The organism is Streptomyces sp. 63XJN7_1_ISO-PGPR-S23-121 (genome assembly GCF_056173025.1).
The window spans coordinates 4,259,079-4,313,052 of record NZ_CM149653.1; the positions used below are offsets into that span (position 1 = coordinate 4,259,079).

The following is a 53,974-nucleotide window of genomic DNA, read 5'->3' on the forward strand; positions in this document are numbered from 1 at the left end:
GCTGGAAGGAGAGGGAGAACTCCACCGGGGTGTGGTCGTCGGACAGGAAGGTGCGGTTGGGCGGGGGAAGTGCCAACGAGCGGTCACTCTCGTCACCCAGACTGTCCGTCAGTAGCCGGGCATAGGTGTCGAGGTCGGTCTCGGACAGACCCGCCACCGCGCCGAGTCTTCGCAACTGACTGCTCGTGAAGGCGCCGAGAGTCGTGGAGCCCGGCGGTCCGCCGCCCAGGGACGCCCCCGTCACCGGTCCGTCCCGGGCCGCAGGCGGACAAGAGGATACCCGCCCCTTCGGGCGGGTATCGGGGAGAACGGCGGCGGGGAAGCGGCGTTCGTGGATATGTGGTCCACGACACCTCCTTTTACTCGTGAGCAAATTGAGCCGCGTGCTCACTACCCGTGCCGTTGCACGTTTATGCGATTGTGGCAGTTCGGGCGTGTGTTACGGATATCACCGCGTGAGCCAGTTGAGGAACTGGCTCCACATACCTCCGCGTTCGGGCGTACGCGCCGCCTGGCCGGCCGCCGCCTCCTGCGTGGCGACCGCCGGGCCGCCGGGGCCGGGACGCCGGCCCGGCTGCACCGGGGTGAAGCGGGCCGGGAGGGTGGCGAGGGCCCGGTTGAAGGGTCCCGGCCGCCAGGTCAGGCTGTCCTCGGGGACGGCGAGTTCCACGTCGGGCAGCTCGTTGAACAGGTTCTCGATGGCGGTGACGGTGATGTGCCGGGCCGGCTCCTTGGAGGGGCAGGCGTGCGGGCCCGCGCTCCACGCCAGGTGGGCGCGGTTGCTGCCGGCCTGACGGGCGGCCTGCAGGGCGGGACCGGTGTTGGCCGCGGCGAAGCTGACCAGCACCAGATCGCCCGACTGGAGGCGCTGTCCGGCGAGTTCGACGTCGCCGGCCGGGTAGTGCGGCGCGTAGTTCGACATGGGAGGGTTCTCCCACAGCGTGTCGTCGAGGGCCTCGTCGATCAGGCCGCCCTCCCGGGCGTACCGCTCGTGGGTGAGGAGCCGGTGCAGGGTGTTCCCGATGAGGTTGCGCAGCGGTTCCGCGCCGGCTCCCAGCAGCAGTGCCAGCTGGTGGACCATCTCCTCGTCGGTGAGGCCCGCCTGGTGCTGCATCAGCCAGGAGGTGACGTCGTCGCCCGGCCTGGCCCGCTTGAGCGCGACGAGCTCGCCCACGGCCTGGAACAGCACCGCGGTGGCCTTGTCCGCGTTGACCCCGTCGAACATGCCGGAGATGCCGAACAGCACCCGGTCGCCGATGTCGGCGGGGCAGCCGAAGAGCTCGTTGAACACGAACAGCGGCAGCTGCTTGGCGTAGTCGCCGAGCAGGTCGGCCGATCCGCGGGCGGCGAACTGGGAGACGAGGTAGCCGGAGATCTGCTCGGTGCTCCGGCTCAGCCGGCGGGTGTCCACGCGCGCCATGCTGTCGGTGACGGCCTGCCGAAGCCGAAGGTGGTCGGCTCCGTCGGCGAACATGCAGTTGGGCCGGTAGGCGAGCAGCGGGGCGACCGGGCTGTCCGGGCCGACCTTGCCCTCGTTGAAGGCACGCCAGCGGCGCGCGTCCTTGCGGAAGGTCCCTGAGTCCTGCAGCAGTTGCAGGGCGGCCGCGTAGTCCGTGACCAGCGTCGCCTCCACCCCGGGGGCGAGCTCGACGGGAGCGGCGGGCCCGTAGTGGCGCAGGTAGTCGTAGTACGCCTGGGGAGCGGCGGCGAACTCCGGCCCGTACAGCGGCACCCGGCCGCCGGAGCCGTGGGCAGGGCACCCGGGCGGGGGCACCGGGGCCGTGTCGTGAGCGTCCATGTTGTTCTCGGTTCCTAGCGGGTGTGGTCCAGCAAGTAGCGGACCAGAGTGGTCAGTGCGGCGGCCGAGGACCTCTCGTCGCGGGCGTCGCAGGTGACGACGGGGGTGTCGTCGAGCAGGTCCAGGGCTTCGCGCAACGCCGGCTCGTCGCGCAGCGGGGCACCGTCGAAGTGGTTGACCGCGATGGCGTACTCGAGTCCGTACTGCTCGATGAGGTCGATCACGGGGAAGGAGTCCGCCAGCCGTTCGGGGTCGACGAGCACCAGGGCGCCGAGCGCGCCGCGCGCCATGTCCTCCCACATCTGGACGAAGCGCTGCTGGCCGGGCGTGCCGAAGAGGTAGAGCACGACGCGGTCGCTGATGGTCAGACGGCCGAAGTCCATGGCGACCGTGGTCGTGGTCTTGCCCTTGACCCCCTTGAGGTCGTCGACCGACTCGGCGGCCTGCGTCATCGTCTCCTCGGTCGACAGGGGCTCGATCTCGGAGATGGACCCGATGAGGGTGGTCTTGCCCACGGCGAAGTGACCGACGACGAGGATCTTGACGGCGGTCTGGGTCGCTCCGCCACGAACGTAGGCCTGCTCATCCAAACTTGGCGCGGAGACCATTGAGCACCTCCTCCAGGATCTCCTTGTCCGCGAGGCGGGCGCGAGCCACCGGCGGGCGGGTCATGACGTAGCCGCCTTCCATGAGGGAGGCCAGCAGGATGCGCACCACGCCCAGCGGGAGGTGGCTGTGTCCGGCGATCTCGGCGACCGAGAGGTAGCCGGCGGAACAGAGGTCGAGCAGGCTCTGCTCCTCGGGCGACAGCCGGGTCGGCCGCCGCGCGTGGTCGGCGGACGCGGTGACCAGTGTGATGAGCGAGAGCTGTTCGTCGTCGGGCAGCCCCCGGCCCCTGGTGATGACGTACGGCCGTACTAATTCCGCGGCTTCCGGCTCCCAGCCGTCGTGCCCGGTCATGAGTGGGTGCCGAGGTTCTCGCGGGGCGGCGTCGTCAGCCGCTTGCCGAGCTGCGCGACGAGCTGCTGCATGCGGAAGGTGATGTCCGCCATGTCGACCTCGGGCGAGGCGGAGACACCGAGGTAGGCGCCCTCGCCGGCGGAGATCAGGAACACCCAGCCGCCGTCGAACTCGACGAGGGTCTGCCGCCACGCCTGGTGCGGGTCCTCACAGAAGAAGGCGAGCGTCCGGCTGAGGGACTGCACGCCGCTCATCGCGGCGGCGACCCGGTCCGCGTCGTCCTTGTCGAAGTCCTGCGTCCGGGCCATCAGCAGACCGTCGGCGGATATCAGGACCGCGTGCAGGGCCCCGGGAATCTCCAGGGCGCTGTCGAGCATCCATGACAGATCGTCGTTCACGAGACTCCATGTCCTTCGCTGCTTGCACCAGGTGTTCTGCTCGTCCGGTCCTCGTCCTCGGGCCGGCCGGCGCGGCCGGACTGCGTGCCCCGCTGGAACGCGCCCATGATCTGCGCCTGTTCGGACTCGGAGCGGCCCGCGGCGCGCGGGGCCGAGGTGTTGCCGGGGACGATGGCCATCGGCCGCTTGCGGCGTCGCCGGGGAAGGCCGTCGCTGGTCTGCGACGAGGGGAGCGCGGCTTCGGGCCCGCCGTCCAGGACCGGCCGGGCCGCGCCCGCGGCCGGCGCCGGCGCCTTCTTCTCCGGCATGGCGGTGAGCAGTTCGTGCGGCAGCAGGACGACCGCGCGTACGCCTCCGTAGGGAGAGGAGGAGTCCACCGACACCTCGAAGCCGAAGCGCTCGCACAGCAGGCCGATGACCGCGAAGCCGAACTGCGGGGGGTTGCCGAGCCCCGCCACGCCCGAGGCGCGCTCACTGGAGAGCAGCTTCTCGGCGCGAGTGCGCTCCTCGTCGCTCATGCCGACACCGGCGTCGTCGACGACGACGCAGATGCCCTTGGGCACGGTGCGGATGTTGATCTCGACGACGGTGTCCGGGCTGGAGTAGCTGGTGGCGTTGTCGAGGAGTTCGGCGAGCACCAGGGCGACGGGTTCGACGGCGCGGCTGGTGATGCCGAAGTCGACCTGAGAGAGGATCTCCACCCGCCGGAAGTGCCGGATCCGGCCCTGGGCGCTGCGGACGACGTCGTACACGGAGGCGGTGTCGCGCCGTCCGCCGAGCCAGCCGTCGCACAGCACGGCGATGGACTGCGCGCGCCGGCCGAACTGCGAGTTGGTGTGGTCGATCTCCAGCAGGTCCTGCAGCAGGGCCGAGTCGCCGTACTTGGTCTGGAGCCGGGTGAGCACCAGCTGCTGCTCGGCGGCCAGGCCCTGGAGGGTGCGCATGGCGGACTTCAGAACGGTCTTGGTCTCGTCCTCGGCCCGCTCCTGGGCGGCTTGCACGGACTTTCCGTAATTGTTCTCCAGCTCCGTGTAATGGTCCTTCAGGCCCCGTACTTCCTGCCGCAGCGCTCGGGCCGCCCTGCGCTGACGGCTGACGAGCACGGCGGCGGCGACGAGGGCGACGAGGAGGACCCACACCAGTGGGTTCCCTGTGTATTCCGTCATAAGACTCTCTTCAGGCGACTGACGGCTTGCTGAAATCCCGTCCACGCGGGCGACCCGGCGGACCGCCCGCGCCGGTTGCTGCCCGGGCCGTCCCTGAAGTCGGGGATGCCGTCTTTCACCCATCCGCCCGCTCCGCAAACGCGGTGATCGTATCACCGTCGGATCTTGTGAATTTACGTCAAGAAGTGTGCGTGCACGACTGGTTGGAGGTCGGCAGCGACGGCGTCGTACGCGCTGGGTACAGTCGGCCGCGTGGCAGATGCAGAGGACACCTTCCGGCGGAACATCCGGCCGTCCCGGGGCGGTACGGCGTGACGCCCGAGGCCATGGCGGCGGTGTTCGCCGCGGGCGTCGGGGCCGGGGCGGTCAACAGCGTCGTCGGCTCGGGGACGCTGATCACCTTTCCCGTGCTGCTGGCCGCCGGACTGCCGCCCGTCACGGCCACGGTGTCCAACGCCCTCGGTCTCATCCCCGGTTCCGTGAGCGGCGCCATCGGCTACCGCGCGGAACTGCGCGGCCAGCGCCGGCGCGTCCTGAAACTGGGCACCGGGGCCCTGCTCGGCGGGCTCGCGGGGGCCACCCTGCTGCTGTCCCTGCCGGCCGACGCCTTCGAGACGATCGTGCCGGTCCTGGTCGGGCTCGCCCTCGTGCTGGTCGCCCTCCAGCCCCGGCTCGGCGCCATGGTGCGCCGGCGCCGCGAACGGACCGGCGACACCCGCCGCGACGGCGGTCCACTGCTGTACGGCGGTCTGACTCTGGCCAGCGTCTACGGGGGCTACTTCGCCGCCGCTCAGGGGATCATCTACCTGTCCCTGATGGGCATGCTCCTCGATGAACCCCTGCAACGCCTGAACGCCGTGAAGAACGTCCTGGCCGCCGTCGTGAACAGCGTCGCCGCGCTCTTCTTCCTCTTCGCGGCGGACTTCGACTGGACGGCCGTCGTACTCGTCGCGACCGGCTCCGGGCTCGGCGGTTACCTCGGGGCCAAGGTGGGCCGCCGCTTCACCCCCACGCTCCTGCGGGCCGTCGTCCTGACGATCGGTACCGTCGCGCTCGTCCAGCTGCTGCTGCGCTGACCCGCGTCCCCGCCCGGTCTCACGCCCGCAGAAACGCGAGGACCGCCAGGACCCTGCGGTGGGTCTCGTCGGCCGGAGGCAGGTCCAGCTTGGTCAGGATGTTCCCGATGTGCTTGCCCACGGCCGCCTCGGACACGACCAGGTCGCGGGCGATCGCCCCGTTGGACTTCCCCTCCGCGATCAGCGCCAGCACCTCCCGCTCGCGCGGGGTGAGCCGCTCCAGCGGGTCCCGGCGGCGGCGCAGCAACTGCCGTACGACCTCGGGGTCGACGACCGTGCCGCCGGACGCGACCTCGGAGAGCGCCTCGACGAACTCCTCGACCTGGCCGACGCGGTCCTTCAGCAGGTAGCCGACGCCGGTTCCGTCGCCGGAGTCCAGCAGTTCGGCGGCGTAGGCGCGTTGTACGTACTGGCTGAGGACCAGCACGGGCAGCGTGGGCCGCTTCTCCCGCAGCCGCACCGCGGCGTGCAGGCCCTCGTCCTGGAAGCCGGGGGGCATGCGGACGTCCGTGACGACGGCGTCGGGCGCGTGCTCCTCGACGGCGGCGACGAGTGCCTCCGCGTCGCCGACGGCCGCGACGACCTGGTGCCCGCAGCGGTCGAGCAGGGCGATGAGCCCGTCCCGCAACAGCACACTGTCCTCGGCCAGCACTACGCGCAGCGCTCGGTCCACTCGCACGGCATCTCCACACGCAACAGGGTCGGTCCGCCCGGCGGGCTGGACAGGGAGAGTCTGCCATCGAGCACCGAGACCCGGTCGGCGAGCCCGGTCAGCCCGCTGCCCTCCCCCGCCCGGGCGCCGCCCCGCCCGTCGTCCCCTATCTCGAGGAGCAGCCGCACGCCGCGGTACCGGCCGCGCACCTCGGCCCGGCTCGCCCCGCTGTGCCGGGCGACGTTGGCGAGGGCCTCGCACACCACGAAGTAGGCCGCCGCCTCCACGGCCTGCGGCAGCCGTCCGGGCAGCTCCAGGTCAAGGTCGACCGGGACGGCGGACCGGTCTGCGGCGTCGGCGACGGCGGCCTCGAGGCCGTAGTCGGCGAGGACCTTGGGGTGGATGCCGTGGATGAGTTCGCGCAGCTCCTCCAGGGCAAGGTCCGCCTCCCGGTGGGCCTTGGCGAGCTGGTCGGCGAGGGGGCCGGGCGGGACGTCCAGGCGGGCCAGGCCCAAAGTCATGGTCAGCGCGACCAGGCGTTGCTGGGCCCCGTCGTGCAGGTCGCGTTCGATGCGGCGGCGTTCCGCCTCGAAGGCGTCCACCAACCGCACGCGGGAACGCGTCAGTTCGACCACCTTCGCCTGCGGTCCGCCGCCGCGCGGGGCGATCAGCAGGCGGGTCAGCTCGGCGCGTGCGCCGGCCGCCGCGCCCAGGACGTAGGCGCCCAGCGCCAGCAGGACCAGCCCGAGCAGGGCGACCGCGCAGGCGGCCGGCCAGGTGGTGACCGTCCACTGCTTGAGCACCTTCGCCTCCTCGCCGTCGCCGGCCGTGGCCATGAGCAGCGGTGTCGCGGCCATGGAGAGGGGGAAGAGCAGCGCCACGGTGACGACGAGGGCGTCGAGGGGCCACAGCAGTACCGCGAGCAGCAGGGCGTGGCCGAGCTCCTGCCAGGTCGCCTGCTCCCGCAGCCGCGTCGTCAGCCAGGCCCGCGCTCCTCCGCCGGCGGACGGGCGGTGCGGGCCGGGCGCGGGTTCGGTGTCGACCAGGCGCAGCCGGCGGCGCTCGACACGGGCCACGGGGAGGCCGGCGAGGGCGGTGAGCAGCAACAGTGGCAGGCCCACCAGGACGAGGGTGAGGGCGGCGCCGAGCACGGCCGCGGTCACGATGCCCACGAGGGCGGCGACGCCCGCCGGTACACCGGTGAGCAGGTATCCGGCCGAGCGCCACGGCCACGGGGACAGCAGGAAACCGGGGCGCGACATGGCCTGCCGCACATTGCGAGGATGCATGCGGCTCACCGTAGGAGGTCCGCCCCGGCGGCGGCCATCGGCCCAGGGGGTGGGACGGGGGTAGTGCCTGCCCCACCCCGCGGCCGCGTCCCCCCGCCAACTCCCCTGGCATAACGGCGTGTTATGGAAATCCGGGAGTGGCGGTGCCGGCACCCCGGCCGAAATGCTGGACCGCACCCACACCCATCACTCGCCGCGACGCGTGCCGTCGGAATCGAGGAGCCTTGCGCATCACCAGAGTCGTCCCCGCCGTCCTGCTGTCCGTCCTCGCCCTCGCGCCGAGCGCCTCCGCCGCGGAGCAGCGGCCCGGCACCGGCGGCCCCCAGCCGATCATCGGCGGCGGGTACGCACAGAACGCCCCCTGGGCGGCCCGCCTGTTCTCCAACGGCGCCGAGACCTGTACCTCGACCATCATCTCCGCCAACTGGATACTGACGGCCAAGCACTGCGTCGGGGGCGGCGGGCTGGCCTTCCGCATCGGCAGCCTCGACCAGCGGACCGGCGGAACGGTCGCCAACGACGTCCAGACCATTACCCATCCCTCGGCCGACCTGGCGCTGGTCCGGCTCGACCGCTCCGTGGCGGCCACCTACGCGCGCCTCGGCCAGCCGGGCACGGTGCGGGTGGGCCAGACCGTGCAGGTCTACGGCTGGGGCGCCACCTCCCGGTGCGGCTCGGAGATCAACTGCCAGTCCCCGTCCCTCAAGGTGGCCAACGTCAGTGTGACCAGCGGCTGCAGTGACGCCTACTACGGTTCGGCCATCTGCGCGCGGCCCGTCGACGGCATCACCGCGGGCGGCGACTCCGGTGGACCGATGATGGCCGGCGGCGTACAGGTCGGCGTCGCCTCTACCAGCGACCGGCAGACCACGACGGCGTACACGAACGTGACCGCCTACCGCTCGTGGATCCAGTCCGTGGCGGGCGTCTGACCGCTCCCCCGGCTGTCCCTCCTTCCGCGCCCGCCGGTCGCCGCGCGTCCAGGAAACGGACGCCCCGACAAGAGCGTGCTGGGATGCATCTACCGTGCGCGGTGGACGTGGTGCCGCGAGCGGAGGAGCTCCTGATGGCCGGGCAGACAACGCAGACCCAGGTGGACGGTCGCGGGGCGGCCGTACTCCTCCTCGAGGACGTGAGCGTACGCCGCCACACGACTGACCAGCTGATTCTGGACGGCATCGACTGGACCGTCCGGCCCGGGGAGCACTGGGCCCTGCTGGGGGCCAACGGGGCCGGGAAGACCACCCTGCTGCGGCTCCTCGGAGCCCTGATGCACCCCACGTGCGGAAGCGTGGAGGTCCTGGGCAGCCGGCTCGGCCGGGTGGACGTGCGGGAGCTGAGGACCCGCATCGGCCACGTCACCTCGGCCCAGCGGGTGCCGCAGGACCTGCACGCCCACACGGTCGTGCTCACCGGCCACGGCGGCACGGTGCAGCCGCTGTGGCGGACGTACGACGACGAGGTACGGCTCCGCGCCCACGACCTGCTGGCCGAGCTGGGCGTCAAGGAGCTGGCGGACCGGCCGTACGGCGTCTGCTCCGGCGGACAGCGGGCACGCGTCCTGATCGCCAGGGCACTGATGGCCGACCCGGCGCTGCTGCTCCTGGACGAGCCGTTCAACGCCCTGGACCTGCCGTCCCGCGAGGACCTGGTGGAGGCGATGCACCAGCTGGCCGAGAGCCGCCCGCACCTGGCCACCGTGACGGTCACCCACCACCTGGAGGAACTGTTCCCTGCGGTCAGCCACGCCCTGCTGCTGCGCGAGGGCCGGATCCTGTCCCGGGGGCCGGTGGACGCGGTGCTGACGGATCCCCTGCTGACCGCCTGCTTCGGCCGCGACATCACGGTCACCCGGCGCGGCGGCCGCTGGTCGGCCTACTCGGGCCGCCGTACCCACGCCTAGGAGGCGCTGCCGAGCCTGTCCAGCCGGCCGTCGGCTTGGTAGGCCCTGGCGGCGGCGACGTGCTGGTCCGATGGCACCGCACCCCGTCAAAGGGCTACTTCTGCCGGTGGTTCTGCATGGTCCACCCCCACGCGCTCGTGGTCCACTCGCCAGAGGCCGGGGGCGACACCGGCTTCCTCTCCTCGCCTCTGCAGGACCACGCCGCTCGTGAACAGGAGTCCGTTCTCGTGACGTCCCATCGTCGACCCAAGCAGCCGAGCCGCACACGCGTGAGCGTGCTGACCACGGCAGCCGCCGCTGCCGTCGCCCTGAGCGCGAACACCGCCGACGCCGCACCCGGTCAGAAGCTCGGCAAGGACGAGGTCAAGGCGAAGGTCGACAAGCTCTACGTGCAGGCGGAGCAGGCCACGGAGAAGTACAACGGGGCCAACGAGAAGCAGCGGAAGCTGCAGAAGGAGGTCTCCGCCCTCCAGGACGGCGTCGCCCGCGGCCAGCAGGAACTGAACACGCTGCGCGACGGACTGGGCTCACTGGCCGCCGCCCAGTACCGCTCCGGAGGCATCGACCCCTCGGTGCAGCTCCTCCTCTCGTCGGACCCGGACGACTTCCTCACCAAGGCGTCCACGCTCGACCAGTTGAGCAGCCAGCAGGTCGACGCCCTGAAGAAGATCCAGGGCAAGCAGCGGGCACTCGCCCAGGAGCGCGCCGAGGCCACCGAGAAGCTCGAGGATCTCGCCACCACCCGCACCGAGCTGGGCAACAGGAAGAAGGAAGTCCAGAGCAAGCTCGCCGAGGCGCAGAAGCTGCTCAACACCCTGACCGCGAAGGAGAAGGCCGCCCTCGCCGCCGAGCAGCAGCGCGCCGACCGCACCTCCGCCGAGCAGGCCGGAATCGGTCATCACGCCCCCGCGTCCGGCCGGGCCGGCGCCGCTTTCGCCGCCGCCCAGAGCCAGATCGGCAAGCCCTACATCCGCGGCGCCACCGGTCCCTCCTCGTACGACTGCTCGGGCCTGACCTCCTGGGCCTACGCCCAGGCCGACGTCCACATACCGCGCACCTCCGAGGCCCAGTCGGGCATCGGGACCCGCCTCACCCGAAGTCAGCTCCAGGTCGGCGACCTGGTCTTCTTCTTCAACGACCTGCATCACGTGGGCCTGTACGCGGGCAACGGCCAGATCCTGCACGCCCCTCGCACCGGCACGGTCGTGCGGTACGAGTCGATGGACACCATCGGCGGACCGTTCATGTTCGGCGTCCGCGTCTGACCCGACGGGCCACCGGCCGGAGCGTCGCTCCACGACCCGGCGTACGCCGAGTTCACTCCACCCGGGCTCCCGCGGTCTCCGGCAGTGCCAGATGATCGCCCTGGAACCGCGCCCGCAGCGCGCGGTCGTGGGTGACCAGCACGATCGCCCCCGGGTATCCGATCAGTGCCTCCTCCAGTTCCTCGACCAGCGCCGGTGACAGGTGGTTCGTCGGCTCGTCGAACAGCAGGAGGTCGGCGGGGTCCGAGACCAGTCGAGCCACGTCCACGCGGCGGCGCTGACCGGACGACAGTTCGCCCATGCGCAGCCGCAGTTCCGCGGGGCGGAAGAGGCCGAGGGCGAGCAGGGCGTCGGCGTGCTCGTCTGCGGAGCCCACACGGCCCAGGCCGAACGCCTCGGTCACCGTCAGGTCCGGCGGCCACGGCGTCTCGTCCTGGCGCAGATGGCCCACCCGGCCGGGCACCCGCACCGAGCCCTCGTCCGGCCGCAGCTCACCGGCGAGCAGCTTCAGCAGCGTCGTCTTGCCGGCTCCGTTGGGGCCGGTGACCAGAAGCCTGCCGGTGCGGCCGAGGGTGAGGGAGCACAGGCGCAGGCGGTTCCCTGCCCGTACGTCCGACAGCTGGGCGGCGGGAAGCTCCGCGGAGGCGGTTTCGGTGCCTCTTCCCGCGACGGCCCCCGTCGTCGCCACGCGCGCCGTGAAGGCCAGCGGGTCCGGCGGCGGTGCCACCGGGCTCGCGGTCAGCCGCTCGACCCGCTCGCGGGCGTTGCGGATACGGGCCATCGCGCCGTGTGCCCGGCCGCGGGCCCGGAAGCCGCCATGGCCGAAGTTGGCCAGCGGCGCCTTGCGGGGGATCGTGTCGAGGCGGGCAGCCTGGCCGGCGGCCAACCGCTCGTTGCGCGCGAGTTCGGACCCCCACGCCTCGTACTCCTGGAGCCGTCGGCGGCGTTCCGCCGCCTTCGCCGTACGGTAGCCGGTGTAGCCGTCGCCGTAGCGGGTGACCTTTCCCCCCTCGGCCTCCAGGACCGTGCTGGTCAGGCGTTCCAGGAAGACGCGGTCGTGGGTGACCGCGAGCACCGTGCCGTGGTGCGCCCGCAGCTGTGCCTCCAGCCACTCCACGGCCTGATCGTCCAGGTCGTTGGTCGGCTCGTCCAGAAGGAGCAGCTCGGGGCGGCCCGCGAGGACGGCGGCCAGGGCGAGACGGGAGCGCTCGCCGCCGGAGAGGGTGCCGAGTCGGCGCTCACGGCGAAGAGCCGGCAGGCCGAGGTGGTGCAGCGCGATGTCCACCCGGTGGTCGGCGTGGTAGCCGCCCCGGTCCTCGTAGCGTCCGAGGAGCATTCCGTACGCGGCGAGCGCGGCCGGGTCCTCACCGTCGCCGAGCGCCTGCTCGGCCCGGTGGAGCTCGGCCTCCAGAGAACGCAGGTCCGCGAGGGCCAGGTCGACGGCGTCTTGGACGGTGGCGGTCGGGGGCAGGAGGGTGGTCTGGGGCAGGTAGCCGATTCCGCCGGCGGCGGTCACGGTCGCCTCGCCGCTGTCCGGGCGCTCCTGACCTGCGACAAGCCTGAGGAGCGTGGACTTGCCGGCGCCGTTGTCACCAATCAGCCCGGCCTTCTCCCCCGGCTTCAGCGTGAAGGAGACCTGGTCCAGAACGGTGCGGCCGGGGTAGCGCTTGGTGACGTGGTCGAGCGTGAGTTGTGAGGTGTGCAAGATCGGATCCCTCCTGGCCACGCGGGCTTCGGCCCGGGCCGGATCGGGGTGGACGGCTGCACGGCGAGGCGCGGCGAGGCGGAGCACTGCTCTACGCGGTCGGCGCCGGTGATCTCACAGGGAACCCATGAGCAGGACGGTACGCCACGAAGCGCGGTTAGACAAGACGATACGTCTCGCCTTATTCGGCGCACGTCCGAACGGGCCTCCAGGTGTCGGCTCCGGCGCCGGCGGGGCGTCGCCGACTTCGTCCGGATGCCTGCCGCGTCCTCGGGGTACCCGCCTCACAGCACGGACCAGGACAGGCCCGGTACGCGGTGACAGCAAACGGAGAATCAGATGAAGGCCCGCCGATCAGAAGCCCCGTCGACTGCCGCCCCGGCTCCGCCGGATCAGCGGTGTGCCGACGTCCTGTCCGGCCGGTACCGACTGGGCGCGAGGATCGGATCGGGTGGCATGGCCGACGTGTACGAGGGCGTCGACACGCGTCTTCGCCGGCCCGTGGCGATCAAGGTCTTCCGGCCGGGCCCCGACCCACTGATCGAGGACCGTCTTGCCGCGGAGGCCGTCCTTCTCGCCCGCCTGCAACACCCCGGTCTGGTCACCGTCTACGACACCGGCCGTCATGACGACCGCAGCTACCTGGTCATGCAACTGGTCGAAGGTCCCACACTGCGCGATGTCCTGGCGCGCGGGACGCTGCCCCATCGACGGGTGACCGACCTGGGCAGCGCCCTCGCACAGGCGCTCGCCCATGTGCACCGGGCCGGGATCGTGCACCGCGACGTCAAACCGTCGAACGTCCTGCTCGACGCGGCCGGCGAACCCCACCTGGCCGACTTCGGCATCGCGGAACTGGCGAACGCCACGCGCCACTCCTCGCCCGACGTGCTGACCGGCACCGCCGCCTACCTCGCGCCCGAGCAGGTCGAGGGAAGGGGTGTCGGAACCTCCGCGGACATCTACGCGCTCGGCCTCGTCCTGTTGGAGTGCCTGAAGGGAGAACTGGAGTACCAGGGCACCCCGTTGGAGGCGGCGATCGCCCGCCTGCACCGCCCGCCCGTGATCCCTGCCTGCCTCCCACCGGACCTGACGGCCCTCCTGCGGGCCATGACCGCCCAGGATCCCGAGGTGCGCCCGAGCGCCGAGCGGTGTGCGCGAGCTCTCGCCGCCCTGGACGCCGGACGGCCCTCGCACTCGTCGCCTCTCGCGGCGACCGCACCGGTCTCCGCCCACCGCGAAGCGGACGAGTCCGTACGGACGCACAAGGTGGCGACCGCCCGGCCCGTCCTCGCGGGTACCGCCCGGCACAGCCGCCGCCTGGCGGCGGGGACCGCCGTAGCGGCACTCTCCGTGGCCCTGGGGGCGACCCTTGCCGTCGCCCCGGGCACCAGTGGAGACAACGACGACCGCGCCGAATCGGTCTCGACCCCCGTGCGCACCCCCTCCGGCACGGCGACGTCCGGAAGCAGGCCCAGCGCGGACCCGTCGACCGCCTCTCGCGCCGAACCGTCCAGGACCGGTACATCCCGTCCGGCCGCTGCCCCGACCGGATCCCACGCCGAGCCCGTCTCGCGGACCCTGGACCCGGCCGGCCCGGCACCGGACCTACAGCGCGGCACCGGACCCGGGGACTCGGCGCCGCACCACCCCCGGAACACGAACGCCCACACCCGCGACACGAACGCCCACACCCGCAACGCTCCGCACGGCACCCCGAAGGTGCCCGCGAACGCCAACAAGGCCCCGCACCCCCCGGTACGGAAGGGGCACGGCTGAGGGCAGTGGGCGCGGCGGGCCGGAACCCCGGCGAAGGGCGCCGATACGACGGCAGTGCCCGCCGGCCGCCCCCGGCGCGGGTGCCTTTTCCGCCTTACTGAGGTGAGCGGCCGGCGACGGCGCCGCCGGGGTCGTCGGCCAGGGCGAGGCGGACGGTGACGCGCTTGCCGACCGGCTCGCGCTGGACTTCGAAGCCCTGGGCGACGGCCATCACGATCTCCAGGCCGTGCTGGCCGACCCGGCCGGCGTTCCCGGCCCGGGCGATGGGCAGGGCCGGGTCGGAGTCCCACACCTCGACCTCGACCACGTCGCCGAGGATGCGCAGATCGAGCAGCACCGGGCCCGGAGCGCACTTGCGGGCGTTGGTGACCAGCTCGCTGACCACCAGTTGCGTGAGCTCCATCGCGCGCTGGGAGACGGGCAGGCCGTGTTCGGCCTGGACCCGGCTCAGGAAGTCGGCGGCCAAGTGGCGCGCCTGAGCGATGACCGCGCCGTCCCCGTCCAGGGCCATCGTGGTGTGCATGCTCTGCCCGCCGGGCGTGGTGCCGTCCTCGCCCACGGGCATGGAGTCCATTCGAGACGCATTCATTACCCCGTTCACGACCCCCGCCTACCCGCGTCCGCGTGATCGACTCCTGCCGATGCCCTGTCGGCTCGGTCACACCTTCCAGGCACCTGGAATCAGCCGGTGGCCGCGGGGTGGCGAGTCGAGGCGGGGTCCTGATGTGCCAAGATCACCGACATGGTTGAGGAAGAAGTACCGGGCACGGAACACGTCGCACTGCCGGGTCAGTTGTCCGTCGTGGCCACCGTCACGGACGGCATCGACGTGCTGACCCCGGCCGGGGAGATCGACCACCACACCGGCGACGCCCTGCGCCGGTCCCTCGACCTGAGCGGCACGCCCCGCCCCCGCGTCGTGGTGGACATGCGGCAGGTGACCTTCATGGACTCCAGCGGCATCAACATCCTCATCGGCGCCCACCAGGCACTCACGCGGGCCGGCGGCTGGCTGCGCCTGGCCACCGTCGGCCCCTCCGTGATGCGCACCCTGGAGCTCGTCGGCGTCGACACCCTCATCGACATCCGTGAGACCCGCGAGCAGGCGCTCAGCGGCTGAAGCGGCCGGGCTCGTTCCGCCGGGGCCTTTCGCTACAGACCGGGAACGGCGGATCCGTTGAGGGCCCAGAGCGCGGCGGAGTACCACAGCACGCCGATGGCGCAGAACAGGGCGCTTCCGGCGACCGGGAGCGTCCAGCCGGGGAGGTGCCGGCTGTGCACCACCAGCACCTTGGCGACGAAGGCCCCGTACAGCGCGCAGCCGGCGACCGAGTGCAGGAAGACCCGGGTGCTGGTGGTTTCCACACCGTAGGTGTTGACGCAGTGGAAGGCGATGGGCACCGACAGCAGGAAGGCCGCCCAGCCCGTCACGCGGTGCGCGGTGGGGACGCCGCGTGACGCGGCGGTGAGGCCGGGGAGCCGCCCGTACATCCACAGGGCGAGCAGGAGCTGGACGACCGCCAGGCCGAACAGGGCCGTGCCCAGGCGGGCCTTGAGCATGACCGCGTCGGCACCCTGGGCACCGAAGAGGTTCGTCGTGTACTGGGGGCTGTGGTGCCGGCCGGTCACCCAGATCGCCACCGCCGTGGCCAGTGACAGGGCCGCGCCGAGCACGACAGCGGCGACCCGCGCCGGAGCGTTGCGGCGGCGGTCCCGGTGGCCGGTCCTCGTCGTCACGTCGGTCGCCCGTCCCTCCCTGTCGTCACCGTTCAGCTCTTGTCGACCTTGTTGCCGCCGGCGTCGAGTACGTACCACTCGGCGCCGAACTGCTTGAGGCCCTGACCGTTCGGGTCGCCGGGCTTGGAGTCTCCCGCGTACCGGTAGAGCGGGTGCCCGTGGTAGGTGGCCTGCGCCGTGCCGTCGGACCGCTTCGACGTGCCCGCCTGACCGGACTTCGCCGAGCCGCCGGCCGACGGCGTCCCGGACGTCAGCAGCGGCGGCCAGGCCGTGGCGCACGCCCCGTTGCAGGTGGAGGTCGTCGACTTGTCAGCCTCGAACAGGTACAGGGTGCGCCCCTGTCCGTCGACCAGGATGGTGCCGAGCGAGCCGGCCGAGGCGGTCTTCACCACCGCCCGCGGAACGGCCGTCGCGTTGCTCGGGGCCGTGCTCGACGGCGTCGAGTACGAGGACCCACCACCGTCGCCGCCGTCGGAACATCCACTCGACGCGGCGATCGTCACGAACGCGGCCGACACCATGACGGCCAGGCGGAAACGCCTCATCTCAGCTCCACTGTGCGTAAGGCCCGATGTCCGGGGGCCGATGAACGCATGCTCACCGGTCCGCGCGCTCGCCACGGGCCGCAAGGCCCGTGGCCGTCCCGGGATTCACCGGGATGGCGGCGGACAACGCCCTGCTCCCCCCGAGCCCTGTGACACTGCCGTGCGGCAAGGCGCCCACATTGCCGGACCCCGGCAAGGAGCCGCACCCGCCGTCTGCCGTTTTGCGCAGATGACGCTTCGCACCCCGGCGGCCATCATGATCAACCGGGGCGGACCCTGGGGGCTGAAGTTCGTACGAGGCGAAGAGCGAGGCGCGGATGCCGGGGATCCGGACCGATCCGGAGCGAGGCCGCCCTGGTGATCGGGGTCTGCTGGGCGGTCAGCGTGCTGGGCCACAGCGTGACCGCGGCCCTCGACGAGCCTCTCCTGCCCGTCGCTCCCCTCATCGGCGCCGGGCTCGTGCGGTGGTTCCGGACGCGCCGCCACTCCTGGCCGGCGGCCGTCGCGGCCGGCCTCGCAGGAGCCGTGGTGCTGTTCGGGCTCGTCGACGTACTGCGGCCGGAGCTGAACCGCTACGTCGCGGACGCGCTGGCCACTGGGGCCGCGGCGACCTCCGCCGTGGCCGCGCTCGTCCTGGTGGAACGCATGAGGGGACGCCGTCATGCGACCGCACGGTGACCCGCCGCCGGGCCGGGCTCCGTCCGATGTCCCGGCGTGAATCCTGCGCGCCGCTCCGTCCCGTGACACGACGCCACCCTGACCGGCAGCCTGCTCATGGTGGCCGGCATCGTCGTGATCGGCGTGAGTCGGCGCACCGCCGGCCGCGGGCACGGCACCTGAACACCCTGAGTCGCGGGGCGGTACCGAAGGGCCGGGGACGGTCAGGCAAGGTCCGGCCCCCGCAGCAGGAGCTGCGTCAGGGCGATGCCCGCCACCACGATCGCCGCCCGAAACGGCCACCGGCTCCGGACGTCCCACGGCACAGCTGTACCCGCGACCGCGACGGCCCCCGCCGTGACCGCCAGTGCCCCGCCCGGCCCGCCCACCGCGCCGGGCGGGCCCGCGACCAGTACGCCCACGGCCATCAGCATCACGACCGGGGCCAGCCACCGGCAGGTTCCGCGGCCCAGCCGCTGCGGCAGACCGCGCACACCGGTTCCGAGATCGTCCTCGATGTCCGGGAGCACGTTGACCAGGTGCGCACCCACGCCCAGCAGCGCCCCGGCCGTCACCGCCCACCAGGCGGGCCAGGACGGTGACGGAAGACCGAGGGTGACGAAGGCCGGCAACGCCCCGAAGCCCACGGCGTAGGGCAGCGGTGAGAGCACCGTGCGCTTGAGCACCAGGTTGTATCCCCAGCCCATGGCCACCATGCCCAGGTGCGCCGTTCCGGCGGCGGCGCCGCTCAGCAGCGACAGCGGCACGCACAGCCCCAGCGCGGTCCCGGCCGCGACAGCCGCCGCCCGAGGCGCGAGTTCACCGGTGGCCAGCGGCTTGTCGCGGCGTCCGCACACCGTGTCGCGGCGGGCGTCGACCGCGTCGTTGCACCAGCCGACCGAGAGCTGGCCCGCCAGCACGGCCGCGGCCACCGCCGCGGACCCCGCCGCCCCGCGGCCCGCCGCCACGGCGAGCGCGGTCATGAACACCGTCACCGCGACCGCCGGTTCCAGGTGGCAGCAGCGCAACAGCACCGGAACGCGGCGTGTCGCGGACGTAAGGGTTCCGGGTGCGTGTAGAGACACACAGGGACGTTAAGGGAGAATCCGGCAAGAGAAGGGCATGACCGGCATGCGTGTCACTGCGATCGTCGACGACGCCCTCCCCCTGCCCGCCACGTCGTCCCGCCCGGCTCCCCCGGGCACGGCGACCTCGGTCACCGCGATCCGCACCGCGCTGCCGCCGAACCGGTACGCCCAGGAGGACCTCACCGAGGCCATCGGTGATCTGTGCCTGCCCCCCGGTGCCGACCGCGCCCTGTTGCGCCGCCTCCACGCGTCGGCAGGTGTGCGCACACGCCATCTGGCCCTGCCGATCGAGCGGTACACCGACCTCGGCGACTTCGGGCGGAGCAACGACGCGTGGCTGGCCGCCGGACTCGAACTGGGCGAGGAAGCCCTCGCCGGCGCACTGCGGGACGCCGGGCTCGGACCGGCCGACGTGGATCTGCTGGTGTGCACCTCCATCACCGGCATCGCCGCTCCGTCGCTCGACGCCCGGCTGGCCGGGCGCCTGGGACTGCGGCCCGACGTCAAGAGGCTCCCGGTGTTCGGCCTGGGGTGCGTGGCCGGCGCGGCCGGACTCGCACGGCTGCACGACTACCTGCGAGGCCACCCGGGCGACACCGCCGTACTCCTCAGCATCGAACTGTGCTCACTGACCCTCCAGCGGCGCGACGCCTCACGCGCCAACCTCGTCGCCGGCGCCCTGTTCGGCGACGGCGCCGCGGCGCTCGTGGCACGCGGCGATGGCGGCGCCGGGCCGGACGGGGCCGGGCCCCTGGTGGTCGCGACACGCAGCCGCCTGTATCCGGACACCGAACGACTCCTGGGGTGGGACATCGGCCCCACCGGGTTCCGTGTCGTGATCGACGCCGGTGTCCCCGACATCGTGCGGGACCACTTGGGCCGGCACCTGCGCGCGTTCCTGGCCGAGCACGGTCTCACCACGGACGACATCGGGAGCTGGGTGTGCCACCCGGGAGGCCCCAAGGTGCTCTCCACCGTGGCCGACACCCTCGGCCTGCCCGGCGGCGCCCTGAACACCGCCTGGCACTCGCTCGCAACGGTGGGAAACATGTCCTCCGCCTCCGTGCTCCACATCCTGGGGGAGACCTGGGAGTCCCACCGCCCCGAGCCCGGCACGTGGGGCCTGCTCCTGGCGATGGGGCCGGGGTTCTGTTCCGAAGTCGTCCTGCTGCGCTGGTGAGTGACCTCATGCCCTGGTACACGCTTCTCGTGCTCGCCGTCGCGGGCGAACGCGTCGCCGAGCTCCTCGTCGCGCGACGCAACGCCGCCTGGACCCTCTCCCGCGCCGGTGTGGAGCACGGCCGCGGCCACTACCCGGTCATGGTCGTGCTGCACACGGGTCTGCTCGCCTGCTGCCTCGCCGAATCCGCGCTCGCCGACCGGCCGTTCCTGCCCGCTCTGGGGTGGGTCATGCTGGCGCTCGCGCTCCTGGCGCAGGCACTGCGCTGGTGGTGCATCACCGCTCTGGGGCCGTACTGGAACACCCGGGTCATCGTCGTCCCCGGGGCGCGCCTGGTCGGCGCCGGGCCCTACCGGTTCCTGCGTCACCCCAACTACGTCGCCGTCGTCGTGGAGATCGCCGCACTGCCCCTGGTCCACTCCGCCTGGCTGACCGCGACGGCGTTCACCGCGGCCAACGCGCTGCTGCTCACCGTCCGCATCCGCTGCGAGAACACGGCCCTCGCCTCGGCGGCGCCCGCGTGAGCGGCCGTCACGACGTGCTGATCGTCGGAGGCGGTCCCGCCGGTCTCGCGACCGCCCTGCACGCCGTGCGCGCGGGTCTCGACACCGTCGTGGCGGAGCCGCGCCGCGCACCGGTCGACAAGGCGTGCGGCGAGGGTCTGATGCCCGGCGCGGTCCGTGCCCTGGGCGCGCTCGGCCTGGAGGTTCCCGGCCACCCGGTCACCGGCATCCGCTACGTCCAGGGCCCCCGCCGGGCACAGGCCGCCTTCCGGCACGGCCCCGGCCTCGGCGCGCGCCGCACCGCCCTGCACGGTGCCCTGTACCAGGCGGTCGTGGACGCGGGGGTGCCCGTACTGCCCCTGCGGGTGGGGGAAGTACGACAGGACGCGACGAGCGTGACCGTACCCGGTACGGGGCTGCGCGCACGGTGGCTGGTCGCCGCGGACGGGCTCCACTCGCCGTTGCGCCGTTCGCTCGGCCTGGAGGTGAAGACCCGTGCGGCGCCCAGATACGGCCTGCGCCGCCACTACGCGGTGCCTCCCTGGTCCTCCTTCGTCGAGGTGCACTGGGGTCCCCACGGAGAGGCGTACGTGACTCCGCTCGGCCCCGCGCTCGTCGGCGTCGCCCTGCTGACGGGCCGACGAGCGCCCTTCGGCACCCAGCTCGAGGGCTTTCCCGAACTGGCGGCCCGCCTCCCCGCGGACGCGGCCGTCACCGCGGTACGCGGCGCGGGGCCGCTGCGCCAGCGGGCACGCACCCGCGCCCACGGACGGGTGCTGCTCGTCGGTGACGCAGCCGGTTACACCGACGCGCTGACCGGTGAGGGCGTCTCCCTGGCCCTCACCGGTGCCGAGGCCCTGGTCGCCAACGTGCGCCGCGGCACGCCTGGCCGCTACGAAAGCGACTGGTGCCGCGCGACCCGCCGCCACCGGCTCCTGACCGACCTCCTGGTGAGGGCCCGCCAGCAACCGGCGCTGGCGTCACACATCATGCCCACGGCCGCCCGCCTGCCCCGCCTCTTCGCGGCGGCGGTCAACGCACTGGCCTGACCGGGCCCGGCAGGTCCATGAGCGCCAGTTCGGCCGGGTCGACCACGGCGGTGATCCTGGTGATGCGGCCGTCGGCGACGGTGAAGGCGAGCAGGGACAGCGGCGTGCCGTCCTCGTTCCAGGCGATGACGCCGGGCCGCCCGTCGACGGTCGCCGCGTGTGCCGGGCGGCGCGCACCTTCCGGCGGGCGCGACTGATGAGCAAGCCGCCGAGATTGTCGATGGCGCCGGCGTCCTGGCGGGACAGGCGCAGCCACGCCTCCTGGACCGCGTCGTCCGCGTCGGCGTGCGAGCCGAGCACGCGGTGGGCGACGGCCGTGAGCCGTTCGCGGTGCGCCTCGAAGGCCTCGGTGATCGGATCGGCGGGATGGGCGCCGGACATGGTGTTGCCTCCCTGGGAGCAGCTCCGTCACAGGGGTGACGGGCACCAGCCCCGCAAGGTAACCCCGACGAAGGAGCAACCTGCCATGCAGAACCGGCTGAAGAACGAGAACACCGACAACCCGACCTGTGGAAGGCGGTCGGGCACCTGCAGAAGGCGATCGCCGCCGGGGGCGTCGACCCGAAGCTGCTCGCGCTGGTGCACCTGCGCGCCAGCCAGATCAACAGCTGCTCGGCGTGCGTCCACGCCAGTGTCGCCGGAGGGAAGAAGGCCGGTGACACCGACGAGCGGCTGCACAACGTGGCGGCGTGGCGTGAGGCGCCGTTCTACACCGACGCGGAGCGCGCGGCACTGGCGCTGGCCGAGGCCGCCACCCGGCTGCAGGACGGTGCGGAGGGAGTCACCGACGAGATCTGGGCGGAGGTCAGCGCCCATTTCACCGAGGAGTAGATCGGCGCGATCAACCTGGAGATCGCGCTGACCAACTTCTTCAACCGGATCAACCGCACCATCAAGGAACCGGCCGGCCGGACCTGGGGCTGACTCGCTCCGGGCGCCCTGCCGGTCGTCCTCCGCCCGCCGTGCGGGGAACCGGTGAGGATCAACTGATCGGCGCAGCAGTGAATCGATTCGCCGGGTGAACGAGACCACCGGCCGTCGTGACGGCGGCTCCGAGCTGTGAGCCTGGGGCCTCGACAACGGACCGGCCGGCTCCCACGGGTCCCGGCCACCGATCACTCCACTGTTGGGAGCTCTCCTTGCGCGTTCGTCGCATCGTCACCAGTGCCCTCGGTTCCCTCGCTCTCGGTCTCGCCTCCGTCGGCGCGGTCACCGTGAGCGCCGGTCCGGCCGCAGCGGATCCCTGCGGCTTCTTCAAGACCGCCTCCGACTCGTACTACAACCACTGCACCTCGGACGGTTCACGCATCGTCATCGAGATCGACGACTGGGGTCCGAACAGCGAGCGGTGCGTGGGACCGGGTGTCACCTGGCTGGGATCCGCTTCCGACGTCGACGGCGCGTGGTACACCGGCCGCACCTGCTGATCCGGACGCAGGGCTCCGGCCCCGGGACCGCCTACGCTCCGTCGTGGGCGGTCCCGGCCACCTCGGCCGCCACGCGCACCAGTGCCGCGGTCGCGGTCGAACGGGACTCCTGGGGCCAGGCGAGGGCGAGGACGACCGGCGGCGCGTCGGACACCGGACGGTAGGCGACTCCCGGACGCGGATAGCGTACGGCGACCGAGGCGGGCAGCAGGGTGACCGCTTCCCCGAGCGACACGGCCGTCAGCACCTGGGCCAGGTCGCCCCGGCCGCGCCGGGCCTCGTCGATGCGCCGCTCCACGCTGCCGGGGCTCCAACCGAGGTCGGCCAGCTCCAACCGGTCGCGCGCGGCGAGCGGGTGGTCCGAGGCGAGGACGGCGACGCGCGGTTCGGCGGTCAGCGGCTCGCTGTCGAGGCCGGTGCCGTCGAACGGCGCGTGCACCAGGGCGGCGTCCGCCTCGCCGCCGCGCAGCAGCTTCGGCTGTTCCTGCCAGCCGCACAGCCGGACGGTGACCGGCACGGATCCGGGTTCGGACGCGTAGCGTGCCAGGATCGGCTCCAGCAGGCCCGCGTCCCCGTCGGCCTTCACCGCCAGCACCAGTCCCGGGGCCGCCGCCGCACGCCGGGCCCTGCGCCCGGCCGCCTCCAGTGCCTCCAGCGCGACGCGGGCCTCGACGAGCAGCACGTCGCCCGCCGGAGTCCGGGTCACCTGGTGCGTGCTCCGCTCGAACAGGGTGACGCCCAGCTCGGCCTCCAGCCGGCGGATCGCCCGGGACAGGGGCGGCGGGGAGATGCCGAGCCGCTCGGCCGCGCGCGCGAAGTTGAGTTCCTCGGCGACGGCGACGAAGTAGCGCAGGGGACGGGACTCCATGCTCTCCGCCTCTCTTCGGTATTGCCCTCAGGGTAACTACCGGGATCAGGACGGTCCTTCAGTTCCCCGCGGCCGCGGCACAGGATGAGGACACGCCGGAGCTCGGGCCGGAGCGGGCCCGCGGGTCCGGCGCGGTCCACCACCTTTTCCCTGAAGCGGAGTTGTGTTCCGTGATCGTCATCACCACCCCGACCGGCGGCATCGGCCGACAGGTCCTCGACAACGTCCTCGACGCCCTCGACGAGGGGACCGCGATCCGCGTGATCGCCCGCGACCCCGGCCGCCTCACTCCCCGGGCACGCGCACGGACCGAGGTCTTCCGCGGCTCGCACGCCGACCCCGAGGTCCTCGAAGCGGCCTGCGCCGGTGCCGACCGGCTGTTCTGGCTGGTGCCGCCGGCGCCCGGCGCCGACAGCGTCGAGGGCCACTTCCGCGACTTCACGCTGCCCCTGTGCGAGACGATCGTGCGGCACGGTGTCCAGCGGGTCGTCGCGGTCTCCACCCTGGGGCGCGGTGTCGCGAAGAACGCCGGGCCGATCTCCGCCTCGCTCGCCATGGACGACCGGATCGCGGCCACCGGCGTGCACTACCGGGCGCTGTGCCCGCCCTTTCTGATGGAGAACCTGCTCGGCCAGGCGGCGGCCCTGCGCTCCACGGGCGAATTCCGCGTGGCGTACGCCGCGGACCGGGTCCTGCGGAGCTGCGCCACCGGCGACATCGCCGCGACGGCGGCCCGGCTGCTGCTCGACGACTCCTGGACCGGCCGGGCCGACGTCCCACTGGTCGGCCCCGACGACCTCACCCCCGAGGGCATGGCGGAGGTCATGTCCGACGTACTGGGCCGCCCGGTGCGGGTACGGGTGAGCACTCCGGAGGAGTACCGGGCGGCGGCGCTGCGGCTCGGGGCGAGCGAGGACGGCGCCCGGGGCCTGGCCGACATGGCCTCCGCGATGGACACCCAGGGCTTCTACGGCTCGGCCGAGCCCCCCACACCGGACACCGCGCCCACGAGCTTCCGCCGGTGGTGCGAGGCGACACTCCGGCCGGCCGGCCTCGTCTGAGCCGGCCGCGACGGCCCGGCGGGACGGGACCCCGCCGGGCCGGGCACGCGGACGCCGGCCGTGAGGGCGGACCCGCACGGGCCGGACGTCGCGGACGGCATGCGACCAGGTCAGCCCGGGTTGCGATCAACGTCGCGGAACTGCAGGCGGAGTTGGACGGCATCGAAGTCCGCGGCGACCTGTCGGACGAGGCGGCGCGTCTGCTGGAGAAGGCCGAGGTGCAACTCGCCGCCGCGCGACAGGCCATAGACGCCAGGGAAACGCCGCGTTCACTGCTCTCCGGAGCAACCGTGGACCGGGCCTGGGCGAACATCCACCGGGCTGAACTGAGCATCCTGAAGCTCGCCGTCGAGAAGGATCTCACCTGGTGGGGGACGGAGATCCTCGCGCGCACCAGGCAGCATCTGGGGCGTTGAGGACCCCATTCGCAACGCACTGGAGTCCCGGTTCGAGTCGAACGGCAGAAGACTCGACGGGCGGTTCAGAGACCTGGCGGTCAGGGCTTTGCGAGCGGCCAACGACGCCCAGGATCTCGAGCGTTCGCGGGTGCGGAGCTTCCGGAACATCCTGTTGACCTCCGTCGTCATCACCGGCGTCATCGCCGCGCTGCTCGCGATCTGGGGTTACATCGACCCGCAGGCGATCGCCGGGAACTCTGCTTCACCGGACAGAAGGGGGCGACGTTCTGCCCGATCGGTGACACTCCGGCGGGCGGCGACGTCCTGATCGTCGAGTTCTTCGGTCTGTGCGGTGCGGTCCTGGCGGGCGCCGTCTCGCTGCGCAAGATGCAGGGCACCGCCACGCCGTACATGATGCCCATCTGTCTGCTGTTGCTCAGGTTGCCGGTCGGCGCGCTTGCCGCCCTGTTCGGCCTTCTCATCATCCAGGGCGGGTTCATTCCCGGCCTGTCCGACCTGGACAGCGGGGCGCAGATCCTTGCCTGGGCGCTCGTCTTCGGTGTCGCCCAGGAATCCGTCACCCGTCTGATCGACGCGCAGGGCAGGAAGGTCGTGGAGAACGCGAGGGGGCCGTCACGCGGCTTCGACGCGGAGACCGGGGAGACCGCGGAGGATCTCGGGCGGGTGCCACTGGACGGGGTGGCAGCCGGAAGTCGCAGGCGCGCCGGACGGCGCCATCCGTTCAGCCGGCCTCACGGCTAGTCCGCACGGTGGACGCCGGGGCGGCCCCGGAGGTATCGGCGTACGGAACGTCCGGGACGCCCGTCGGCTCCCCCCGCGACTGGTTGCCCGGCGCTCGTCGGAGGGAAACGGGGCACGGCGGCCACCGGCCCGAGTGCACGCCCACGGGTTACCCCGGTCAACCCGGTGGCACGGGGCATCCGGACGGTGGAAGACTCCACCGCCCCGACCCGAGGAGCAGCCGACCGTGGGAACCGCCGTGCACGTGCCGCAGACGCGGGACATGATCGGGGAGGAACTCTCCGGCGACGAAGCACTGACCGCGCTGAGGCGGTACGGAGGTCTGCGGCTGCTGACCGACTCCTTCGCCCGGTTCCGCTACGCGGACGGCTTCACCAACGCCCGGGCCCTCGCCTTCCAGGTGGCCCTCGGCCTGGTGCCGTTCACCGTCGTGCTGGTGGGTCTCGCCACGTCGGTGCACACCGAGGGAGTCGGCCGGGTCATCGAGCTCACGCTCGGCCGGATCGTTCCGGGTGCCAGTGCCGACGTCGTGGAGGGGGCGTTCGAGGGCACCCGGCGCAGCGCCCACAGCGACGCCTGGAGCACGGTCGCGCTGTGGCTGGGCCTGGGGTTCGCGCTGCTGAACCTGGCGTCGGCCATGGGCCAGATCGAACGGGGTGCCAACCGCATCTACGGCATCGAACGGGACCGGCCCTTCCCCCGCAAGTACGGCAGGGCGCTGGTCCTCTCGGTCACCGCCGGGCTGCCGATGGTGCTGGGGTTCATGGTGCTCGTCGCCGGTGAGGCCGTCGGGGACGCGGTGGCCCGGTCGACCGGCCGCTCGGGCGGCGGCGCCGGCTGGTGGGGCGCCCTCGAGGTGCCGGCGGGACTGCTGCTGGTCTGGGTCGCCTCGGCGGTGATACTGCGCTGGTCGCCCCGGCGTGACCAGCCGGGCTACACCTGGCTGGCCTTCGGCTCCGCCGTCCACCTGGTGCTGTGGGTCTCCGCGACGTGGCTGCTCGCGCTGTACGTCGGGCGCAGCGGCGCGTTCGGGGCCGTCTACGGCCCACTGACCGCGTTCATCGCCCTGTTGCTGTGGGCCAACCTGACCGCGGTGGCGCTCTTCCTCGGCATCGCGTTCGCCGCGCAGCTCGAGGCGGCCAGGGCGGGTCTGCGGACTCCGGTCCGTCCGGACCCGGGGCCGGGCGACTGAGGCGGGGTCCGTCGGCGCGGACGGTCGTCAGGCGGCGTCGCGGGGCGGGGTCATCGCCCAGCGGATCCCGGCGGTCACGAGCGTGCCCAGCGGCCGTACGCAGACCGCTTCGGCGGGCGGCACCCGCGGCAGCCACAGGGCGCGCGAGGCCCACCTCGGCAGCAGCGAGACCGCGTTCGCGGCGATGAGACCGTACGGGAGGCGCGCGACGAGGGGGACGGGCGGGTTCAGCAGCAGGAACCGGGCGGTGCCGCGTGCCTCGGCGGTGGCGCGCAGCTCGCCGCGGTAGGCGGCCAGCCGCTCGGCGAGACCGGCGCGGTCGACGGGCGGGTCGGGCACCCCGAGCGCCGTCGCGACGCGCGCCATGTCGGCGACGTAGCCGTCGCAGCCCTCGTCGTCCAGGGGCCGGGCGCCGTAGCGCTGGTGGGCCCGCAGGAAGCTGTCGACCTCCGCGACGTGCACCCAGCACAGCAGGTGCGGATCGGCCGCGGAGTACGCCTCCCCGTCGGGGGTGGTGCCCCGCACCCGGTCGTGGACGGCCCGTACCCGGTCGCAGGCCTCCTGGGCGCTGTCGGCCGTGCCGAAGGTGGTGACGGCCAGGAAGGTGCTCGTCCGCTGTAGCCGGCCCCAGGGGTCTCCGCGGAACCCGGAGTGCGCCGACACGGCCGCCATGGCGAGGGGATGGAGGGACTGGAGCAGTAGGGCGGACAGGCCCCCGATGAACATCGAGGCGTCACCGTGGACCCGTCGGACGGGCCGGTCGGGGCCGAACCAGCGGGGGCCGGGCGTGCCGTGGATGCGGGCGCGGTTCTCCCGGCCCTCGGGCCCCGCCACTTTGGAGAAGATCATGTCGCCGAGCCGTGCGCGCGGGTCGGTGAGGCGGTCTCCCGGTGGACGTGTCATGGCTGCCGAGCCCTCCTCTGCCTGCCGGGACCGGACGGGTCTCATGACTAGTCTGCCCAGGTCCGCGCGAAGGAGGCATCGGCGCCGTCGGCCGGGTCAGGCGCAGGTCCAGGCCGACATCCCCTGCATGCGGGCCAGGCGCTCGGCGACCTTGATCTGCTCCTTGCGGGTGGCCAGGTCGGCGCGTGGCGCGTACTTGAGGCCGCCGGCCGCCTTCCAGCTCGACTGTTTGAACTGCAGGCCTCCGTAGTGGCCGTTTCCGGTGTTCGCCTTCCAGTTGCCGCTGGACTCGCACTCGGCGATGGCGTCCCAGTTCGTCGCGCGGTGGACCGACGGCGAGGCGGCCGCCTGCGCGGCCGTCCCCAGGACGGTGGCGGCGACCAGGGTCGCCAGGACGGACGGGATGCCGCGGCCGTGCGAACCGGTCCGCGTGCTCGTATGAGCATGTCGTCTACAGATCATACAAAGACTGTTACACCAGGTGACCGTGGGGCGCCGAGCCGGCCGCGTCCGTGTTGCGCCGGACGGAGCATCCGGACGCCCCCGACGGGTCCGGTCCGGTGAGATCGACGAGCGCGGGGCGTCACGGTGGTGTACGGACCGCCGCCGTCACCACGCCGGCGGCGGCGCACAGGACCCGCGCCGGGGTCTCGTCACGTCCACAGCTCGTCGCTGTCGCACACCCGGGCGCCCATGTTCCGCTCCATCATCCGCAGCGCGGCGTCCGCGAGGTCTGCGTGGATGTGCGCGACCGCGTCCCGCGGCACGACGACGTCGAGATGGCGGATGTGGGCGTCGAGCGCCGAGTAGAGCACGCACTGTTCGGTCACCTGACCGCACAGCACGAGCCGGTCGATGCCCTGCTCGTGGAGCAGGTACGTCAGCGGGGTCTCGAAGAAGATCGAGTGGCGTGCCTTGACCACGAAGAGCGAGGACTCGTCGGGCTGGAGCGGCTCGACGAGCCGGGCGTGCGGACCCGACAGGGCCTTGTCGAGGATCTCTCCGTGGTGCGAGCGCCACTCGCCGAAGTTGTCGTTGACGTAGATCACGGGAACGTCCTCGTGCCGTGCCCGGCGCAGCAGGCCGGTCACCACCGGCACCACGGGCTCCACGGACGGGATGAGCTGGTCGGCGTCCTTGTGGTCGTAGGTGTTGATCATGTCGATGACGATCAGTGCGGTCTTGCCCATGCCGTCCAGGTTGCCACCGGAGGGCGGGTCAACCGTGCCGCCGGGCCGACGCCGACGCCATATGCGAAGGAGCGGGGGACATCACCGCGCCGCCCCGTCCGGCAGGCAGCTGTCCGTCTGTCGCTCCGCCCAGGCCTCCACGGCCCACGGCTCGGGTCCCGCGCCCTCGCTCCACGCGCGCAGGCGCCACTGGTCGACGCAGACTATGCCGCACTGCTCGGCGTAGTCGACGGCGGGCGCGGTGAAGTCGCTGCAGGTGACGAGGACGGCCACGTCGGCCTCGTGGACGGTGAAGCAGGTGCCGCCGAAGCGCTGCAGTTCCTCGGAGCCGACCTTGTTGTCCTCGCAGTAGCGCTTGCACTGGATGACCAGGCGCCGCCCGTCGGGGGTCACGGCCAGCACGTCGGCGCCGAGGTCTCCGGCCCCGCCCACGACCTCGACCTCGGCGCACCCGTCCCGTACGCAGAGGTCGGCTATCGCCTGCTCGAACTCGTCCGGGCTCAGGGCGGCGTAATCGACGGCCTCCACCACGGGGACCTCCGCCACGGTGGGTTCCACCGCGGCGACGTCCACCGCGGCGACGTCCACCGCGGTGACCTCCGGCGCGGGGGGCTCACCCCGGGGCCCCGTCGCCTGTGGGGGTACGGCGGGGCGCTCCGCGTCCAGCGCGTCGAGCGCCGTGGCCGTGGCCTGTTCCAGGGCGTCGGTGGTGCGGCGGGCCAGCCGCGCGGTGGAGAAGCGGGCCCTGCCGCGCCGGGCGATGAGGAGGGTCACCGCCACACCCAGCAGCAGGAGCACGGCCCACGCGGGCCGGCGCTCGGCGACGCCCAGCGCCATGCGCACCACCAGGCCGACGAGGCCGAGGCCGAGGGCGGCGAGTCCGAAGAACATGGCGGTCGCGCGCAGGTCGAAGCGGCGTCCGGTGGGCAGGCGGCGTGTCCGTTGCTCGGGCGTGGTCACGTGCGGGTCCTCCTCGGGGAGCCGGTGTGAAGATCACTTGACCGTCTGCCCTCGGGCGGCGTGGCCAGTCGCGGTGAACACCCCGTGCGGGTCGATCACATGACACGCCGTCGGATGGCTCATCGTCCGCCGCCCCTGAACCCTTCGGGCATAACGTGCCGAATATGAAGAAATGCCAAATCGTGTACCTGGTGTGCACCGCCGCGATGGTCGGAACGGGTCTCGGGGCGGCTCCGGCAGCCGCTTTCCCGGACGTCCCCCACGTCCCCGCGCTCCACGTGGTCCACCCCGGACAGTCCATCCAGAAGGCCGTGGACGCCGCCGAGGCGGGCGACACCGTCCTCGTCAGCGTCGGCACCTACCACGAGAGCGTCAGGGTCAGCACCCCCGGGCTCACCCTGCGCGGCATGGGCCGGCACACGGTCATCAAGCCGAGCACGAAGAAGGCCGCCGGTATCTGCGCCGAGAACGGCAACGGCATCTGCGTGGTCGGGACGAAGACCAAGAAGGTCAAGGGCGTCACCGTCGCCTCCCTGAAGGTGACCGGGTTCGCCCGCGCCGGTGTGTTCTCGATGGGCACCGACGGACTGACCGTGCGCAACGTGACGGCCGAGAGGAACGACGTCTGGGGCATCGCCCAGGAGCGCTCGGTCCGCGGCGTCTTCCGCGGCAACACCGCCCGGGACAACGGCGACGCGGGCATCTTCCTCGCCAACACGATCAAGGCCGAGCAGGGCGCCGCGGACACGCGGGGCACGATCGTCGAGGACAACCGGCTCTCGGGCAACCGGATCGGCGTCACCGTGCGGCGGCTGCGCAACCTCGCCGTCGCGGACAACCACATCACCGGCAACTGCGCGGGGGTGTTCGTCGTCGGCGACGAGAACAGCCCCAGGGCCGGCGACCTCGTGGTGCGCGGCAACCACGTCGCGCGCAACAACAAGTCGTGCCCCAAGACCGAGCGGCTGCCCGCGCTGCAGGGCTCCGGCATCGTCCTGACCGGCACCGAGAAGGTCCGGGTCACGGCCAACACGGTCGAGGGCCACTCCGGCACCTCCCCGCTCTCGGGCGGAATCGTCCTGTTCAAGAGCCTCGTGGGCGTCGCCGGCGAGAAGAACGAGGTCAGCCGCAACGCGCTGCGCGACAACTCGCCGGCCGACCTCGTCAGCACGGAGACCGGCAGGACCAACACCTTCAGTGCCAACTCGTGCCGGGCGTCCAAGCCCGCGGGACTGTGCTGACCGCCCGGCCGTAGCCACCCCTGGACCGAAGAAGGAAGGAAAGCGGCACATGACGACCGTACAGACCGCCCCTCCCCCGCCGATGCGGCTGAGGGAGCTCGTGTTCGGGGCGGCATGCGCCGCCGCCCTGCGCGCGGCCGCCCGGCTCGGCGTCGCCGACGCCCTCGGCGAGACACCCATGACCGTGGAGGACCTCGCGGCCGCGGTGAAGACCGAGCCCCGGCCGCTGCGCCGGCTGCTGCGCGCCCTGACGTGCTACGGCGTCTTCGCCGAGCACAAGGACGGGACGTTCGCCCACACCGACATGTCCCTGCTGCTGCGCGAGGACGACCCGCACAGCCTCCGCTACATCACCCTGTGGTGCACCGAGCCGTGGACCTGGGACGCGTGGCCCCGGCTCGACGAGGCCGTGCGGACCGGCCGGAACGTCGTCGAGGACCTGTACGGCAAGGAGTTCTTCACCTACCTCAACGAGGATGCTCCCGAGTCGGCCGAGGTCTTCAACCGGGCCATGACGACGTCCAGCCGGCAGTCCGCCGAGGACGTCGCGGCCCTCCTCGACCTCTCGGGCAGCAGGTCGGTCGCGGACATCGGCGGCGGGCAGGGGCACGTGGTGGCGAGCCTGCTGGAGAAGTACCCGTCGATGCAGGGCGTCCTGCTCGATCTTCCGCGCGTCGTCGAGAACGCCGACCCGCGGCTGCGCGAGGGGGGCACGCTCGCGGACCGCGTGCGCATCGTGCCGGGCGACTGCCGCACGGCCATTCCCGTCCAGGCCGACGTGTACGTCATCAAGAACATCCTGGAGTGGGACGACGACAGCACCGCCCGCGCCCTGCGCAACGTCATGGAGGCGGGCGGCCCCGGGGCACGGGTCGTGGTCATCGAGAACCTCGTCGACGACACGCCCTCGATGCGGTTCAGCACCGCCATGGACCTGCTGCTGCTCCTCAACGTCGGCGGTGCCAAGCACACCACCGACAGCATGGTCGGCCGGCTGACCGACGCGGGTCTCGTCATCGACGACATCCGCCCGGTCAACCCCTACCTGCACGCCTTCGACTGCACCGTGCCGCCGAAGAAGTAGGCCGACCACGAGCGCCAGGCACAACGGCCGCCGGACCGCGCACATCGCGGTCCGGCGGCCGGCCGGTTTCGTGGCCCGGTGCGGTCTCAGGCGCCGGGCGAGCGGCGGTCGGTGACGGGGGTCATCCGGGCACCGCGCAGGGCTCGCCCGAGGTCGTCGCCTCCTTCCCCGGCGGCGTCCGCACCCGCCGGGGCGTCCAGGAGCGTCGTGAGCTCGGCCGCCTGGCGGGCGTCGGGCAGGCCGAGGCCGACCGCCGGGTCGCAGGCGTCCAGACCGCCGCGTACGTCGATCAGCCGGACCACGACATCGTCGCGCTGGAAGATGGTGCTGCACAGGACCGGGCTGCGCGGGTCGTCGGCCGCCGCCTCGTCCCGCTGGGCCAGCAGCCGGGCCAGCCGCATGCCGCAGCCGGGGCGGGCCGGATACGACAGCGCGTGCCGTTCCGCCTCCGGCTCCTCCTGTCCGGCCGTCACGTGGTGGACGGCCGGCAGCGCGGCCCGTGTGTAGAAGACCCGGGCCGACTCCGGGTCGCTCAGGTCCCGGTCCTGCTCGAGGTACGGGTTGATGGCCTCCTCGACGGCCTGCACCTCCGGCTGCTGGGACACGTGCCGCAGCGCCGCGAGCAGGTCGCCCCGCACCTCGATGGCCCGCACGACGCGGTTGCCGTGCATGAACAGGGAGGTGCGGAGCAGCCGGGTGTTCGCGTCGACCTGCGGTTCGGGGGCGGCGTAGTCCGCGAGGAGCTTCGCGACGGCCTCCTCGCTGCCGGGCTCGACGGTGAACGTGAGCGCGTGGCGGATCACGCCGTCGCCCACCCGGGGTGACGTCTGGAGGCCGCCCTTGCCGGTCTCGGCGTCGCCCAGCGCGGCGCCACCGGTCTCACGGACCACGTGGAAGCGGAGCGACCTGGTGTCCCGGACGCAAGCGTGCAGCGGCTTCACCATCCGCACGTGCTCCTCGCTGCTCACCCAGTCGAGGAACGGCGGCGCGCTCTCCCACTCGCTGGTGATGAGCCACTGGGACGGGTTCTCGATGGACTGGCACAGCTGTTCGCTGACGTGCCCGGGCACGGACTCGACATGCTTGCGCAGTTGCTCGTACGTCTCGAGGAACTGCTGCTGGGCGCCGTCGTTGACGTCCACCAGCAGGACGACGCGGAGCCTGGAGCCGTCGAACACGGACTGGGAGACGCGGTGCGACACCTGTCGCGCCGGCGATTCCGAAGCAGGGGTGGACATGGTGGTCATCCTGCGCACATCTCCTTCGCGGGGGCGGTACTGAACGTCGGCCGCGGTGATGCGACGCCAGTGTGCCTTGATCCTGTGCCCGCCCCCGGGAACGCGCGACTCGTGTGAACTGCGCGGGTGACCTCCCGAACCGCGCGGGTGACCGGCGCGGACGGGGGTGCGGGGCGGGCTCAGGTGAGGTGACCGAAGACCACCAGGTTGTCCGTGTAGTCCTTGACCTTGTGGTCGTACTCGCCCGCGCAGGTGATGAGCCGCACCTCCGGCCGGTCCGCGTCCCCGTACACGCGCCCGCTGGGGAACGCGTCCTTGTCGAAGGTCTCCAGGCTGTCGACGACGAAGGACGCCGTGCGCCCGTCGGCCCGTTCGACGTGGAAGACGTCACCCTGCTTCAGTTGGTCGAGCCGGGCGAAGACGGCCGCCGACGTCTTGGTGTCGACGTGCCCGGCGATGATCGAGGTGCCGGTCTCGCCGGGGGAGGCTCCCTTGGCGTACCAGCCGACGAGGTTCGTGTCGTCGGCGGGCGGCGGCTGGAGCTGCCCGTTCTCGCCGATGGCCAGGTCGGTGAAGGGGGCGTCGACGGAGATCTCCGGGATCAGCAGGCGCACGGGCCTCGACCGCGGCAGACCGGCCGTCCGGCTCGCACCGGTCGGATCGGCTGCCGGCGGTTCGGTGGCGGGCGGGTCGGCGTCGGCCGAGCCGGCCACCGCCGGAGCCGATGCCTCGGCCCCCGGGGCGAGCGGTGGACGCGAGGAGTCCGCGGACGTGTCGTGGCCGCCGAGCAGGCTCATCGCCAGGACCAGGAGGGCGACGGCGCACAGCACGGTCAGGCCGCCGCGGGATCCCTGGCCGGAGGGGGCCGGTGCGGTGCCGGCGGGAGAAGGAGGGGGGACTGCCATCGGGAAACACCTCACTGGGCACTGCGGCGGGACGGGGGCGGGCGGCGAGCCGGGCCGCCACGCGGTGCGCGGGTGGCGGCCCGACTGCTATAGCGCCCGGCATGGCTCAGACCGCTCCGAGAGCCGACTTCCTGCGCCGCGCGGCGTACAGGCCGGCCGCGGCCACGCCCAGGACGGCCAGCCCGCCCGCGGTCGCGCCCTGCTGGGACAGTCCGCCGCCGCCGGTGTGCATCCCGCCCCGCGGCTTCTCCTGCTCGCCGCCGCCCCAGGACTTCTCACCGCTGTCGCCCGAGCCGCCCCACGACTTCTCGCCGCTGCCGCCGGACTTCTCGGCGCTGTCGCCGGAACCGCCCCACGACTTCTCGCCGCTGCCGCCGGACTTCTCACCGCTGTCGCCGGAACCGCCCCAGTCCCCCTCGTTCACCGCGGTCAGCGCACCGCCACCCGTGCGCATTCCACCGCGCGGCTCGTCGCGCTCGCCGCCGCCCCAGGACTTCTCGCCGCTGTCGCCCGAGCCGCCCCACGACTTCTCGCCGCTGCCGCCGGACTTCTCACCGCTGTCGCCGGAACCGCCCCAGTCCCCCTCGTTCACCGCGGTCAGCGCACCGCCACCCGTGCGCATTCCACCGCGCGGCTCGTCGTGCCTGCCTCCGTTGTCCTGCTCCTTGCTGTAGGAAGAGTCGCCGTGGTCCCAGTCACCGCCGGCCGCGTAGGCGCCGGGAGCACCGAGGACGACGACGGCCGAAGCCGCCGCTGTGGCCAGGAGAGTGCGAGCAGATCGCATCTGAGATTCCTTCCGCCACGACCGGGCAGCTGGTGCTTCGTCAGCTGATGTGACCCGGCCCTGACGTGATTTACCGTCAGCCAGGCCACTCGCTTCCACCACTCAAGGCGCTCACCCGGGTGAACGCCACCCGCCCGGTTCACGCCGCCGGCGGACACCGGGGGGCGGCGCCCGTGCCGGCTCCACCGGTCGGTGGGCGGCGGTCCGGCCGGACACCAGGGCTCGTCAACTTTCCATTCCCGCAAGGCTTTTCGGCCACGAACCCGACGACCTTGCCCAGGGCTCGCCGGAGCGCTCGGTACCCCTGACGGGCCGTCGTCGGCCGGCTCCTGTTCGGGGTGCTGTGCCTGGCGCCTCGTCACCTCGGGAGCGACGGTCGGAACCCACCCGCCGCGCCTGTTCGCCGGACTCGGCGTGGGGGCGCCGTGCGTCGTCGCGGGCGGTTCCTAGTCCTCCGGATCGGCGCGGGTCGGGTCCTCGACCTCGGGGTGCTCGCGGCGGGAGCCGGGGGCGGCCCGGTCGGGGGCCGCCTCGCTGAGCGGGGACTGGGACGGCGGAGGGGGCGCCGTGTCGCCGGCGGCGCCGACGCCCGCGGCGGGCAGGCGCAGCGCGAGCAGGGCCACGTCGTCGCCGCGGGGGGCGATGCGTGCCAGCAGTTCGTCGCAGAAGTCGTCGACGGTCCGCTCCCTCAGCCGGCGGGCCAGGACGCCGGCGTGGTGGCGGAGCTTGGTCATGCCGAGGTCGATCGGACGCTCACGGCTCTCCACCAGGCCGTCGGTGTAGAGCAGCAGGGTGCTCTCGGGCGGCAGCTCCTCGCGCGCGTCGGGCCACTCCAGGCCGAGGCGCAGGGCGTCGCTCATGCCGATCAGCGGGCCGTGGCCGCCCTCCAGGTAGCGGGTCTCGCCGTCCGAGGTGATCAGCAGCGGCGGCGGGTGACCGGCGTTGACCCAGTGCAGTCGCCAGGGGCCGCCCTCGGGGCCCTCGACACGGGCGAAGACGAGCGTGGCCATGGGGGCGTCGCTGGTGTTGGTCACGGCCTCGTCGAGCCGGTGCATGATCACGCTGGGCGGTTCCTGGTGGTCCCAGGCCAGGGCGCGGAGCATGTTGCGGACCTCCGCCATGTGCGCCGCGGCCTGCAGGTCGTGCCCGACGACGTCCCCGATGACCAGGGCCATCACCCCGTCGGCGAGCAGGAACGCGTCGTACCAGTCGCCGCCGATCTCCATGGCGCTCTCGGCCGGCCAGTAGCGGGCGGCCATGCGGACGTGGTCGACCTGGGGGAGGGGGGTGAGCAGCTGGCGTTGCATGGTCTCGGCGACGTTCTGCTGCTCGTGGTAGAGCCGGGCGTTGTCCATGACCAGCCCCACGCGGCGTCCGATGTCTGCGAGCAGGGCGACCTCGGCCTCGGTGTGGGCGGGCGCTTCCCCGGTGCGGGCCACGGTCAGGATTCCGTAGGACCGCTGCCGGGTGCGCAGGGGGACGACCACGGCGCTGTGGCCGCCGAGCTGCTCGAACAGGGGGCGGTGGGTGGCCGCGAGCGGCGCCCGCGGGTCGTGGAGCAGGTCCTCGGCCGTCAGCAGGACGGGGCGGTCGCCGTTGACCAGCCGTGCCAGCGCCGCGCGCGAGCGGTCCGGCAGCCGGGTCAGGGGCCCCCGCAGACGCCGGGCCCGGTGCGGGTGGGTGCTGCTGCGGACGGCGAGCCGTTCCAGGACATCCTGCTGTCCCGGGTGGGTGTCGACGGCGGCCCACTGCCCCAGCTCCGGCACCAGCAGGCGCAGGAGGCGGCGGATGGTGACGCCGGTGCGCTCGGTGGGGACCAGCACCGTCGAGATCTCGGCCACCAGGTGCAGCTGGGCGGTGAGGGTCTCCAGCGCCTCGGTGCGCGCCTGCGCCTCCTCGGCGGCGCTGCGGTGCAGGCTGAAGTCGTGGAAGACGATCACCAGCCCTTCCCGGTGGCCGTTCACGACGAGGGGGGTGGCCGCCCAGATGATCGGGACCGTGCTGCCGTCCGCCCGCTGGAGGTACTCGTCGCTGCCCTGCACGGCCGGTGCCCCGCCCAGGGGGCCGCGCAGGGCGCACCGCTCCCGGGGCACGGGGCTGCCGTCGGCGTACCGGTGCAGCAGGTCGTGCGCGTCGCGCCCGGTCATCTCCGCCGCGGACCGCCCGAGCATCTCCTCGGCCCACGGGTTCACCGACGTGATGCGGGCGGACGCGTCGAGAGTGAGGACGCCGGCGCCGAGGGCCTGGAGGACGGCGGCCGAGCCGGCCTCCGGGACACCGGCCGCCCCGGGCCCTGGCTCGTCACCCTCCTGGGGGCCCGCCCAGCGTGACGTCACGACCCTCACAGCCTTCCGATGCCGTCCACCCCGCCAGGTTCCCCCGCGGATGGTGGGTGAACCGCTCCGAAGACGGCCGTTGGAGGGACCGGCGCCGGTCTCCCGCGCAGCGCCTGCCCAGGCGCTAATCCGGTCGCTCCGCGGGCGAGGCCCCGCTACGTTGACCTGATGCCCGAACTGCGTACCGATCGTCTTGTCCTCCGCGAGTGGCGAAAGTCCGACCTGGGCCCATGGGCGGCCCTGAACGCCGACCCGGTGGTCCGTGAGTACTTCCCCGCGGTGCTCACGCGGGAGCAGAGCGAGGCGTCCGCGGCCGCCTTCCAGGCCGACCTGGAGCAGCGGGGCTGGGGATGGTGGGCCGTGGAGGTCACCGCCACCGGTGAGTTCATCGGGTTCACCGGGCTCGATCCGGTCGAGGACGGCCTGCCGTTCACCGGGATCGAGGCCGGCTGGCGGCTGGCCCGTCCCGCGTGGGGACACGGTTACGCCACCGAGGCCGCCCGTGCCGTGGTGGCCTTCGCCTTCGAGGAGCTCGGTCCGCCCGAGGTCCTCGCGATCACCGCGGCGGCCAACCGCCGGTCGCGGGCGGTGATGCGCCGCCTGGGCATGACCCGTGATCCGGCGGACGACTTCGACGACCCGGGTGTGCCCGAGGGCCCCCTGCGCCGGAGTGTGCTGTACCGGCTCCCCCGCCCGGGCTGGCGGCCCTCCGGGCGGTGACGGGTGTCGCTGGGACCGGCCGGCTCCGGTCGCGGAGGGCCCCGGCCCGTCACCGGACGCTCACGCGTCGGCCAGCAGCACGGCGGCCGTCGTGCGCTTGCCGACCGTCTCCCTGCGCACCTCGAACGTCTCGCAGACCGCCATCACGATCTCCAGCCCGTGCCGGCCGATCCGCCCGGGATCCGCGTCCTCGGCCACGGGCAGCACCGGGTCGCTGTCCCACACGCTCACCTCCACCTGGTCCCCGGCGAGCTCCAGGGCGACCAGGGAAGGCCCGGGCGCGTACTTGCAGGCGTTCGTCAGCAGCTCGCTGACGACGAGCTGCACCACGTCCACCGCCCGGTCGGACACCGCGATCCCCCGAGCCGACCGTAAACGTGCCAGAAAACCCCGGGCCAGCTCCCGGCCCCGGGCTATGTCACCGGGAATGCCCTCGTACCGCGCCGACACTCTGACCGGCGTCCCTTCCAGCCGATCCCCATTCCGGGCAGCCCCGTTCATCCGATCCGCCCTCTTCCTGAGCCTTGACCGTTACGCCAGCCCGTCTACCCCCGATCGCGGGAAACATCATGCGGCGACGGTCACCGGGCGGAGCCGGCGCGGATGCCGGTCGGGGCGCGTCCGCGCCCCTCGGTGCCCGCACCACCGCTCCCGGCGTTCCGTCAACGGCGCGATCGGGGCTGGCCGGCGGCCCGGGGCGTGCCGGACCCTGTCACTTCGAGGGTCGGGCGGGGTGCCCGTCCGGGCCGCGCGGCAACCGACTTGGGGGTGTCCGCCGGTGCGTGACGCGAAGGATTCCGCGCGCAAGGCCGACCGGGGCCGGGACCGGCCGACGTGCCCGGTCACCCGCGCCGACGACCGGACATGGCGCCTGGCCACCCTTCGTGAGCTGCTGCGACTGGAGCCGGTGGTCGGACGGCTGCGCCGCCGGGCCACCGAGACGCTGCACCTGCCGTCGTCCGGGCCGGCGGTGACGGTGTGCCCCGGCGAGCACATCGAGATCCTGCTGGACGACGTCAACACCGACGCCGCGGCGGTCGGCGACGATCCGTTCCTGGTGAGACCCGGCCGCGGCAGGGAGATCGGCTCGGGGCTCTCCTTCGGCGACGGGCCGCACCGGTGCCCCGGAGCGCACATCGCCCTGCTCGAGACCGATGTCCTCCTCAGCCGTCTGTTCGCCCTCGACGGCGTCCGGATGGCCGCCCGGCCACGCGTGGGATTCCAGCGGGCGATCGACGGCTACGAGATCCGCGGGCTGACCGTGGCACTCCCCCGGGCCGGTCGTCCGGTCTGACCGGCCCGGGAGGGCGGGCCCCGGGGTCCGGGTGCTCCGTCAGCCGCCCAGGGCGCCGAGGACGACGAGCTTGGCCTCGTCCTGCACCTGCCGGAGGTGGTCCGGGCCGAGGAACGACTCACCGTAGATCTTGTAGACGTCCTCGGTGCCCGAGGGGCGGGCCGCGAACCAGGCGTTCTCCGTGGTCACCTTGATGCCGCCGATCGACGCGCCGTTGCCCGGAGCCTCGGTGAGCACGGCGGTGACCGGTTCGCCGGCGAGGGTGTCGGCGGTGACCTCGGCCGGGGACAGCCGGGCCAGGCGGGCCTTCTCCTCGCGGGTCGCCGGCGCGTCGATGCGGGCGTAGGCCGGCTCGCCGAAGCGGGCGGTGAGCGCGGCGTAGTGCTCGGACGGGGTCCGGCCGGTGACGGCGGTGATCTCGGAGGCGAGCAGGGCCAGGATGATGCCGTCCTTGTCCGTGGTCCACACGGAGCCGTCCCGGCGCAGGAAGGAGGCGCCGGCGGACTCCTCGCCGCCGAAGCCGAGCGTGCCGTCGACCAGTCCGTCCACGAACCACTTGAACCCGACGGGCACCTCGACCAGCCGCCGGCCGAGGTCCGCGGCGACCCGGTCGATCATGCCGGAGGACACCAGCGTCTTGCCCACGCCCGCGTCGGCGGGCCATTCGGTGCGGTGGGCGTACAGGTAGTGGATGGCGGTGGCCAGGTAGTGGTTGGGGTTCATCAGGCCGGCGTCGGGGGTGACGATGCCGTGCCGGTCGGCGTCGGCGTCGTTGCCCGTCGCGATGGTGAAGCGGTCGCGCTGCTCGATCAGGGAGGCCATCGCGTGCGGCGACGAGCAGTCCATGCGGATCTTGCCGTCCCAGTCCAGCGTCATGAAGCGCCAGGTGGGGTCGGTCAGCGGGTTGACCACGGTCAGGTCGAGGCGGTGCTGCTCGGCGATCCGGCCCCAGTAGGCGACGGAGGCGCCGCCCAGCGGGTCGGCGCCGATGCGCACTCCGGCGGACCGGACGGCGTCGAGGTCCAGGACGCTCGGCAGGTCGGAGACGTAGGCGCCGAGGAAGTCGTAGCGGCCGGTGCCGGGGGCGGCGAGGGCCTTCGCGAAGGTGACGCGCCGGACGTCCTTCAGACCGGCGGCGATGATCTCGTTGGCCCGGTCCTGGATCCAGGTGGTCGCGTCCGAGCCCGCCGGGCCGCCGTTCGGCGGGTTGTACTTGAAGCCGCCGTCGGCCGGCGGATTGTGCGAGGGGGTCACGACCACGCCGTCGGCGAGGCCGGAGGTACGTCCCCGGTTGTGGGTGAGGATGGCGTGGGAGACCGCCGGGGTGGGGGTGTAGCCGTCCGCGGTGTCGATGAGCACGGTGACGTCGTTGGCGGCGAACACCTCCAGCGCGGTGATCCGGGCCGGCTCGGACAGCGCGTGGGTGTCGGCGCCGAGGAAGAGCGGGCCGGTCGTGCCCTGGGAGTCGCGGTACTCGCAGATGGCCTGGCTGGTCGCGGCGATGTGGTCCTCGTTGAAGGCCGCCGCGAGCGACGATCCGCGATGCCCGGACGTGCCGAAGGCCACGCGCTGTCCCGGCTCGGCGGGGTCCGGGTGCAGGGCGTAGTAGGACGTCACCAGCCTGGCGGCGTCGATCAGGTCCTCGGGGCCGGCCGGCCTGCCGGCTCGGTCGTGCTGCATGCGCCCACTCCTCCGCATCGGTCGTGCATTCGCTCGCGGTCCTATCTTCCCCTGTCCGGGGCGGTGAAGACCTGCCGCCGGAAGGCGGGGCGAACGTCACGCCGTGGCCGGTGACGCGGCGGGCGCCGGGACCGGCCGTGTCCCGTCCGGCGCGCCGGCGACGACGCGCGGGCCGGAGCGGTCACCGGCCGTCGTCCCGGCCCCGTGCGGGTCGCTCGACGTCACCGGTGAACCGTCCGGCCCGGCCCCGTGCCCGGACGGACGTGCCCGCCCGACCCGGCGCGCCGCGCCACCGGCGTCAGATGCGGCCGCCGGTGAGCCGGGTGAGAGGGCCGTACGTCTGGCGTCCCGCACGGCGGCCCATGGCGTACGAGGCGGCGCTCAGCGCGGTCAGGCCGGCGCCCACGCCGGCCGCGACGAGCCGGCGCTGGGCGATGACCGTCCACGCCGTCTTCGCCGTGGTGACGACGTGCCCCGAGGTGGTGATGACCGCCTGCCGTCCGGCCTCGACGCCCTTGGCCGCCGTCTGGACCGCGCCGTTCGCGGCCTGCGCCGTGCGTTCGGCTCCGGCCCTGGCCGTCGACCCCGCGTCAGCGGCTTTGCCGGTGGCGGCCTTTGCGGCCCGCGAGGCGGGCGCGGTCGCGCGGCTGGCGGCACCACGGGCCTTGGACTCGGCCGTCCGGGTGGTGTCGGGCTTCTTGTTCGTGTCCTTGTTCGGATCGCTCATGGACACCGCTTTGCCTGTCACTCCGGCGGCAAACACGGGGCGTGCCCGGCTGTCACAGATCCGGACGCCGTCCTGTCCTGTCGTCGTGCGCCTCGGCGCGACGGGACCGGTGAACGGCGCCGGTCACCGCAGGAAGCGGAACGAGTGGACGGAGAGAACGATGAGGATCGTGGTCATCGGCGGTACGGGGCTGATCGGCACTCAGGTGGTGCGCCTGCTCGGCGACAGCGGTCACGACGCCGTGGCGGCCTCGCCCAGCACGGGCGTCGACACGCTCAGCGGTCAGGGTCTGACGGAGGCGCTGCGGGGCGCGGACGTGGTCGTGGACGTGACCAACTCCCCCTCCTTCGAGGAGGACGTCGCCCGGGACTTCTTCGTCCGTTCGACGCGCAACCAGATCGCCGCCGGGCAGGAGACCGGCGTCCGCCATCACGTGGCACTGTCGATCATCGGCATCGACCGGCTGCCCGGCATCGGCTACTACCGGGCGAAGGTCGCCCAGGAGGAGGCCCTGCGCGACGGCGGTGTGCCGTACAGCGTCGTACGGGCCGCCCAGTTCTTCGAGTTCGTCGGACAGGTCATGGACATGGGCACCCAGGGCACGGAGGTGCGCCTGCCCTCGACGCAGCTGCGCCCGATCGCCTCCGCCGACGTCGCGCGCGCGGTGGCCGACGCGGCGCAGGGCCAACCCCTGGGGAACTTCCGCGAGATCGCGGGCCCCGAGCTCCACCGGCTCGACAGGCTCGGCGAGATGACCCTCGCGGCCCGCCCGGACGGCCGCACGGTCGTCACCGACGAGAACGCGGGCCTCTTCGCCGGTGTCCCGGACGGGATCCTGACCGGGGACGAGACCGTGGAGAGGGCCGCGACCCGGTACGAGGAGTGGCTGAAGCAGGGCTGATCCGGCGGCGCCGCCCACTGTCGTCGGGGAGCGGGCCCACGGCCGCGCCGGCGCGGCCGCCCCGACACGACGCGCCGGGCGGCGAGTTCCGCGTGGGGGCGGAGTACAGGACGCCCGTGCCGCGGGGGCCTCAACGGGCGGCCGTCGGCGGGAGTTGGGCGGGACTGATCTGCTCGCCCAGGACCTCCGCCATGAACCGCACGAGCCACCGCTGCGCCGGGCTGCGCGAGGACTCGTGCCGGGCGTACAGCGCCACCTCGATGGGGTCGGTCTCGAACGGGAGCCGTACCAGCCTTACGCGGTGGGAGCTGGTGAAGACCTCACCGACGTACTCGGGGACGATGGCGATCAGGTCGGTCTGCTCCAGCAGGTAGGGCAGCATCGAGAAGCGGGTGGCGTCCACCACCACCCGGCCGAGCAGTCCGTGCGCGGCCAGTACCGCACGCGGCGTGACGTGCCCGCTCGGCCCGAAGACCGTCGCGTGGTGCTCGGCGGCCAGCTCCGGCAGGGTGACCGCGTCGCCCCGGACGCGGGGGTGGTCGGCCGCGACCATGAGGACGTAGCGCTCCTGGAACAGCGGGATGCGCACGGTCCGGTGCGAGGTCAGCACCGGAGTGGCCACGAACGCGTCGAGGTCGCCGCGGCGCAGCTGGCTCTCGGCGTCCTCCACGTCGAACGGGCGCACGGTGAAGGACACCCCCGGCGCCCGCTCGCGGGCCGCGGCCAGGAGCCTCGGCAGGAGGGTCGCCTCGCCGAGGTCGGACAGGGCGATGGTGAAGCGGCCCGACATCGCCCGGGGGTCGAAGGTGTCGGCCTGCCGGACCGTCCCGTCGATGTCCGCGAGGGCACGCTGCAGCGGCTCGTACAGCCGCCGGGCACCCGCCGTCGGCGTCAGTCCCCGCCCGGTGCGGCGGAACAGCTCGTCGGCGAAGTGCCGGCGGAGCTTGCCCAGGCTGTAGCTGACGGTGGGCTGCGTGACGTGGAGCGTCTCCGCAGTGGCCGTGACACTGCCGGTCTCGTAGAGCAGGACGAAGACCCGGGCCAGGTTGAGATCGAAGGTGCCCATATCGATCGACTCTATATCGGGCCCCCGAAACATCTATTGGTGCCCATGTCATGGGGTGCCTAGCGTGTCCGACGTCACTCCGAAAGGAACGTCCGTGCCATCCGTGCGCCGTGTCTCCCACGAGTTCCTGGAACGCCAGGGCCTCACCACCGTCTTCGGCAATCCCGGCTCCAACGAGCTGCCCTTCCTCGCCCGTCTGCCCGAGGGCTTCCGCTACGTCCTCGGTCTGCACGAGGGTGCCGTGGTCGGCATGGCCGACGGTTACGCCCAGGCGACCGGCCGTCCGGTGCTGGTCAATCTGCACGCCGCCTCCGGCTCCGGCAACGCGATGGGCGCCCTGACGAACGCCGTGGCCTCCCGCACCCCCCTCGTGGTCGTCGCCGGACAGCAGGTGCGGCCCGCCGTCGGCCCCGAGGCCAACCTGGCCAGCGTCGACGCCCCGGCCCTGATGAAGCCGCTGGTCGGCTGGGCGGCGGAGCCTGCGTGCGCGGAGGACGTGCCGCGGGCGCTCGCCCAGGCGGTCTTCGAGGCGCGGCTCCAGCGGCGGCCGACGTACCTGTCCGTCCCCTACGACGACTGGGACGCCGAGGTCGGCGACAACGCCCTGGCCGTCCTCGACCGGCAGGTGCGGCGGGCCTCCGTGCCCGACGCGGAGCAGAGCCGCTGGCTCGTCGAGCGGGTCACCGCCGCACGGCGTCCCGCGCTGGTGCTGGGCGGGGACATCGACTCGGCGGGCCTGTTCGACGACGCCGTGCGGCTGGCGGAGCGCCTGGGCGGGCCGGTGTGGGCGGCGCCGTCGCAGTTCCGGCTGCCCTTCCCGAACCGGCACCCGCTGTTCCGGGGCGTGCTGCCTGCCGGCATCGCGCCGATCTCGGAGGCCTTCGAGGGCCACGACCTGGTGCTCGTGCTGGGCGCGCCGGTGTTCCGCTACCACGAGTACCTGCCCGGGCGGTATCTCCCCGAGGGCACCCGGCTCGTCCAGGTCACCGAGGACGCCTCCGCCGCCGCGCGGGCACCGATGGGCGAGGCGCTGGTGGCCGCCCCGGGCGCGGTCGTCGACCTTCTGCTGAAGGCCCTCGGGGTTCCCGCCGAGCCGGGCGGCCCCTACCGGCCGGTGCCCGAGCCGCTCACCGCGCAGGGGCCGGCCCTGCACCCGGAGCAGGTCTTCGCCGCGCTGCGCGACGAACTGCCCGAAGACACCGCGTACGTCGTCGAGTCGACGTCGACCAACTCGGCGTGGTGGCGGCAGATGGACCTGCGCCGGCCCGGCTCCTACTACTTCCCGGCGGCCGGCGGGCTCGGCTTCGGACTGCCGGGCGCGGTGGGCGTCGCGATGGGGCAGCCCGGCCGCCCGGTCGTGGGCGTCGTCGGCGACGGCTCGGCCAACTACGGCATCACCGCGCTGTGGACGGCCGCGCAGCACCGGGTCCCGCTGACCGTGGTGCTGCTGCGCAACGGCACGTACGGGGCGCTGCGCTGGTTCGGCGGCCTGCTCGGCGTGCCGGACGCTCCCGGACTCGACATCCCGGGGCTCGACTTCACCCGCATCGCGGAGGGGTACGGCGTCCGCGCCCAGCACGTCGGCGGCGTGGAGGAGCTGCGCGCCGCGCTGGCCGAGCGGCCCGAGGGCCCGCGACTGATCCAGGTGGACACGGCGCTCACCACGCCGTCCTGACCTCCGGCCCGACGGCCGGCCGAGCACCCGGAGCCGCTGAGGCGCTCGGCACCCGAAGAACCCGACGAAGGGGTAGACGATGACTTTCCTGGACAGCGACGTCTGGGGCGGGAAGTTCTTCAGCGACGGCTGGCAGGACTCCCCCACCGAACGGCCGGTGACCGAACCGTCGACCGGTGACCGGCTCGGCTCGGTGGGCCTGGCCTCGGCGGAGGACGTGGGGCGCGCCGCGGCCCGGGCCGCGCGGGCCCAGCGCGAGTGGGCGGCGACCTCCCCGCAGCAGCGGGCCGCCGTACTGCGCCGCGCGGGCGAGCTCTTCACCGAGCACGCCGCCGAGGTGGAGGACTGGCTGGTGCGCGAGGCGGGATCGGTGCGGACCAAGGCGGGCTTCGAGGTGGGGCTCGCGATCGGCGAGTGCTTCGAGTGCGCGGGTCTGCCGACGCATCCCCAGGGCGAGGTGCTCACCTCCGAGGAGGCCCGCTGGTCGTTCGCCCGCCGCCGCCCGGCCGGTGTCGTCAGCGTGATCGCGCCCTTCAACTTCCCGCTCATCCTCGGCCTGCGCTCGGTCGTCCCCGCGCTCGCCCTCGGCAACGCGGTGCTGCTCAAGCCGGACCCGCGCACGGCGGTGAGCGGCGGTGTCGTCATCGCCCGTGTCCTCGAGGAGGCCGGGCTCCCCGCCGGCGTCCTCCACCTGCTGCCGGGCGACGGCTCGGTCGGCCGGGCGGTCGTCGAGGCGCCCGAGGTCCGGGTCGTCTCCTTCACCGGCTCCACTCCGGTCGGCCGGGCGATCGGCGAGCAGGCCGGCCGGCTGCTGAAGCGGGCCCACCTGGAGCTGGGCGGCAACAACGCCCTGGTCGTGCTGCCGGGCGCGGACGTGCGGAGGGCGGCCTCGGCGGGCGCGTTCGGCTCCTACCTGCACCAGGGCCAGATCTGCATGACGACCGGCCGGCACATCGTGCACGAGTCGCTGGTGGAGGAGTACACCGCCGCGCTCGCCGCGAAGGCCGAGGCTCTCGCCGTCGGCGACCCCGCGCGCGAGGACGTGGCGCTCGGGCCGATCATCGACCGCCGCCAGCTGGAGCGGGTGCACGGCATCGTCACCGACAGCGTCGCGGCGGGCGCGAAGGTCGCCGCGGGCGGCGAGATCGACGGCGCCTGCTACCGCGCCACCGTACTGACCGGCGTCACCGCCGACATGCCGGCCTGGCGCGAGGAGATATTCGGCCCCGTCGCCCCCGTCGTCTCCTTCACCACCCTGGACGAGGCCGCGCGGATCGTCGACGACTGCGAGTACGGGCTGTCCGTCGGCATCCTCGGTGACGTCGGTACGGCGATGAAGCTCGCCGACCGGATCGAATCCGGCAAGGTCCACATCAACGAGCAGACCGTGGGCGACGAGCCCAACGCCCCCTTCGGCGGGGTCAAGGCCTCCGGCACCGGCTCCCGTTTCGGCGGCGCCGCGGCCAACGTCGAGGCGTTCACCGAGACCCAGTGGGTCACCGTCCGCCCGGACATCGCCGACTACCCCTTCTGAACCTGCTCTCCCGCTCCTCCCCGTCCGCTCGCCCGCTCCCGTCCCCTGGGGGGAATGTCACCATGGCCTCCGCCACCACGTCCGACGCGCCGGCCCGCACCGGCACCACAGGAAACGGCAGATGGACCGTGCTCCTGTGCTGGATCACCGTCCTGCTGGAGGGCTACGACCTCGTCGTCCTCGGCGCCATCATCCCCACCCTGCTCAAGACCCACCATCTCGGCATGACCGCCGGTGACGCGACCACCGTCGCGACGCTGTCGCTCGTCGGCGTGGCCATCGGCGCGGTCTGCGTCGGCCCGCTCGCCGACCGGCTGGGGCGCCGCCGCCTGCTCATCGGCTCGGTGGTGGTGTTCTCGGTCTTCACCCTCGTGGTGCCGCTGGCGAACTCCGTCGCGATGTTCGCCGCCCTGCGTCTCGCCGCCGGACTGGGCCTCGGCGCCTGCATGCCGGTGTCGCTGACCATGATGGCCGAGCACATGCCGGCCGGCCGCAGGGCGCGGGCCAGCACCCTGACGATGACCGGCTACCACACCGGCGCGGTGATCACCTCGTTGCTGGCCCTCCAGGTCACCGACGACTGGGAGATCCTCTTCTACGTGCTCGGTGTCGTCGGCCTCCTCGTCGCCGGCGTCCAGTGGTTCAAGCTCCCGGAGTCGGAGGCCTTCGTGCGGGCCAAGCAGGACGGAGCCGCGCGGCTGCCGTTCACGGAGCTGCTGAAGCCGGCGTACCTGCGCGCGGGAATCGGGATCTGGGTCGCCTCGTTCATGGGGCTGCTGCTGGTGTACGGCCTCAACACCTGGCTGCCGAAGCTGATGAACGACGCCGGATACCCCGTCCCCACGGCCGTCACCCAGCTCCTCGTCCTCAACGTCGGCGGTGTCGTCGGCCTGGTCCTCGGCGGGTGGGTCGCCGACCGGAGGGGCATCAAGGGCACCACGATGGGCTGGTTCGCGGTGTCGGTGCTCATGCTGGCCTGCCTGAGCGTCAGGATGGAGAGCGACCTGCTGCTCAACACGGTCGTCTTCCTCACCGGTGTGTTCGTCTTCTCCGCGCAGGTGCTCGTCTACGCCTACGTGACGAACTACTACCCGGCGTCCGTGCGCGGCACGGCGCTCGGCTCGGCGTCCGGCATCGGCCGGATCGGCTCGATCGTCGGTCCGTCGATCACCGGTGCCCTGGTCTCCTCGGGGATCGGTCACCCGTGGGGCTTCTACTTCTTCGCGGCGGTCGCGGTGTGCGGCTTCCTGGCCGTACTGACCCTGCCGGGCCGGATGCGGGGCGAGGAGGCGGAAGCCACCGGGGTCGCCGAGGCCGCCGCCTGACGCCGCACCGCACCGCACCGCACGAGAGAAGGGAGCAGCCGGGCGATGCCCGCTGCTCCCGAAGTGCTTGCCGGACCGGCGCTCAGTCGGTGTCGACGTCCTCGCTGAGGATCTTGCCGTTCGTGGCGTCGACGCCGACGGTCGTCTCGTTCCAGTTGTCGGTGTTCACGACGTCGACGGCCCACATCACCTGCTGGTTGTCATTCTCCTCGAGTTCGACGCCGGTGACGGTGCCCTTGACCTTGCCGGTGGCCACCTTCACCGCCTGCTGCGGGGTCTGCGTGGCCTTGCTCAGCCAGCCGGCGATCTTCTTCTTGTCGTCGGCGCTCTGGTCCGCCTCGGGCTGGGTGCGGAAGACCTTGCCGCTGACCGCGTCGACGTCGATCATGTGCACGGTGCCGTCGGAGGCGGCGACCTTGGCCTCCCACTCGGGGGAGCCCTGGCTGGGAGCGGGGTTCGGGGTGCTCGGCATCGGCGAGCCCGTGGGGGACGCGGTCGCGTCGGCCGGGGTCATCTTCAGTTCGAGGTCGACGAGCTTGCCGCCGGAGACCTCCTTGACGGCGGTGTCGGCGGCCTGGTCCCAGGTCACCTTGGCCATCGGGACCAGGGCCTTGCGCTCGGCCTTGTCCTCGTCCATCGAGGCCGAGGGGGAAGCCGAGGTGGGGGAGGCGGTGTCGGTGGCCGAGGGGGAACCGGTGGGAGAACCGGTCTGGGCCGCCTCGGCGACACTCGAGCGGGTCGTATCGGCATTCGTGCAGGCCGTCATCAGCAGTACGGAACTGCCCAGGGCACACAGCACGGCCGCAGAACGCATGGGGGGAAGTCGTCGCACAGAGCTCATGCACCTCTGCGTAACCGTTTGGCCCTGTTGTCATACCGGTTCGGGAGTGAAAGCACCCGAATGGTCGGATGGTCCGGTTCGGCGGACGGGAACGAAGTCCGCCCGGCCGGGCCCCGCACCGGTCACCGGCGGGCACGTGGCCACGGCGTGCGGCCGGGGGCCTTCCAGCCACTCGCGGTAGGCGGAGGACTGCCGGGCCACCTCCCAGTACGCCTCCTCGAGCGCGGGGTAGACCGCGTCCAGTTCGGCCCGGGTGCGCGCCGCCAGCAGCAGGCGCACGCCCAGGGGGTCGCCGTGGAGGCGCCGTACCGCCATGTCGGGCCGGGACTGGGAGCTGGGCTGGCAGACGGTGACGACCTCGCCGGTCGCGACGAGGGACGCGGCGGTGTGGTAGTCGCCGTGCAGGACGCGCGGGTCGAGGCCGACGGCGCGCAGCATGCGGTGCACGCCGTCCCACTCGCCGTCGACGGTGGGGTCGACCATCCACCGGTCGTCGGCGAGGTCCGTGAGGTGGACGACGGGGCGGGCCGCCGCCGGGTGGTCGGCGGGCAGCATGACGAACTGCGGCTCCCGCTCGACCAGCACCCGCACCCGCAGGCCCTCGGGGACGTGCAGCGGGCAGCCCTCCACCTCGTGCACGAAGGCGACGTCGAGCTGGCCGTCGCAGACCCTGCGCAGCAGCGCGTTGGCGGAGACGTCCATCTGGAGCGTCGGTTCCAGGCCGGGGCGTCTGAGCCGGCGCAGCCAGCCGGCGAGGGCCCGGCTCGCGGTGGAGCCGACGCGCAGCCGGCTTTCGCCGCCGGCCGCGGCGGCGCGGGCCTCTCGGACGAGGGTCCGCATGTCGGCCAGCAGCGGGCGGGCCCGGCCCAGGACGGTGCGGCCGAGCGGGGTGGGGCGGCACCCGGTGCGTTCCCGGACGAACAGCTGCCCGCCCAGGGCCTGTTCGATGCGGCTCAACTGGGTGCTCAACGTGGGCTGGGAGACGCCCAGTTGACGTGCCGCGCGGTGCAGGCTGCCGGCGTCGGCAATGGCGCACAGCGCGCGAAGGTGCCTCACCTCGAGCTCCATGCAGGGAGCGTAGAGCGGAACAGTTGGTTGCGCCAGGTGAACAAAAGGCTTCGGAACAGGGCGAGTTCTGCACGCCGGTCGAACCTGGGTGATAGCCCGGCCCTATCACCTGTTGCCATCATCACAGCGGGCTCATGGGCGCCCCACACTCACCGGTGACGACTTCTCCCCACTCCCCCACACAAGGAGTCATCGATGCGCATCACCCTGCCCCTGCTGTCCACCGCGGTCGGCCTCGGTCTGACCGCCGCCGTGCTCGGCACCGGCCCGGCCGTGACCGCCGCCGCTCCCCAGCCCCAGGCCCCCGCGGCGCAGGCCGGCTACGTGCCCTCGGCCGGCTCGGGCGAAGACGCCCGCGCCAACCAGGAGTTCTTCGAGGCGGTCGTCAAGTCCGTCGCCAAGAAGCGGGCGGCCAACCCGTCCGCGGCGGCCGCCGTCACCGTCTACTACAGCACCAGAAACGCGCCCAGCTTCCGCACCCAGATATCCCGCAGTGCCCAGATCTGGAACAGCTCCGTGTCCAACGTGCGCCTCCAGGAGGCCAGCTCCGGCGCCGACTTCTCGTACTACGAGGGCAACGACTCGCGCGGCTCGTACGCCTCCACCAACGGGCACGGCAGCGGCTACATCTTCCTCGACTACACGCAGAACCGGCAGTACGACTCGACTCGCGTGACCGCCCACGAGACCGGGCACGTGCTCGGTCTGCCCGACCACTACAGCGGCCCGTGCAGCGAACTGATGTCGGGCGGCGGCCCCGGCACGTCCTGCACCAACGCGTACCCCAACTCCACCGAGCGCAGCCGGGTGAACCAGCTGTGGGCCAACGGGTTCGCGGCCGCCCTGGACAAGGCGCTGGAGAAGAGCGGACAGCGCTGATCGGTACCTGAGGAACAGTCGCGGGGACGGCCGGAGCGGGCCGTCCCCGCGCACGTGTGCCCGGCGCGCGTGCGAGATCCCCGAGGGGGTACCCGACGTCCATTCGTGAGCATCCGTCGAAGGAGCCCTGCGTGGACGAGCGGAAAGCACCCGCCGGCAACGGTCTCGGTGATCTGGAACCCGGCACGCGGCAGCGCGCGCAGTTGCGCACCCGCGTCGCCGACATCTCGTGGACGGCGTTGTGCGTGGTGCTCGCGCTGTGGGCCGTGTGGAGCGCGGTCGGCGCGGCCCGGGGTGCGACGGCCTGGGCGTACTGCGCCGTGGCCTGGGTCCTGCTTGCCGCGGCACTGGCCCTGCGCGCGGCGGCGACGCGGCGCAGGACCTCCCTGTAGCCCGTTCCCCGCGGCCGTCCGGGCGGCCCAAGCCGGCTGTGGCGCGCGGGACTCGAGGCTGGGCGGCGGCTCAGCCGGGGGCGGCGGGCAGCGCGTCGAGTACGGCGCGGTGCACGGCCCGTGCCAGCCGGGCGCCCCACTCGGAGCGGGGTCCTGCGAACGCGTGGACCTGCGTGCCGGGTCGCGGCGCGCGGGCGGCGACGCACACGGCGTCGGTCGGTGTGCCGGAGCAGTCCAGGCCCGCTTCGAGCAGTGCCTGCACCTTGGCCTCGGTCGCCGTGATGACCGCGTTGACCAGGGCCGCGTCGCTCAGGGCCACCGGCAGGGCGGCGACGATGTTGATCGTGCCCGGCCCGGGTGTCCCCGTGCCGCCCTCCTGCGGTGCGGCCGCCCACCCGCGTACGGAGACGCCCGCGGTGACGACGGCCTCCGCGCCCCCGTCCCGCGCGCGGCCGGGCTCGCGGACGTCGGCGGCGGTCATCAGGCCCATGCCCCGGCCCTCGGCTCCGGCGGTGCGTGCCAGTTCGGCGAGGTGCCGGGCGGGGTCGGTGCGCCGATAGCCGTGCTCCACCTGGGCGTTGAGGACCCAGGCGCAGTCGGCGATGCCGCCGCCGAGCACGGCGCTGCCGGCCATCCGCCAGCCCGGGCCGGGCCGCCACAGCAGGGCGTGCAGCCGTTCACCGTCCTCCACGCGGGTCAGGCGCTCCGGGTCCAGCAGACGGGACCCGGTTCGGGGCGGCGGAAGGAGGGCGGGCACCGGTCGGGACTCCTTGCCGGTTCGGGGACGGACCGGACGATCGTACGCGGCGGCGGTGCGGGGTTCCGCCGGGCCCCGCGACGGCCGGGTGTTCACCCGCCCGTCCTCGGGCACCCGGTGCCGCGGCACGGCTGCGCGGGGTCCGCCCCGGCCGCGGTGTCGCCGTCGCCGCGCGTTGCGGACCGGGTCCTGGGCACTTTCACTGAAGGCACTTCGCCGTCAGGCGTCAGATCGGAGGCCACCACGATGCTGTCCCACACCCTGGAGCACGGAGTCCTCGTCATCACGGTGGACCGGGATCCGGGAATCGACGGGCGGGCCGGGCTGTCCACGCACATCACCGCTCTCGTCGACGCCCATCAGCCGGCTCCGGTCGTCATCGTCCTGACCGAGGAGGCTTCCAGCGGTGCCGCGGTCAGTGCCGTGCTCCGGGCCCATCAGTGGTGCGGCCGCCTCGGTGTCCTGATGAGCGTCGTCACCCACAGCGCCCCGGTCCGGCGGCTACTGGCGAACGACGCCGACTCGTCCGGCCCCCGTCTGGTCGTGCACGCCCGGGTCGACACCGCCATCACCACCGCCTTCACCGCGGCGGCCTGACCCGGTCCGGGGCCGGGAGCGCCGGCGGCGGAGTCCGTCGCCGGCACGCGGGTGCAGCCGGCCGGTGCGCGGCGGCACCGGCGGGTCTACTGCTGCCCGAGCCAGAGGTCGGGCCCGAAGACCTCGTAGTGGATGGCCTCGGCGGGTACGCCGCGGCGCAGCAGGTCGCCGCGGACGGCGCGCATGAAGGGCAGCGGGCCGCACAGGTAGACCGTGAGCCCGGCGGGCAGGTCGACGCCGTCGAGGTCGACGAGTCCGGCCGACGCCTCCGGCGCCTGGTCGCCGGGCTCCTCGTACCAGAGGTGGAGCCGGGCGTTCGGCAGGGCGCCTGTCAGGTCGAGCTGTTCCTGCCGGTGGGCGTGGTCGGCGGGGGTGCGGTCGGCGTGGACGACGGTGACCGGACGGCCGGTGCCGGTGGCGGCCAGGTGGTCCAGCATGGCCAGCATGGGGGTGACGCCGATTCCGGCGGAGGCCAGCAGCAGCGGCCCGTCGCCGTCGGCCAGCGCGAGGTCGCCGAACGGCTCGGAGACGGTGAGCACGTCACCCTCGCGCGCGGTGGCGTGGAGCCAGAACGAGACCTCGCCGTCCGGCTGTCCGGCGCCCTGGACGCGCTTGACGGTGATCCGCCGGTCGGAGCGGCCGGGGGCGGCGGACAGGCTGTACTGGCGGATCTGCCGCGAGCCGTCGGGCAGTTCGGACCGGACGCTGACGTACTGGCCCGGGCGGAACGGCCGCGCGGGCCGGCCGTCGGCCGGCCGCAGCACGAAGGAGACGGCGTCGGCGCTCTCCTCGCGCCGCTCGACGATCTCCATGCGGCGCCAGACCCCTCCCTCGACGGCCTCGGCCTCCTGGTAGAGGCGGGCCTCGATGGCGACGAGCGCGTTGGCCATCAGCCAGTAGACCTCGTCCCAGGCCGCGGCGACCTCCGGGGTGACCGCGTCGCCGAGGACCTCCGCGATCGCGGCGAACAGGTGCTGGTGGACGATCTTGTACTGGTCGGAGGTGATGCCGAGGGAGGCGTGCTTGTGGGCGATCCGGGAGAGCATCGCGTCGGGACGGGCGTCGGGACGCTCCAGCAGCATGCCGGCGAACGCCGCGATGGACCCGGCCAGTGCCTTCTGCTGCTCCCCGCTGGCCTGGTTGCCCCGGTTGAACAGGTCCCGCAGCAGCTCGGGGTGGGCGTCGAAGAGCTTCCGGTAGAACAGCTCGGTGATGTCACCGATGGCCGCTCCGACCGCCGGAAGGGTGGCCCGGACCACGGGGACTGACTGTTCGGAGAGCACGGCGACTCCTTAATTGGTAGATGAGATTCGTGTTTTGAGTCACAGGCAGGCACCTGCAGCCCCGCTCATCCGTCAGCCGGACGGGCGAACCGTCAGGCCGACCAGGACCGGGCCGGTGGGTGAGGCCACCAGGTCG

Annotated in this window: 58 protein-coding genes and 1 pseudogene (2 of these 59 only partly in view); 27 read left to right on the top strand and 32 right to left on the bottom strand. The window is 73.0% G+C overall.

Annotation, left to right across the window (positions count from 1 at the left end):
* The 6 genes from AC0VYN_RS19090 to AC0VYN_RS19115 all read right to left on the bottom strand — a co-directional run.
* Window positions 1–244, bottom strand: partial view of a tryptophan dimethylallyltransferase family protein gene (locus AC0VYN_RS19090; RefSeq protein ID WP_475531899.1) — the beginning only. The gene continues 884 nt to the left of window position 1, outside the view; 244 of the gene's 1,128 nt are visible here — the first part of the coding sequence; it begins with the start codon at window positions 242–244; the stop codon falls past the left edge of the window.
* A gap of 204 nt (window positions 245–448) precedes the next feature.
* Window positions 449–1,798, bottom strand: a complete 1,350-nt coding sequence (locus AC0VYN_RS19095; protein ID WP_451689087.1) for a cytochrome P450 — start codon at window positions 1,796–1,798, stop codon at window positions 449–451.
* A gap of 14 nt (window positions 1,799–1,812) precedes the next feature.
* Window positions 1,813–2,406, bottom strand: coding sequence for a GTP-binding protein (locus tag AC0VYN_RS19100; protein ID WP_385457451.1), 594 nt, complete (start codon window positions 2,404–2,406; stop codon window positions 1,813–1,815).
* Window positions 2,381–2,758: a DUF742 domain-containing protein gene (locus AC0VYN_RS19105; protein WP_475531900.1), complete on the bottom strand. Its 378-nt coding sequence runs from the start codon at window positions 2,756–2,758 to the stop codon at window positions 2,381–2,383. The genes AC0VYN_RS19100 and AC0VYN_RS19105 overlap by 26 nt, the downstream gene beginning before the upstream one ends.
* On the bottom strand, window positions 2,755–3,156 hold the full coding sequence (locus AC0VYN_RS19110) for a roadblock/LC7 domain-containing protein (RefSeq protein ID WP_385457455.1): 402 nt from the start codon (window positions 3,154–3,156) through the stop codon (window positions 2,755–2,757). The genes AC0VYN_RS19105 and AC0VYN_RS19110 overlap by 4 nt, the downstream gene beginning before the upstream one ends.
* Window positions 3,153–4,322 carry a sensor histidine kinase gene (locus AC0VYN_RS19115; protein ID WP_475531901.1) on the bottom strand — a complete coding sequence of 390 codons (1,170 nt, stop codon included), beginning with the start codon at window positions 4,320–4,322 and terminating at the stop codon, window positions 3,153–3,155. Before AC0VYN_RS19115 ends, AC0VYN_RS19110 begins: the two co-directional genes overlap by 4 nt.
* Window positions 4,323–4,648: 326 nt before the next feature.
* Between AC0VYN_RS19115 and AC0VYN_RS19120 the strand changes: the two genes are divergently transcribed.
* Window positions 4,649–5,398 (top strand): sulfite exporter TauE/SafE family protein, encoded by a 750-nt coding sequence (locus AC0VYN_RS19120; RefSeq protein WP_475536927.1) that lies wholly within the window; start codon window positions 4,649–4,651, stop codon window positions 5,396–5,398.
* Window positions 5,399–5,417: 19 nt separating this feature from the next.
* Here the strand turns inward: AC0VYN_RS19120 and AC0VYN_RS19125 are convergent, their stop codons facing one another.
* Together AC0VYN_RS19125 and AC0VYN_RS19130 are read right to left on the bottom strand one after the other, a co-directional pair.
* On the bottom strand, window positions 5,418–6,050 hold the full coding sequence (locus AC0VYN_RS19125) for a response regulator (RefSeq protein ID WP_475536928.1): 633 nt from the start codon (window positions 6,048–6,050) through the stop codon (window positions 5,418–5,420).
* Window positions 6,050–7,312 carry a sensor histidine kinase gene (locus AC0VYN_RS19130; protein ID WP_475536929.1) on the bottom strand — a complete coding sequence of 421 codons (1,263 nt, stop codon included), beginning with the start codon at window positions 7,310–7,312 and terminating at the stop codon, window positions 6,050–6,052. Before AC0VYN_RS19130 ends, AC0VYN_RS19125 begins: the two co-directional genes overlap by 1 nt.
* 251 nt (window positions 7,313–7,563) lie before the next feature.
* Between AC0VYN_RS19130 and AC0VYN_RS19135 the strand changes: the two genes are divergently transcribed.
* From AC0VYN_RS19135 to AC0VYN_RS19145, 3 genes are all read left to right on the top strand, one after another.
* On the top strand, window positions 7,564–8,271 hold the full coding sequence (locus tag AC0VYN_RS19135) for a S1 family peptidase (RefSeq protein ID WP_475531902.1): 708 nt from the start codon (window positions 7,564–7,566) through the stop codon (window positions 8,269–8,271).
* A 134-nt stretch (window positions 8,272–8,405) separates the two neighbouring features.
* On the top strand, window positions 8,406–9,242 hold the full coding sequence (locus tag AC0VYN_RS19140; RefSeq protein WP_475531903.1) for an ABC transporter ATP-binding protein: 837 nt from the start codon (window positions 8,406–8,408) through the stop codon (window positions 9,240–9,242).
* Between the two features lie 227 nt (window positions 9,243–9,469).
* Window positions 9,470–10,507: a C40 family peptidase gene (locus tag AC0VYN_RS19145; protein WP_475531904.1), complete on the top strand. Its 1,038-nt coding sequence runs from the start codon at window positions 9,470–9,472 to the stop codon at window positions 10,505–10,507.
* Between the two features lie 52 nt (window positions 10,508–10,559).
* On the opposite strand, the gene AC0VYN_RS19150 is transcribed toward AC0VYN_RS19145, so the two are convergent.
* Complete coding sequence (locus AC0VYN_RS19150) at window positions 10,560–12,212, bottom strand: TlrC/CarA/OleB/SrmB family ABC-F type ribosomal protection protein (RefSeq protein ID WP_475531905.1); 1,653 nt, start codon at window positions 12,210–12,212, stop codon at window positions 10,560–10,562.
* 456 nt (window positions 12,213–12,668) lie between these two features.
* Here AC0VYN_RS19150 and AC0VYN_RS19155 point away from each other — a divergent pair, with 456 nt between their 5' ends.
* Window positions 12,669–13,991, top strand: a complete 1,323-nt coding sequence (locus tag AC0VYN_RS19155) for a serine/threonine-protein kinase (protein ID WP_475531906.1) — start codon at window positions 12,669–12,671, stop codon at window positions 13,989–13,991.
* A gap of 94 nt (window positions 13,992–14,085) precedes the next feature.
* Here the strand turns inward: AC0VYN_RS19155 and AC0VYN_RS19160 are convergent, their stop codons facing one another.
* Window positions 14,086–14,565 (bottom strand): ATP-binding protein, encoded by a 480-nt coding sequence (locus AC0VYN_RS19160; RefSeq protein ID WP_475531907.1) that lies wholly within the window; start codon window positions 14,563–14,565, stop codon window positions 14,086–14,088.
* Window positions 14,566–14,733: 168 nt separating this feature from the next.
* Here AC0VYN_RS19160 and AC0VYN_RS19165 point away from each other — a divergent pair, with 168 nt between their 5' ends.
* Window positions 14,734–15,111: an STAS domain-containing protein gene (locus AC0VYN_RS19165; protein ID WP_475531908.1), complete on the top strand. Its 378-nt coding sequence runs from the start codon at window positions 14,734–14,736 to the stop codon at window positions 15,109–15,111.
* A 32-nt stretch (window positions 15,112–15,143) separates the two neighbouring features.
* On the opposite strand, the gene AC0VYN_RS19170 is transcribed toward AC0VYN_RS19165, so the two are convergent.
* Both AC0VYN_RS19170 and AC0VYN_RS19175 read right to left on the bottom strand, forming a co-directional pair.
* Complete coding sequence (locus AC0VYN_RS19170; protein WP_475536930.1) at window positions 15,144–15,665, bottom strand: DUF6529 family protein; 522 nt, start codon at window positions 15,663–15,665, stop codon at window positions 15,144–15,146.
* Between the two features lie 95 nt (window positions 15,666–15,760).
* On the bottom strand, window positions 15,761–16,273 hold the full coding sequence (locus AC0VYN_RS19175; RefSeq protein WP_475531909.1) for a COG4315 family predicted lipoprotein: 513 nt from the start codon (window positions 16,271–16,273) through the stop codon (window positions 15,761–15,763).
* 357 nt (window positions 16,274–16,630) lie between these two features.
* On the opposite strand from AC0VYN_RS19175, the gene AC0VYN_RS19180 reads away from it, so the two are divergent.
* Window positions 16,631–16,951, top strand: coding sequence for a hypothetical protein (locus AC0VYN_RS19180; protein WP_475531910.1), 321 nt, complete (start codon window positions 16,631–16,633; stop codon window positions 16,949–16,951).
* Window positions 16,952–17,154: 203 nt separating this feature from the next.
* On the opposite strand, the gene AC0VYN_RS19185 is transcribed toward AC0VYN_RS19180, so the two are convergent.
* Complete coding sequence (locus AC0VYN_RS19185; protein ID WP_475531911.1) at window positions 17,155–17,913, bottom strand: UbiA family prenyltransferase; 759 nt, start codon at window positions 17,911–17,913, stop codon at window positions 17,155–17,157.
* 148 nt (window positions 17,914–18,061) lie between these two features.
* Here AC0VYN_RS19185 and AC0VYN_RS19190 point away from each other — a divergent pair, with 148 nt between their 5' ends.
* The 3 genes from AC0VYN_RS19190 to AC0VYN_RS19200 are packed head-to-tail and all read left to right on the top strand — an operon-like array spanning window position 18,062 to window position 20,750.
* Window positions 18,062–19,198, top strand: a complete 1,137-nt coding sequence (locus AC0VYN_RS19190; RefSeq protein ID WP_475536931.1) for a type III polyketide synthase — start codon at window positions 18,062–18,064, stop codon at window positions 19,196–19,198.
* An 8-nt stretch (window positions 19,199–19,206) separates the two neighbouring features.
* Window positions 19,207–19,722, top strand: a complete 516-nt coding sequence (locus tag AC0VYN_RS19195) for an isoprenylcysteine carboxyl methyltransferase family protein (RefSeq protein ID WP_475536932.1) — start codon at window positions 19,207–19,209, stop codon at window positions 19,720–19,722.
* Window positions 19,719–20,750: an NAD(P)/FAD-dependent oxidoreductase gene (locus AC0VYN_RS19200; protein ID WP_475531912.1), complete on the top strand. Its 1,032-nt coding sequence runs from the start codon at window positions 19,719–19,721 to the stop codon at window positions 20,748–20,750. Before AC0VYN_RS19195 ends, AC0VYN_RS19200 begins: the two co-directional genes overlap by 4 nt.
* On the opposite strand, the gene AC0VYN_RS19205 is transcribed toward AC0VYN_RS19200, so the two are convergent.
* Entirely contained in the window at window positions 20,682–21,131 is a 450-nt protein-coding gene (locus AC0VYN_RS19205; RefSeq protein ID WP_475531913.1) for a sigma factor, read from the bottom strand. The genes AC0VYN_RS19200 and AC0VYN_RS19205 overlap by 69 nt on opposite strands.
* Before the next feature lie 126 nt (window positions 21,132–21,257).
* On the opposite strand from AC0VYN_RS19205, the pseudogene AC0VYN_RS19210 reads away from it, so the two are divergent.
* Both AC0VYN_RS19210 and AC0VYN_RS19215 read left to right on the top strand, forming a co-directional pair.
* Window positions 21,258–21,674, top strand: a pseudogene (locus tag AC0VYN_RS19210) (carboxymuconolactone decarboxylase family protein).
* Window positions 21,675–21,889: 215 nt separating this feature from the next.
* The gene (locus AC0VYN_RS19215) at window positions 21,890–22,177 is read left to right on the top strand and encodes a DUF6355 family natural product biosynthesis protein (RefSeq protein WP_385457487.1); all 288 of its coding nucleotides are present in this window, start codon (window positions 21,890–21,892) and stop codon (window positions 22,175–22,177) included.
* A gap of 31 nt (window positions 22,178–22,208) precedes the next feature.
* Here AC0VYN_RS19215 and AC0VYN_RS19220 read toward each other — a convergent pair whose 3' ends face one another.
* Complete coding sequence (locus AC0VYN_RS19220) at window positions 22,209–23,045, bottom strand: LysR family transcriptional regulator (protein ID WP_475531914.1); 837 nt, start codon at window positions 23,043–23,045, stop codon at window positions 22,209–22,211.
* Window positions 23,046–23,215: 170 nt separating this feature from the next.
* On the opposite strand from AC0VYN_RS19220, the gene AC0VYN_RS19225 reads away from it, so the two are divergent.
* The 4 genes from AC0VYN_RS19225 (at window position 23,216) to AC0VYN_RS19240 (ending at window position 26,458) form a co-directional block, all read left to right on the top strand.
* On the top strand, window positions 23,216–24,106 hold the full coding sequence (locus tag AC0VYN_RS19225) for an NAD(P)H-binding protein (protein WP_475531915.1): 891 nt from the start codon (window positions 23,216–23,218) through the stop codon (window positions 24,104–24,106).
* Window positions 24,107–24,258: 152 nt separating this feature from the next.
* Window positions 24,259–24,522 (top strand): hypothetical protein, encoded by a 264-nt coding sequence (locus AC0VYN_RS19230; protein WP_475531916.1) that lies wholly within the window; start codon window positions 24,259–24,261, stop codon window positions 24,520–24,522.
* A 369-nt stretch (window positions 24,523–24,891) separates the two neighbouring features.
* The gene (locus tag AC0VYN_RS19235) at window positions 24,892–25,266 is read left to right on the top strand and encodes a hypothetical protein (RefSeq protein WP_475531917.1); all 375 of its coding nucleotides are present in this window, start codon (window positions 24,892–24,894) and stop codon (window positions 25,264–25,266) included.
* A 226-nt stretch (window positions 25,267–25,492) separates the two neighbouring features.
* The gene (locus AC0VYN_RS19240) at window positions 25,493–26,458 is read left to right on the top strand and encodes a YihY/virulence factor BrkB family protein (protein ID WP_475531918.1); all 966 of its coding nucleotides are present in this window, start codon (window positions 25,493–25,495) and stop codon (window positions 26,456–26,458) included.
* A 27-nt stretch (window positions 26,459–26,485) separates the two neighbouring features.
* Here AC0VYN_RS19240 and AC0VYN_RS19245 read toward each other — a convergent pair whose 3' ends face one another.
* From AC0VYN_RS19245 to AC0VYN_RS19260, 4 genes are all read right to left on the bottom strand, one after another.
* Window positions 26,486–27,361 (bottom strand): oxygenase MpaB family protein, encoded by an 876-nt coding sequence (locus AC0VYN_RS19245; RefSeq protein ID WP_475531919.1) that lies wholly within the window; start codon window positions 27,359–27,361, stop codon window positions 26,486–26,488.
* Between the two features lie 96 nt (window positions 27,362–27,457).
* Window positions 27,458–27,823, bottom strand: a complete 366-nt coding sequence (locus AC0VYN_RS19250; protein WP_385457499.1) for a transglycosylase family protein — start codon at window positions 27,821–27,823, stop codon at window positions 27,458–27,460.
* A gap of 191 nt (window positions 27,824–28,014) precedes the next feature.
* Window positions 28,015–28,551, bottom strand: a complete 537-nt coding sequence (locus AC0VYN_RS19255) for a cysteine hydrolase family protein (RefSeq protein WP_451689112.1) — start codon at window positions 28,549–28,551, stop codon at window positions 28,015–28,017.
* A gap of 81 nt (window positions 28,552–28,632) precedes the next feature.
* On the bottom strand, window positions 28,633–29,511 hold the full coding sequence (locus AC0VYN_RS19260) for a restriction endonuclease (RefSeq protein WP_475531920.1): 879 nt from the start codon (window positions 29,509–29,511) through the stop codon (window positions 28,633–28,635).
* A gap of 164 nt (window positions 29,512–29,675) precedes the next feature.
* Between AC0VYN_RS19260 and AC0VYN_RS19265 the strand changes: the two genes are divergently transcribed.
* Window positions 29,676–30,752, top strand: coding sequence for a right-handed parallel beta-helix repeat-containing protein (locus AC0VYN_RS19265; RefSeq protein WP_475531921.1), 1,077 nt, complete (start codon window positions 29,676–29,678; stop codon window positions 30,750–30,752).
* A gap of 49 nt (window positions 30,753–30,801) precedes the next feature.
* Entirely contained in the window at window positions 30,802–31,836 is a 1,035-nt protein-coding gene (locus AC0VYN_RS19270) for a methyltransferase (protein ID WP_475531922.1), read from the top strand.
* An 86-nt stretch (window positions 31,837–31,922) separates the two neighbouring features.
* On the opposite strand, the gene AC0VYN_RS19275 is transcribed toward AC0VYN_RS19270, so the two are convergent.
* From AC0VYN_RS19275 to AC0VYN_RS19290, 4 genes are all read right to left on the bottom strand, one after another.
* Window positions 31,923–33,083 (bottom strand): SchA/CurD-like domain-containing protein, encoded by a 1,161-nt coding sequence (locus AC0VYN_RS19275; RefSeq protein WP_475531923.1) that lies wholly within the window; start codon window positions 33,081–33,083, stop codon window positions 31,923–31,925.
* Between the two features lie 170 nt (window positions 33,084–33,253).
* Window positions 33,254–33,979 (bottom strand): class F sortase, encoded by a 726-nt coding sequence (locus tag AC0VYN_RS19280; protein ID WP_475531924.1) that lies wholly within the window; start codon window positions 33,977–33,979, stop codon window positions 33,254–33,256.
* 106 nt (window positions 33,980–34,085) lie between these two features.
* A complete protein-coding gene (locus AC0VYN_RS19285; RefSeq protein WP_475531925.1) occupies window positions 34,086–34,763 on the bottom strand; it encodes a hypothetical protein in 678 nt (225 codons plus the stop codon).
* Window positions 34,764–35,209: 446 nt separating this feature from the next.
* Entirely contained in the window at window positions 35,210–37,099 is a 1,890-nt protein-coding gene (locus AC0VYN_RS19290) for a PP2C family protein-serine/threonine phosphatase (protein WP_475531926.1), read from the bottom strand.
* 168 nt (window positions 37,100–37,267) lie between these two features.
* On the opposite strand from AC0VYN_RS19290, the gene AC0VYN_RS19295 reads away from it, so the two are divergent.
* The gene (locus AC0VYN_RS19295; protein WP_475531927.1) at window positions 37,268–37,819 is read left to right on the top strand and encodes a GNAT family N-acetyltransferase; all 552 of its coding nucleotides are present in this window, start codon (window positions 37,268–37,270) and stop codon (window positions 37,817–37,819) included.
* A 60-nt stretch (window positions 37,820–37,879) separates the two neighbouring features.
* On the opposite strand, the gene AC0VYN_RS19300 is transcribed toward AC0VYN_RS19295, so the two are convergent.
* Window positions 37,880–38,320: an ATP-binding protein gene (locus tag AC0VYN_RS19300; protein ID WP_475531928.1), complete on the bottom strand. Its 441-nt coding sequence runs from the start codon at window positions 38,318–38,320 to the stop codon at window positions 37,880–37,882.
* A gap of 277 nt (window positions 38,321–38,597) precedes the next feature.
* Here AC0VYN_RS19300 and AC0VYN_RS19305 point away from each other — a divergent pair, with 277 nt between their 5' ends.
* Complete coding sequence (locus tag AC0VYN_RS19305; protein ID WP_475531929.1) at window positions 38,598–39,113, top strand: cytochrome P450; 516 nt, start codon at window positions 38,598–38,600, stop codon at window positions 39,111–39,113.
* A 39-nt stretch (window positions 39,114–39,152) separates the two neighbouring features.
* On the opposite strand, the gene pgm is transcribed toward AC0VYN_RS19305, so the two are convergent.
* Window positions 39,153–40,793, bottom strand: a complete 1,641-nt coding sequence (pgm, locus tag AC0VYN_RS19310) for a phosphoglucomutase (alpha-D-glucose-1,6-bisphosphate-dependent) (RefSeq protein ID WP_475531930.1) — start codon at window positions 40,791–40,793, stop codon at window positions 39,153–39,155.
* A 298-nt stretch (window positions 40,794–41,091) separates the two neighbouring features.
* Window positions 41,092–41,520, bottom strand: a complete 429-nt coding sequence (locus AC0VYN_RS19315) for a hypothetical protein (RefSeq protein ID WP_475531931.1) — start codon at window positions 41,518–41,520, stop codon at window positions 41,092–41,094.
* Window positions 41,521–41,680: 160 nt separating this feature from the next.
* On the opposite strand from AC0VYN_RS19315, the gene AC0VYN_RS19320 reads away from it, so the two are divergent.
* Window positions 41,681–42,421 (top strand): SDR family oxidoreductase, encoded by a 741-nt coding sequence (locus AC0VYN_RS19320; protein WP_475531932.1) that lies wholly within the window; start codon window positions 41,681–41,683, stop codon window positions 42,419–42,421.
* 130 nt (window positions 42,422–42,551) lie between these two features.
* On the opposite strand, the gene AC0VYN_RS19325 is transcribed toward AC0VYN_RS19320, so the two are convergent.
* Window positions 42,552–43,487 carry a LysR family transcriptional regulator gene (locus AC0VYN_RS19325; RefSeq protein ID WP_475531933.1) on the bottom strand — a complete coding sequence of 312 codons (936 nt, stop codon included), beginning with the start codon at window positions 43,485–43,487 and terminating at the stop codon, window positions 42,552–42,554.
* 94 nt (window positions 43,488–43,581) lie between these two features.
* Here AC0VYN_RS19325 and mdlC point away from each other — a divergent pair, with 94 nt between their 5' ends.
* From mdlC to AC0VYN_RS19340, 3 genes are all read left to right on the top strand, one after another.
* Window positions 43,582–45,162, top strand: a complete 1,581-nt coding sequence (gene mdlC / locus AC0VYN_RS19330) for a benzoylformate decarboxylase (RefSeq protein WP_475531934.1) — start codon at window positions 43,582–43,584, stop codon at window positions 45,160–45,162.
* 79 nt (window positions 45,163–45,241) lie between these two features.
* Complete coding sequence (locus AC0VYN_RS19335) at window positions 45,242–46,696, top strand: benzaldehyde dehydrogenase (protein ID WP_475531935.1); 1,455 nt, start codon at window positions 45,242–45,244, stop codon at window positions 46,694–46,696.
* A gap of 62 nt (window positions 46,697–46,758) precedes the next feature.
* Window positions 46,759–48,021 (top strand): MFS transporter, encoded by a 1,263-nt coding sequence (locus AC0VYN_RS19340; RefSeq protein ID WP_475531936.1) that lies wholly within the window; start codon window positions 46,759–46,761, stop codon window positions 48,019–48,021.
* A gap of 82 nt (window positions 48,022–48,103) precedes the next feature.
* Here AC0VYN_RS19340 and AC0VYN_RS19345 read toward each other — a convergent pair whose 3' ends face one another.
* The gene (locus AC0VYN_RS19345; RefSeq protein WP_475531937.1) at window positions 48,104–48,835 is read right to left on the bottom strand and encodes a PepSY domain-containing protein; all 732 of its coding nucleotides are present in this window, start codon (window positions 48,833–48,835) and stop codon (window positions 48,104–48,106) included.
* Between the two features lie 57 nt (window positions 48,836–48,892).
* Entirely contained in the window at window positions 48,893–49,930 is a 1,038-nt protein-coding gene (locus AC0VYN_RS19350; RefSeq protein ID WP_475531938.1) for a LysR family transcriptional regulator, read from the bottom strand.
* 195 nt (window positions 49,931–50,125) lie between these two features.
* On the opposite strand from AC0VYN_RS19350, the gene snpA reads away from it, so the two are divergent.
* Both snpA and AC0VYN_RS19360 read left to right on the top strand, forming a co-directional pair.
* Entirely contained in the window at window positions 50,126–50,809 is a 684-nt protein-coding gene (gene snpA / locus AC0VYN_RS19355) for a snapalysin (protein WP_385470139.1), read from the top strand.
* Between the two features lie 131 nt (window positions 50,810–50,940).
* Window positions 50,941–51,201: a hypothetical protein gene (locus tag AC0VYN_RS19360; RefSeq protein ID WP_475531939.1), complete on the top strand. Its 261-nt coding sequence runs from the start codon at window positions 50,941–50,943 to the stop codon at window positions 51,199–51,201.
* Window positions 51,202–51,271: 70 nt separating this feature from the next.
* Here the strand turns inward: AC0VYN_RS19360 and AC0VYN_RS19365 are convergent, their stop codons facing one another.
* Complete coding sequence (locus AC0VYN_RS19365; protein WP_475531940.1) at window positions 51,272–51,958, bottom strand: adenosylcobinamide amidohydrolase; 687 nt, start codon at window positions 51,956–51,958, stop codon at window positions 51,272–51,274.
* 246 nt (window positions 51,959–52,204) lie between these two features.
* Here AC0VYN_RS19365 and AC0VYN_RS19370 point away from each other — a divergent pair, with 246 nt between their 5' ends.
* Window positions 52,205–52,555 carry a hypothetical protein gene (locus AC0VYN_RS19370; protein WP_475531941.1) on the top strand — a complete coding sequence of 117 codons (351 nt, stop codon included), beginning with the start codon at window positions 52,205–52,207 and terminating at the stop codon, window positions 52,553–52,555.
* An 86-nt stretch (window positions 52,556–52,641) separates the two neighbouring features.
* On the opposite strand, the gene AC0VYN_RS19375 is transcribed toward AC0VYN_RS19370, so the two are convergent.
* Together AC0VYN_RS19375 and nsrR are read right to left on the bottom strand one after the other, a co-directional pair.
* Window positions 52,642–53,838: a globin domain-containing protein gene (locus AC0VYN_RS19375; RefSeq protein ID WP_475531942.1), complete on the bottom strand. Its 1,197-nt coding sequence runs from the start codon at window positions 53,836–53,838 to the stop codon at window positions 52,642–52,644.
* A 72-nt stretch (window positions 53,839–53,910) separates the two neighbouring features.
* On the bottom strand, window positions 53,911–53,974 hold the 3' end of the coding sequence (nsrR, locus tag AC0VYN_RS19380; protein WP_475531943.1) for a nitric oxide-sensing transcriptional repressor NsrR. The gene runs 383 nt beyond the window's last position; only the last 64 of its 447 coding nucleotides appear in the window; the start codon falls outside the window, past its right edge; it ends in the stop codon at window positions 53,911–53,913.

Excerpts from the sequence above, each read along its gene's own strand:
- pgm (WP_475531930.1), bottom strand. The coding sequence starts at position 40,793 with ATGCAGCACGACCGAGCCGGCAGGCCGGCCGGCCCCGAGGACCTGATC.
- AC0VYN_RS19105 (WP_475531900.1), bottom strand. The coding sequence starts at position 2,758 with ATGACCGGGCACGACGGCTGGGAGCCGGAAGCCGCGGAATTAGTACGG.
- AC0VYN_RS19340 (WP_475531936.1), top strand. The coding sequence starts at position 46,759 with ATGGCCTCCGCCACCACGTCCGACGCGCCGGCCCGCACCGGCACCACA.
- snpA (WP_385470139.1), top strand. The coding sequence starts at position 50,126 with ATGCGCATCACCCTGCCCCTGCTGTCCACCGCGGTCGGCCTCGGTCTG.
- AC0VYN_RS19115 (WP_475531901.1), bottom strand. The coding sequence starts at position 4,322 with ATGACGGAATACACAGGGAACCCACTGGTGTGGGTCCTCCTCGTCGCC.
- AC0VYN_RS19155 (WP_475531906.1), top strand. The coding sequence starts at position 12,669 with ATGGCCGACGTGTACGAGGGCGTCGACACGCGTCTTCGCCGGCCCGTG.
- AC0VYN_RS19185 (WP_475531911.1), bottom strand. The coding sequence starts at position 17,913 with ATGACCGCGCTCGCCGTGGCGGCGGGCCGCGGGGCGGCGGGGTCCGCG.
- AC0VYN_RS19320 (WP_475531932.1), top strand. The coding sequence starts at position 41,681 with ATGAGGATCGTGGTCATCGGCGGTACGGGGCTGATCGGCACTCAGGTG.
- AC0VYN_RS19250 (WP_385457499.1), bottom strand. The coding sequence starts at position 27,823 with ATGATCTGTAGACGACATGCTCATACGAGCACGCGGACCGGTTCGCAC.
- AC0VYN_RS19335 (WP_475531935.1), top strand. The coding sequence starts at position 45,242 with ATGACTTTCCTGGACAGCGACGTCTGGGGCGGGAAGTTCTTCAGCGAC.
- AC0VYN_RS19270 (WP_475531922.1), top strand. The coding sequence starts at position 30,802 with ATGACGACCGTACAGACCGCCCCTCCCCCGCCGATGCGGCTGAGGGAG.
- AC0VYN_RS19195 (WP_475536932.1), top strand. The coding sequence starts at position 19,207 with ATGCCCTGGTACACGCTTCTCGTGCTCGCCGTCGCGGGCGAACGCGTC.
- AC0VYN_RS19350 (WP_475531938.1), bottom strand. The coding sequence starts at position 49,930 with ATGGAGCTCGAGGTGAGGCACCTTCGCGCGCTGTGCGCCATTGCCGAC.
- AC0VYN_RS19160 (WP_475531907.1), bottom strand. The coding sequence starts at position 14,565 with ATGGACTCCATGCCCGTGGGCGAGGACGGCACCACGCCCGGCGGGCAG.
- AC0VYN_RS19120 (WP_475536927.1), top strand. The coding sequence starts at position 4,649 with ATGGCGGCGGTGTTCGCCGCGGGCGTCGGGGCCGGGGCGGTCAACAGC.
- AC0VYN_RS19255 (WP_451689112.1), bottom strand. The coding sequence starts at position 28,551 with ATGGGCAAGACCGCACTGATCGTCATCGACATGATCAACACCTACGAC.
- AC0VYN_RS19315 (WP_475531931.1), bottom strand. The coding sequence starts at position 41,520 with ATGAGCGATCCGAACAAGGACACGAACAAGAAGCCCGACACCACCCGG.
- AC0VYN_RS19285 (WP_475531925.1), bottom strand. The coding sequence starts at position 34,763 with ATGCGATCTGCTCGCACTCTCCTGGCCACAGCGGCGGCTTCGGCCGTC.
- AC0VYN_RS19325 (WP_475531933.1), bottom strand. The coding sequence starts at position 43,487 with ATGGGCACCTTCGATCTCAACCTGGCCCGGGTCTTCGTCCTGCTCTAC.
- AC0VYN_RS19205 (WP_475531913.1), bottom strand. The coding sequence starts at position 21,131 with ATGTCCGGCGCCCATCCCGCCGATCCGATCACCGAGGCCTTCGAGGCG.
- AC0VYN_RS19190 (WP_475536931.1), top strand. The coding sequence starts at position 18,062 with ATGCGTGTCACTGCGATCGTCGACGACGCCCTCCCCCTGCCCGCCACG.
- AC0VYN_RS19100 (WP_385457451.1), bottom strand. The coding sequence starts at position 2,406 with ATGGTCTCCGCGCCAAGTTTGGATGAGCAGGCCTACGTTCGTGGCGGA.
- AC0VYN_RS19140 (WP_475531903.1), top strand. The coding sequence starts at position 8,406 with ATGGCCGGGCAGACAACGCAGACCCAGGTGGACGGTCGCGGGGCGGCC.
- AC0VYN_RS19220 (WP_475531914.1), bottom strand. The coding sequence starts at position 23,045 with ATGGAGTCCCGTCCCCTGCGCTACTTCGTCGCCGTCGCCGAGGAACTC.
- AC0VYN_RS19235 (WP_475531917.1), top strand. The coding sequence starts at position 24,892 with ATGCAGGGCACCGCCACGCCGTACATGATGCCCATCTGTCTGCTGTTG.
- AC0VYN_RS19370 (WP_475531941.1), top strand. The coding sequence starts at position 52,205 with ATGCTGTCCCACACCCTGGAGCACGGAGTCCTCGTCATCACGGTGGAC.
- AC0VYN_RS19095 (WP_451689087.1), bottom strand. The coding sequence starts at position 1,798 with ATGGACGCTCACGACACGGCCCCGGTGCCCCCGCCCGGGTGCCCTGCC.
- AC0VYN_RS19300 (WP_475531928.1), bottom strand. The coding sequence starts at position 38,320 with ATGAACGGGGCTGCCCGGAATGGGGATCGGCTGGAAGGGACGCCGGTC.
- AC0VYN_RS19130 (WP_475536929.1), bottom strand. The coding sequence starts at position 7,312 with ATGTCGCGCCCCGGTTTCCTGCTGTCCCCGTGGCCGTGGCGCTCGGCC.
- AC0VYN_RS19265 (WP_475531921.1), top strand. The coding sequence starts at position 29,676 with ATGAAGAAATGCCAAATCGTGTACCTGGTGTGCACCGCCGCGATGGTC.
- AC0VYN_RS19280 (WP_475531924.1), bottom strand. The coding sequence starts at position 33,979 with ATGGCAGTCCCCCCTCCTTCTCCCGCCGGCACCGCACCGGCCCCCTCC.
- AC0VYN_RS19165 (WP_475531908.1), top strand. The coding sequence starts at position 14,734 with ATGGTTGAGGAAGAAGTACCGGGCACGGAACACGTCGCACTGCCGGGT.
- AC0VYN_RS19295 (WP_475531927.1), top strand. The coding sequence starts at position 37,268 with ATGCCCGAACTGCGTACCGATCGTCTTGTCCTCCGCGAGTGGCGAAAG.
- AC0VYN_RS19175 (WP_475531909.1), bottom strand. The coding sequence starts at position 16,273 with ATGAGGCGTTTCCGCCTGGCCGTCATGGTGTCGGCCGCGTTCGTGACG.
- AC0VYN_RS19345 (WP_475531937.1), bottom strand. The coding sequence starts at position 48,835 with ATGCGTTCTGCGGCCGTGCTGTGTGCCCTGGGCAGTTCCGTACTGCTG.
- AC0VYN_RS19245 (WP_475531919.1), bottom strand. The coding sequence starts at position 27,361 with ATGACACGTCCACCGGGAGACCGCCTCACCGACCCGCGCGCACGGCTC.
- AC0VYN_RS19275 (WP_475531923.1), bottom strand. The coding sequence starts at position 33,083 with ATGACCACCATGTCCACCCCTGCTTCGGAATCGCCGGCGCGACAGGTG.